The sequence below is a fragment of the Methanoregula boonei 6A8 genome (assembly GCF_000017625.1).
GTDB classification, from domain to species: Archaea; Halobacteriota; Methanomicrobia; order Methanomicrobiales; family Methanospirillaceae; genus Methanoregula; species Methanoregula boonei.
Genome location: NC_009712.1, coordinates 2,275,522 through 2,330,166, shown reverse-complemented (window position 1 = coordinate 2,330,166; position 54,645 = coordinate 2,275,522). Strand labels below are relative to the sequence as shown.

The window sequence follows — 54,645 nt, the reverse complement described above, 5'->3', positions numbered from 1 at the left end:
CACTGCCTGCGGGACCTGCTATGCCACGGGCGAGTGTACGATTCTCGATGATTTTTCCGACATCTTCGACAGGATGATGAACTCCGATGGGATTGTACTTGGCGCGCCCAACTACATTGACTCCGTGCCGGCCCCGGTAAAGGCGCTCTTTGACCGGATGGCAGACGCTATCCACTGCCAGATGTTCACCGGCAAGTTCGGGTGTTCTGTCTGCACGGCCGGTGGGGCCGGAGAAAACGAGGTGATGGGGTACATGAACAAGACCCTCTCGACGCTGGGTGCAAACATCGTGGGCGGCGTGGGTGTTGCGATCGGGCGCGACCCTTCAGCTCTTGGGAAGGCAGAAGGGGAAGCAAAAATCCTTGGAAAGACGCTTGTACAGGCGATTCAGGGTGGGATTACCTATCCCGACCAGGATGCACTCCACAAGCAGAAACGGGAGTACTTCTGCCAGCTCGTGAAGTATAACAAGGACCGGTTCGCCCACGAATACGAGTGGTACGAGCAGATGGGCTGGATGAAGTGAGCCCGGGGGAGCCGCAATGAAGAGCATCACCTCGGAAAAACTCGGGCTCGCACACGAACCCGTTGCAATACTCTGGAGCAATACCCTGCCCGAAGGGGCGCTCCGGATAAAACCTCATGGCCAGACCTGTATCATGCCCTTTTTTGCGCAGGTGGCCACAAAGGGAAAGACTGCTGCCTTCGACCGGGAGAGCTACGGCTGCCCCGGCGCCCGGGCCGGCCTGGGTTTTGGCAACGGTTACTATGATGCCTTCGGGGGTGCCGGGGTGGACTTCATGTCCGCATTCTTTACCAAGGGCGCCGCGAGCAGCAAAAACCCGGAGGCCTATTGTGCAACCGTGCAGCACATCCCCGAACGCGAGAGGGAGAAGTTTGTCCACGGGGAGCGCCTCCACAAGGACCCGGAGAAAGCACGGCGGTTCATGACCGCCGATCTGCCCGTCACGGATATTGCCGAGAAGTACGTGATCTTCACCCCTCTTTCGAAAGTTCCGCCCGGCGAAAAACCGGTGGTCGTGGTCTTCCTTGCCGATCCCCTTCAGGTAACCGGCCTTGTTACACTTGTTGGTGCCGTTCGCGAGGGCACAGATCCGGTCCGGGTCCCACCTATGGCCGCCTGCCAGCAGATCGGTGCTTTCGTGTATGATGAGGCAAAAAAAGAGCACCCCCGGGCCGTGCTTGGATATACGGATCTTGCGGCCCGCGCAAATGTAGGAAAGACCATCCCTGAACAGATGTTCACGTTCGCCGTGCCATACTCCCTCTTCCTTGAGATGGAGGTGGAGTCAAAGGACGGCGTGTTCGATGGCCCGATCTGGAAAGGATTTGCGGTGGAACGAAAAGGAGCATCCGCATGACGAACACGGATTTCCGCGAGATCGGATCGAAACTTACAGAAGCGTTCCGTCTCTCCACACGGCCCCTTGCCGTGTACGGGGCAGAGATACTGCCGGCTGGCATCCCTCCGATGGCCGGAATCAACCGATGCTTTGCAGTCAGCATATACCGGATGGCGGCCGGGCGCGAGATACCGGGGATCTATATTGGGGCCGGAGCAACGGAAGGCTGTTGCATGGGCGGGCTGTTTCACACGGGATACATCCCGGTGCCTGACGATATCAAATACTTCGTCTCGACAGGCAGGAAGGATGTCCGCGGGGGTGCGGCAGAGTACCTGAAGGCAGGCCCGGATCTGGTCGACCGCTGCTCGGTGGCAGCCGGGCCGATCCACCCGCCGGGAAAATATCTTGTTGTGCAGGCATGCGAAGTTCTCCCTGATCCTATGCCCAGCGTCCTCTCCCTCTGTATCTTTGGGAATGGCGAGCAGATCCGGAACATGGCGGCGCTCATCCACTTTGATCGGGACGACCCATTCTCTCCGGTCATCGTCCCGTGGGGGTCGTCCTGCTCAACGTTCATCACCTTCCCGGCCGGCCTTGCGGAGAAAACACCCAAAAACACCGCCTTCATGGGTCCGCAGGACCCCACGCAGAACCATTCCCTCCCGCCGGAGATGATGGCACTCGGGATCCCGGCAGAGATGGCCGTGCGGATGGCCGAAAACCTCGACGCCTCGTTTGTCACCCGGCGACCACAGGTGGCCTTCCCCCGCCATGTGGCAAAGCAGGACCGGTAAGTTGTTTCTTTTTTTTGGTTTATGATCTCAAGAGCCGGCTGGCGAGCAGGTAAATGACCCGGTGCGGCCCGAATTTACTTGTAACATCGATCGTCTTCAACTCACGGATGTCAAAATACGGCGAGGTGAGGTTCCGGATCTCGGACTCCGATGAAAAATAGAGTGTTGTCCCGATCTGGGTCGTCCGGTATTTCCCGGCTCCGCCAAAATGGGGGTCGCTCTCATCAAAGCAGACCGAGAAGTACAACGCTCCCGGGTTGGTGATTTTATATACGTTTTTGATATACGTCTCCCGATCTTCCGGGAATATGTGGTGCAGGAGTTCCCAGTCATAGGCAAAGTCAAAAGTGCTGGTCACTTCGTGGAGGTCGCCAAGCAGGTCAGCGACCACAAACCTGCACCGGGCCCCCTGTTTTTTTGCATGCGCCTGTGCAATCCGGATCGCGGCAGGGGAGCTGTCCACGCCCGTGACATCAAATCCGAGACCGGCGAGATAGATCACATAACTGCCGGCACCGCATCCGAGATCGACAGCCCTGCAGGGCCGGACGATCCCATCCTGAACCAGTTTTACCAGGGCATCAGGAGGGGTCTCGCTGTACCAGGGAATCTGTTCAGGCTGCAGTGTCCGGTAGATCCGATCAATATCGGCATACTTCATGGAACCTCCCTCCTGATGAGAGATAGGCCGGCAGGTGTTTCAAGGTTTCCCCGGGTTTTGCCTTCCCCTCTTCCTTTCCGGGAACTATCATCATTATAGCCCCCCGCGTTCAACCCTGTTAACTGTATTTTACATCTCCCCCGTCAGCCCAAGGCAGGACAAAGCGCATGGAAACGACCCAGGTACCAGATACCCTCACAGGGGCCGCGAAAAAGGGGATCGATTACAAGTGGATCGTCCTCTCGATCACCACCATCGAGATGTTCATGGTCTCGGTGAACGGGAGTATTACTCTCATCTCGCTTCCTGCGATCTTCAACGGGATTAATATCGATCCGCTCACCTCATTCCAGTACCTCATATGGGTGCTGATGGGTTACAGCCTGGTTACCGCAACCCTCCTTCTTTCCTGCGGCCGGCTCTCGGATATGTACGGGAGGGTAAAACTTTACAATATCGGTTTTGCGATCTTCACACTGGGCTCCATCCTGCTCTTTCTCACGCCGGACAAAGGCAATGCCGGAGCCATTGAGATCATCGCCTTCCGTCTCGTTCAGGCTGTAGGGGCCTCGTTTACCTTCTCCAACAGCGCCGCGATCCTCACCGATGCGTTTCCCCCGGACGAGCGGGGCAAAGCGCTGGGGCTCAATACCATATCCTTTCTTTCGGGGCAGTTTGTGGGACTGATTCTTGGTGGCGTCCTCGCGTTCTATAACTGGCGGTACGTGTTTCTCGTCAGCGTGCCGGTTGGCATCCTTGGCACGGTCTGGGCATACCTCAAACTTAAAGAGACCCCGCTTCCAAAAAAAGTGCGGAAGATCGATGTCTGGGGCAACATAACGTTTGTCGCCGGCCTCACAACCCTTTTGATCGGTATCACCTATGCTCTTCTTCCCTACGGGAATGATCCGATGGGATGGGGTAACCCGTGGGTTCTTGGAGCGATCGGCACCGGCATCCTCCTCCTGATTGCATTTCCCATCATTGAAAGCAGGGTCGAGGATCCGATGTTCCGCCTCGATCTCTTTAAGATCCGGGTCTTCACGCTGGCCAACACTGCCGGTTTTTTAAGCGCCCTGGCGCGGGGTGGCATGTTTTTTATCCTGATCCTGCTGCTGCAGGGCATCTGGCTTCCGCTCCACGGCTACAGCTACGAGTCTACACCCTTCTGGGCCGGGATCTTCATGTTGCCGCTCACCGCCGGGTTTGTGATTATGGGCCCGCTCTCCGGCTGGCTCTCGGACAAGTACGGCGCCCGCTGGTTTGCCACCGGAGGCCTGATCCTGATCGCCCTCTCGTTTGTAATCCTCGCCTCACTGCCCTATAACTTCGATTACCCTATCTTTGCTGTTGCGCTCCTAGTCATGGGGATAGGAAACGGTATGTTCGGGTCGCCCAACATCGCGTCCATTATGAACTCCGTGCCTCCCGAGGACAGGGGCGTGGCCTCGGGCATGCGGTCGATGCTCCAGAACAGCGGCATGGTCGTCTCGATGGCGCTCTTCTTTACCATCGTGATCGTGAGCTTAACACACCTCTTTCCCCCGGAACTGGCCTCGTCGCTCGTGAGCACCGGGGCGCCGGAGCTTATCGTCCCCATGGGCGCCATCCCGCCGACCGGTGCCCTCTTTGCCGCATTTCTGGGCTACAACCCGGTCCACACAATCCTCGTGGCCATGCCGGCGGCAACCGTTGCCGCGATCAGCCCTGCAACGATCGCGGTCCTGACCGGTACTACCTGGTTCCCGACAACGCTCGCAAATGCCTTCATGCCCTCGCTTCGGCTCTCGTTCTATATCGGGGCCCTCCTCTCGATTATCGCGGCGGTTCTTGCCTCTATGACTGGATCCCGTTTCGTCCACGAAGAACAGGCAGGACGCGGGAAAACAGATGAAGTGCCGGAGACTGTTGAGGACGTACCCGTGGATATTACCTGACCCCCTCCCGCAAGGCCCTCCTCTTAACTCCCGACTGGGGTCCGGCCACATCGGAAAATACGATTGCGCCCCCCGGGATATGCAGATCTGACCCGGATTCCTCTCCTAGATCCCCTTTGAAAGGTTGTACTGCTGGATCAGTTTTGCCGCCCCCACGAATGCAACGATGACGACGCCCAGAACGAAAATATCCACAACTGCGGGATAGACTCCGGTGTTGGTGATCGCCCCGTTGAACAGGTCGACCAGGTAGGTGAGCGGAGAGAGCTCGTTGGTCCATCTCCAGCTCCCGAGCTGGGTAAGTGGGATAAAGATGCCCGAGACAAAGATCAGGGGCAGGCGGATGAGGTTGGAGACCATCATCACGTTGGAGGGGTTGCTCATGGCCGGGGAGGAGAGGAGGGTACCAAGCGCAGCGAAGGCAAACCCGCCAAGAACGAGCGCTACCGCGAGGAGCAGGGGATGGGCGAGGGGAAGGTGGAGGAGGAGCGTACCCGCACTCCAGACAATCGTGGTGATCACGATCCCAAAGAGCGCCCCAGCAAGGATATCGCCCAGAATGATGCTCTCCAGCGTTACCGGCAGGGAAAGGAGGCGTTCGTAGGTCTTCTCCCGTTTCTCCCATGGTGTGATCAGCGGGCCGGTGGAGGACGAGGAGAAGAAGAGCATCATGCCCAGGAACGCCGGGAAGAAGAGGACGAGGTCGAGGTTGCGCCCGATAAAGAAGGTTAAAAACATCAGGAAGGGAAAAAGGAGACCGAAGATTACGACCGCACCCTTGTAATAGTAGATCCGCATGTTCTTCTCGGCTACAAGAAGGACGCTCCGCACAAAGAGCCGGGGATCCATCATGCACCTCCCGTGAGCTGGACAAATGCCTCTTCGAGCGTCGGTGTCGAGGTCGCAACCGAGATGATCTTGAGGTGCTGCCGTTCGGCAAGAGCGGCGAGGTATTTGACGGCAGGATCAGCGTCATCCGTGTACAGCCGCCACTTGTCCCCGTGGGGCTCCACCCGGAAGGCTCCGCCCGCTTCGAGCAGCTCCCTTGTCACCGGCTGCTCAAACGCGACCTCCACGTATTTTGCGGTATCAAACGTCTTTTTGAGCCGCTCCGGGCTGCCAGTTGCCACGAGCTTCCCCTTGTTGATGACGCTGATGACCGTGCAGAGCTCGTTTGCTTCTTCTATGTTGTGCGTGGTCAGAAAGACCGTGCTTCCCTCATCGTTCATCCGGCGGATTGTATCAAGCACGAGCCGGCGACTGAACACGTCCAGGCCCCCTGTAGGCTCATCAAGGAAGAGCACCGGCGGCGAGGGGACGATAGCACAGGCAATGCTGATCCGCTGCCGCATCCCTTTCGAGAAGGTGCGGACAATGTCATCTTTGCGTTCGGTAAGTCCCAGGTAGGCGAGGATCTCATCTGCCCGTTTTTTGCGGGAGGCACTGTCCATGCCGTAGAACTTTGCTGTCCAGAGGATATTCTGTTCGGCAGTGAGGTCGGAGTAGACGGTGCCGTTCTCGGGAATAATCCCCATCATACGCTTGGCCTCAAGCGGGTGCCTGCCGATATCGATCCCGCAGATGCGGGCAGCGCCGGTATCCGGTGTCAGGACCCCGGTCAGCATACGGATGGTGGTGGTCTTCCCGGCGCCGTTCGGGCCCAGAAAACCACAGATCTCCCCGTCTTTAACGGCGATACTGACATCATCAACAGCCAAAAAAGAATCAAAGGACTTGCTGAGATGATCAGCCTCAATAATGGCCATGTAATGTTTCCTATACGTTATTGACGGCCGGGACCATATGAGGGTATCCCTTTATCCGCAGGATCCCCCGTGGTTTCCCGGAAAGGGCCGGATATTTTTCACTCACCGCCAGCGTTATACGGTGCCGGCCCGAAACGATCACCGGTAAAAAGGTGCCAGGTACCGGCACAACTGTTCGCTGGCACCCTCCCCGGAGCATTTTGATGGTTTTCTCCCTTCCTACAGAGCGGCTGGTTTTAGAGGATATGAACGAGCGAGATCTCGATCCTGTCCGGTGCATGGCCCTTGATCCTGCGGTCATGAAGTTTGTCTGGATCTGGCTTGAAAACGAGGAGCAGATTGCAGGTTTCGTACACCACGCGATCGCTGAAGCCGCACGGCCGGACCGGCAGGGCTACATCCTCGCGGTCCGGATCCCGGGGACCGGGGATTTTGCCGGCTTCGTCCTCCTGGAGATCGATCCCAGCCAACCGACTACCGCGGAGGCAGGGTGCATTTTGCGGCCGGAGTACTGGAAGAATGGCTATGCATCCGAAATCCTCCGGGAGCTGCTCGCGTTTGGCTTTGGGACACTGGGCCTGCACCGGCTGTACGGGAAGTGCGACGAGCTCAATACGGCCTCGGCCCACGCGCTGGAGAAGGGCGGCCTTGTGTACGAGGGCACGCTCCGCGAGCATGTCTGGCTGCGCGACCACTGGCGGTCCACCCGGTATTACGGGATGCTCAAAGACGAATATCGTCCCGGCGCTCACGCTCCGAAAAGGCAGGGGAATTAGCAGATTCCCAATCTTTTTTAGCAGACCCAGGAACACGGGCAGGTGCAAACGTGTTCGCAGCACCAGCATAAGTAGGGGTAAGCCCAGCAGCACATACCTGATACTCATCGCTGGGGTGCATCAATCCGGCGTTGAGTGAAGTTTTTTTTGCAGTCTTTTGCGGTGATCGGTTCGCTCCTGCCGATAATTTTGCACCCGGTCTCCGGATTTTTAAGGAACCATGGCGGATGAACGTGAGTTTTCGAAAAATATGCACCGTATCCGTGGTTCACGCGAACCGCCCTTTTCGCGGAAGAGCAGTTCTCTCTCCGGATAACGTGAGAGATAACGAGATCCGGCTTTTTACAGAAGCCAAACCTGTACCTGAAATATTTTTTTCACTCAACGACGACATTATCCCAGAGCAATGATAAAAATGCTGTATGGAAACCGCACAGGGTGTATGCAGCGCTGGCGGTGCCAGCCCCGCGGGGCTTATCATCGGAATTATACTTACCTTTTGTCTGTTAGCGGGGTTTACGTTTCTCATTGCCCTTCTTGCAAGGAGTATCCAGGGCCGGAAAAAACAGCTGTCAGTCATCGGTGGCCTGGTCGCCATTATCTTTGCCGTTAACAGTGTCGCGGATCTATTCCCGGGGCCCGCTGAAGTTTTACCTGTGCATTTCCCTGCGATGGCATTGTTCATCCTGATCCCGCTTGCGATTGTCCTTGCAGGGCTTATCTGGTGCTGGTCGGAGAACCCTGACGGGATTCCCGTTGATGCGGTACTGTGTTCCCTTATCGTTACCATCGCCGGGTTTGTGCTTCTCGGCCTTCTCTCGATCTCTGGTCTCCTGGCCCGGCTCGTTCACCCTGCCACAGGTTCTCCCGGCCAGACTGAGGTCCTCCCGGGAGGGAGCATGATGCTGATCATGGCCCTTATCGTATTTGTGATCACTCTGGTTTTTGCCGCTGGCGGTTACCTACTCATCGCTCGGTTCAGGAATGGCAAGGGCCGGAAAACCCTGTAACTTTTTCCGGGCGCCTGCGGGGATTTGGTAAGCAAAGGGCAGACCGGATCCTCTCCCAGTCAATGGAGAATTGGGGGTCACATTGGTACAAACTGATTCAGGGCATCCGGGTATTACCGGGAAGTTCACGTCATAAAAATGAGTAATTTTCAGAGTGCTTTCAGCCACCATTTGCAAAAAAGGATCATGTGACCCCCATCAGGTGTCCTGCGTTTTTGCCCGGATTTTGGCCGGGATCCGGCTTGATTTTACGAGAGAAAATGGAGCGGGATGAGGGGACAGGGATCCAGGATATGTGTGAGGGGGGTCACATGGTGTAAAAGTGCCGGGCTAGGGTTCCGGGGTTGATCGCGATAATGGGCCAGGAAGGCCCGATCCTGTAGTTCTACAGGTGACTCGTTCCCCCCCAGTACAGAACCCCGCTAAAGGGAAAAATTAAGTCTTTTTAAATGCGTTATTTTTTGGTTTAACTCCCAAATTGCAGGTTTTTCTGTAGCGGTGGACAAAGTGGTCTTTTTTGGTGTCCACCAGCTTTTTTTAGGGGAGAATCGGGGGCAAAATCAGGCCCGGGCTTGCAGGAAAGAGGGACAATTTTTGAGAGGGGGGGATAGATCCTTTATGACCTAGATCTGGCATAATAACAGAAATATATGTTGCACCAGATGCCAAAGATAAGCCCGTGCCAGGTTAATTTTCTGCCCCGTCTGGCAAATACCCTTTATTGTCACGGCCCTCGGGTGAGTACTGACGACTGCGGGATACCCTTTGAATTATGAGAAATCTCTTCCCGCTGGAGCCTCACTGGTATTTATCCTCACATCACTCCTGACGATCACCTTTATTTCCCCTTACGTCAAATGTAACAGACCCAAGCTGAGTGCCCGTACTTAAACGGGACGGCATGGTGCAAAACTATGGCAGAAGTGGTCGAGGTTTTAGTACCCGGCGGGAAGGCAACCGCAGGTCCGCCATTAGGACCCGCGCTCGGACCACTCGGTATCAACGTGAAGGCAGTCGTCGATGAGATCAACGCCAAGACCGCGTCATTCAATGGAATGCAGGTCCCGGTCAAGGTCGAAGTCAACGATAAGAAGCAGTTCACGGTCACGGTGGGTATCCCACCGACGACGGCTCTCATCAAGAAAGAGGCCAATATCGAGAAAGGATCCGCAGAGCCCAACGCCAAAGTGGCAGGAAACCTGCCATTCGAGGCCGCTGTCAGGATTGCCAAGATGAAACTCGAAGGCATGCTCTCCTACGAGCTCAAGACTGCCACAAAGGAAGTCGTGGGTACGTGTGTAAGCATGGGAGTCAACGTTGACGGCAAGCGCCCCAAAGAAGTGCTCGCCGACATCGCTGCTGGCAAGTATGACAGCGTCCTTCTGAAGTAAGTCAGGAAAACACCATAGGAGATCGAAGGTTTCGGTCGCAGACTATGGAGGAATCTGATGGTAGAAAGGGCAAAAATTCTGGAAGCCGTAACAACGGCGATTGAAAAGGCGCCAAAGCGGAAGTTCTCCGAAAGCATCGATATTACCATCAATCTCAAGAATATCGATATGGCGCAGCCGAAAAATCGTATCGACGAGACGATACTGCTCCCGAACGGGACCGGAGAAAAGACCGGGATCTGTGTCATCGGGAGAGGTGATATCGTCACGCAGGCAAAGGATGCCAAGGTTGATCTGATTCTCGGCCCTGATGAGGTAGAACGGCTGGGAGGCGCCCCGCGTGAAGCACGCAGGGTCGCAAGCTCTTACAAGTACTTCCTTGCCGAGACCGCGGTCATGCCGCAGGTCGGTCGTTTCCTGGGTCCCCGGCTCGGTCCGCGGGGCAGGATGCCGATGCCGATCCCCGGACAGACCGATATCCGCCCGATTGTCGAGCGTCTCCGTAACTCGGTGAAGATCAGGACCAAGGACAAGACGGTCTTCTCCACCAAGGTTGGTTCGACGGCCATGACACCGGAGCAGGTATCCGAAAACATCGACGCGATCCTCAAGCGTGTCGAGTCCGTCCTCGAACAGGGTCACTTAAACGTCCGCTCGGTCTTTGTCAAGACAACGATGGGCCCGTCCGTGAGGCTGGTATAATGGCAGTCTATACCCACCACCTGCCCGCGTGGAAGAAAGACGAGGTCGCGGATATCAAGAAGCACGCGAAAGAGTTCACCCTGATCGGGCTTGTCGACATGTACGGCATTCCTGCACAGCAGGTGCAGCAGATCCGGCGTAACCTTCGGGGTAAGGCAGTTATCAAGGTCACAAGAAACACCCTAATCGAGCACGCACTCGGCGAGATTGGCGGGGACACGAAGGGACTCACCAGGTTTATCTCCGGACACTCCGCGGTGATCTTCTCCAACGACAACCCGTTCAAGCTCTACAAGCAGCTCGAGAAGACCAAGACCAAGATGGCCGCAAAAGCCGGCGAGACCGCTCCCGAGGACATTGTCATCGAGAAGGGGCCCACGAGCTTCAAGCCCGGCCCGATTGTCGGGGAACTCCAGCAGGCCGGCATCCCCGCAGCCATCGAAGGTGGCAAGGTCAAGATCAGGGAGACCAAGACCGTTGTCAAGAAAGGCGCGGTCATCTCGGCAAAGCTTGCCGATGTGCTTGTCAAGCTTGACATCAAGCCCATGGATGTGGGGCTCGCCCTCCAGGCAGCCTTCCATGATGGCAGCCTGTACGAACCGTCAGTGCTTGCCGTGGATGAGGAGAAAATCCTCGCCCAGATCCAGCTCGCGGGCCAGCAGGCGTTTAACCTGTCGGTGAACGCGGCGATCCCGACCAGGGAGACCCTGGCAGCGATCCTGACCAAGGCCGTCAGGGACGCACGCGGTCTTGCGATCGAGGCAGACGTCTATGAAAAAGACGTTATCGATGCGATTATTGGTAAAGCCCACAGAGAAAGCCAGGCAATCAAGAGCCTGGTAAAATAAGAAATTAACAAGGTGAATTTAAGATGGAGTATATCTATGCAGCACTTCTCCTGCACAAGGCAGGCAAGAAGGTCGATGAGAACGGCGTCAAGGCAGTCCTGACCGCCGCAGGTGTAGCAGCAGACGAGTCCCGCATCAAGGCGCTCATTGCAGCCCTCGACGGCGTGAACATTGAGGAAGCTATCAGCAAGGCAGCCGCAGCACCGGTCGCCGTTGCCGCAGCCGCACCCGCAGCCCACGCAGCCGCAGCACCAGCTAAGGAAGAGCACAAGGAAGAGGACAAGAAGCAGGAAGAAGAGAGCGGCATGGCAGGGCTCGGCGCCCTGTTCGGCTAAATCTTTTTTTCTTCGTTTCACTTAAGTGATAATTGTCTGATTGTTTTTCGCAGCTGCCCATATGCGAGCGGATGCCATTCCGGGTATATCCCGGTTAAACCGGCACGCCCACGTAGATATTGTTCTTGGCGGCCACGATCTTTACCCGGACCTGCCCCGAGGTTTTATCGCAGCCAAAGACCGAGACCACGCGGTTTCTTGCAATTCCCAGCTGCTCGCCGTGGATCCAGCCGGGTGCTTTGATCTCAACGGTTGCCTTCTCGCCTTTTTTAAACACCTGCGGGAGGGAGGGGCGCCGTCCCGTCCCGAAATTCCGTTCGGGATCGAGGCGGAGGGCGAGGCCGGAGGTTTTCTCCCACTCTTTGATACTCCGGTTAAAAAACTGCCACCAGCTCTGGACCTTCACGCCTTTGGGCGTCCGGCCGTACTTGTACCGCTCGAACTTCTGAATCCCAAGAGGCGGGAACCTTTTGCCTGCCCCGCACTCCCGGGCAAAAGCGATCAGTTTGGGGATCTCGGCGTCGTTGATCCCCGGCATGTACACTGGGGCTATAAGGAGGTCCATAGAGCTCGCCGCCACCGCCCTGGCGGCTTCCGTCACCTTCTCAATATCAAACCAGTCCACCCCGGCGAGCTCGCGGGCGAGTGCAGGGTCGAGGGCGTGGAGCGAGAGGTTCATCCGGTCGAGGCCGGCGTCCGCCAGCGCTGCGATTTTTCTCTCATCAAGGAGCGTGCCGTTGGTCTGGAGCGAGACGGTTGAGACGGCATCGATCGCCTTGAGTGCGGCAACCAGTTCGGGAAGCCGGGCGTACATGAGCGGTTCGCCCGGGGAATCGATGTGGCACTCGACTCCCGTACCCTTGAAGGGGGCAATCTCCTCAACGGCCGAGAGGAGGTAATCCAGTTCGACTTCGTAACTGGTTGCCCGGGTTTTCGAGCATGGCCCGGCATCCACCGAGCAGAAGGGACAATTGAGGTTACAGCCGCAGCTCGGGCGCACCTGCAGGAGGCTCGTGCCCCGGTCAATAACACCAAAATAGAGCGAGCCGACAAGTGGGATATCCGAGCCGGCGGTGATGCGGACATGCGGCATGGTTCATACCCGCCCGGCAGGAGCGGTCAGCGGAACCGGCATCCCTGCCATTTTCCCCGGAAGACCACCGGTCGGGGATTCTCCATCTGGGGGAGGAGGTACTCGAATGCGTCCTTGTCCACCGGCTTCTTGTTGCTCTTCCGGCAGAACTGGGCATAGGTGTCGTACATGATATCAAGAGGGACGGTGCCCTTGGGATCGCTCACCAGCATCTTCTCGTGGAAGTCCCAGATCCCCTCGAACTCGGCGTCGTCTTCTTTTAAGGGCCGGACAATCCCGAGGTTGATCTCCGCAGAAATACTCTGCTCGTCAGCCTGCGCTCTTATCTGGAGAAAATAGTCATGCACGGCCGCAAGCCCCTGCCGGAGCTCGGTGAGCTCTTTTTCCAGGCTCTGGATCCGTTTTTCCTGTTCCTGAATGATGTCCAGCGGGTACATCGCAGATAATCTCATCTTTGTACTTCCGCCAAGATAAAATGCTTGTTTAGGCGATCTGGTTCTGCCGGTCCATCCCTGCTGCTATGAGAGTTTCCCTGCCCAGACGCACTGGCCAAAAGAGACACATCCGTCACCGGGCGGGTAGGCATAGTTAATAAGAAGCGCAAGACCGTTGCTTTCGATCTCCGCACGGATGGTCTCCCGAATGGCCCTGTTGGCAACCACGCCCCCGCTCAGGGCAACCCGGGAAATGCCCTCTCTTTCTGCGGCGTGGATGGCGAGCGCTGCGATCCCCCGGGCAAGGTTGTACTGGAGGGATGCCGCAATGTCCCGGATCACTCCCTGGTCAAGGTTGTGTGCGCAGGAGATCCGGGTAAGGGCCTCTTTGAGAATCGCACGGGTAGAGAGGCACTCACACCCGCCGATCCGGGAAAATACCGGCTCCCATGTTTCTGCCTTCCCGCCAGCTGCCGCCGATTCGAGTTTCATGGCCGGTTCCCCGTCATACGTACGCTCCCGGCAGATCCCAAGCAAAGCCGCCGCCGCATCGAGGACCCGGCCGGTGCTGCTGGTCATTGTGACATTGAAGCCGCCTGCCACCTGCTTTCGCATCACTCCTATCTCTACATCTGTCCAGCCCCGGCTGCGGAGAAGATCGAGGCAGGCCTCTTCGGGCAGGATGCCGTACAGCATCCGCTCCGGGAACCGGGTGGCAAGATCGCCACCCGGCATCGCCACCGGTTCGAGGTGGGCGACCCGGGCGAGATCCGGCACCTGTCCGGCAAAGACCTCGCCACCCCAGATCGTGCCATCGTCCCCATAGCCAACGCCGTCAATCGCGATCCCGATACAGGGCTCCGTTGTTGTCGCGGCGATATGGGCCCGGTGGTGCTGGACTGGAACAAGCCCAATCCCCCGCTCTTCGGCGATCTCCTTTGCAAACCGGGTAGAGAGGAACTGCGGGTGGAGATCGTGGGCTACTACATCGTACTCTGCTCCCAGTAACCGCTCGAGTTTTGCCACAGTCTCCTGCAGGTACGCGAGCGTTGCCGGGTTCCGGACATTGCCCACGTGGGGGGAGGTAACGGCAAACCCCCCCTTGTAGATCGTGGCGTTCGCGTTCAGCTCGGGCCCAACGCCGAGAATGCAGCGGGAACCGAGACTGATGGCCGTCCGTTTCGGGGCGATCCCCCGGGAGAGGCGGAGGATCAGACCGTCACGCATCACCGAGTCGTCAACCCGGTTTTCGATGGTGCGGTTGTGGACAAGGAAATAATCGGCGTCCTTTGCGAGTTTTGCAAGCGCGACATCCGTGTCCGTGATCATCGGGTAGCCGGGCATATTGGCGCTTGTCATGATTAGGAGCGGGTGCTGCAGGTGGGAGAAGAGGAGGTGGTGGAGCCCGGTGTAGGGGAGCATGCAGCCGATGGTGTGCAGGTTACTGATGCCTGCGTGAGAGGAATGAACGCATTTTTCAAGCACCACGATCGGGTGGACGGGGCTCTCGAGCAGTTCGCGCTCGGCCGGGGAGACGCAGGCTATTGTTTCGGCATAGCCCGGCCGGACCATCACCGCAAACGGCTGTTCGAGCCGGCCGAGGCGGGCCTTGAGTTCTCCTGAGGATTCCCCTATACAGGCAAGGTGGAAGCCCCCAACGCCCCGGATCGCGAGGATCTTCCCGGCATCGAGCAGCGCGGCCGCCTCCCGGACCGGATCGGTGCAGGGAAGATCGGCGCCAGCCCCGTCCATGAGCCGGAGCGAGGGGCCGCACCTATGGCAGGCGATCGTCTGGGCATGGTGACGCCGGGAGTGCGGGTCACCGTACTCTCCTGCACAGGCCGGGCACTTCGGGAAATCGTCCATGCTTGTCCTCTCCCGGTCATAGGGAATCGCCCGGATGATGCTGTACCGTGGTCCACAGTTTACACAAGAGGTGGCCCAGTATCCCTCGTACCTTCCACCGGGTGTAAAAATATCCGCGATACAGTCGCTGCAGATCGCGATGTCCGGAGGAATCATCCCGGAAAAAGTGCCGGTCCCGCTGCTTCTGATGACAAACCCGTCCGGGATCCTGGCATCGGTATCGGTCACGTCAACCGAATCGATCCGGGACATCGGCGGGCCACGGGAGACTGCTGCAAGAAACTCTAAAAACCGTTCGCCCCGGGCATAGATCTCCACCTCGCTCCCGAGGTTCTTGACCGAGCCTGCGATCCCGAACTCAGATGCCCGGGCATATACAAAAGGGCGGAATCCGACACCCTGGACGATGCCGCGAACCAGAATTTTGCCCTTTGTCTGCATGGGAAAGCCGCAAAAATTTATTGAATTATACCACAATATATGTATAGGGTTTTCACTGTGCCGGGTCACATCCGAATTGTCAACGATCCTGTCGAACTGGTCCCCCTTCTTATGACGTTCAACAGTCCTGCGTTCAAGAAGGTGTACGAACTTTTGAGCAAATCGTGGATGACCGAGGACGAGATCCAGGCACAAGTGAAGGACGATTCGGTCCCGGTCTGCCTCCAGATCTTAAAGAAGGGAAACCTTGTCGAGGAGCAATGGCGGATGCCAAAGCCCGGCGAGAAGCCGCAGAGAGAGTTCCGCGGCACGTACAATAAGTTCCGGGCAAACTTCCAGTGCAACCTGCAGGATCTCTCCGATATCCTCTACATCTCGCTCTCCAACGATGAGAACCTCCGCGATGTGGTCAGCCGGATCGAGGCCGAACTGGGGAACGGTAACACCTCTATTTCTGACCTCTCGCGCAAGTTCGGTGTGAGCCCGGTCTTCATCCGCGGCCTCGCCAAACGGATACCTCACCTTGATGTGAAGGGACAAGGGCTGGTGCTCCTTGACACCGGACGCTAAGGATCCTCTCTATTCTATCCTGCGCAGCAAGCGTGAAGTCTCACGGTTACAGATTCTGGTCGAGATCGCCGAACACCAGCCGGCGGTTCGCCAGCAGGAGATCGCGGCCAAGCTTGGCGTGACACCGCAGGCGATCTCCGAATACATCCGCGAACTGACTGATGAAGGGATGGTCTCGGCGAGCGGGCGCGGGAACTATGAGGTCACGAAGGCAGGCATCGAGTGGGTGCTTGCAAACGCTGAGTCGCTGGAGGCCTATGCCCGGCATATCCGGCGTGACATCATCCAGCAGGTCTCGATATGGACGGCGATCGCGGCTGATAACCTTAAGGCCGGGGATGAAGTCGGGGTCTTCATGAAGGGCGGATTTTTATACGCGGCAAAAAAGCCGCAGCCCGCTATGGGCTCTGTTGTGGCCGATGCAAAAAAGGACGAGGATGTAGGGGTGGCCCGGCTTAACGGGATCATCGAGCACCACGAAGGCTCGATCACCATCTGCAAGGTACCCCGGGTCCAGCACGGGGGTTCGCGCCGGGTGCAGCTGGACCGGCTCAGGGATCTTGTTAAACCGGCCGGCCTTGTTGCGGCTGTTGGGCTTGAGGCTTCCATTGCACTCAAGGCCGCCGGCCACAAGCCCGACCTCTTCTTTGGGGCACGGGAGGGAGTCATCGAGGCGGCCTTCCACGGGATCGACTGCGTGATCGTGATCGTTGACGAGGAGTTCACGGATTTCTTAAAACGGCTGGAGAGTGTCGGGCTCTCGTACGCCATCGTGGACCTGATCTCCCCATGAAGATCCTCGTTCAGCCGACAAAAGGCAGTTACAAACTCCTCTTTTACGATGACAAGCACGTGGTGGGTGTTGGGATCTGCGATATGACCGGGACCCCCAAGGGGCCCCGGCCGGTCCGTTACCGCCTCCGCTGGGGGTCGCACAAGGAATACCGCGCAACGCCCACCAAGGACCTCGTCGCCCAGCTCCGTGAATCAGATGTACGGATGGTCCGGCCCGATAAGGACTTCGAAGAGTTCCTGCATTCGTTCCAGATCCGGGCCGGCACGGTCAATGCCTGCCGGATGTGCCTGCTGGATGACCGGTACACATCGATCAACGATGACAATTTCGTAATCTTCGGTAAAAACGAGAAGATCTGCCTTGACTGTGCCCGCCGCGAACTCCGGCGCGAGATCGCCCCGATCGGGCATATGGGCCGCGACACGCTCCGGCACTTCGAGGAGCTGCTCGTGGCAACCCGGAACCTGGACCGGGTGCTAGCGCTTGTCCAGCCGGACAAGGTCTCGATGAAGGCGGCGCTCTTTGACCGGATCGAGGCCCACCCGGTGCTTGCCACTGCGAAGCTTAACGAGCTGCCGCTTCCCCCTGCCTTTGTTGCCGCATGCCAGGTCGAGTCACTTATGCCGGCCCAGCAGCTTGCGGTGGAGGCAGGCCTGTTGTACGGCAAGGATCTTCTCGTCGTCGCAGCTACAGCGAGTGGTAAAACCTTCATCGGGGAAATGGCCGGGATGAAGAACTATCTTTCCGGACGGGGCCGGATGCTTTTCCTGGTACCGCTTGTTGCCCTTGCAAACCAGAAGTACGAGCGTTTTTCCGAGCGATATGGTGCTCTTGCAAAGACCGGCATCCTGACCGGTGTGTCGCGCCTCAATCTCCCCGAGACCCGCAAAGTGGGCGACCGGAACCCCCAGGCCCCGATCCTCGTGGGCACATACGAGGGCCTGGACAACATGATCCGGTGCGGCCAGAAGATGTCCAACATCGCAACGGTCGTGATCGACGAGGTGCAGATGCTCGAAGATCCCGACCGGGGCCACCGGCTCGACGGGCTCGTCGCCAGGCTCAAGTACCTTGCGCCGCAGGCGCAGTTCCTGTATCTATCAGCCACGATCGGGGTACCCAAGCTGCTTGCAAAGAAGCTCAACTGCCAGCTTGTCCGCTATGATGACCGCCCGGTGGCGCTCGAACGCTACCTCCTCTTTACTGAGAGAAAGCAGAAAATCCCTACGATAAAGAAGCTCACCACAGAGGAGTACGCAAAGACCTCCACGAAAGGTTTCCGGGGCCAGACAATCATCTTCACCAATGCCCGGGCCCGATGCCACACGATCGCTGATGCACTCGGGATGCGGGCGGCTGCCTACCACGCGGGGCTCACCAGTCAGGAGCGCCGGGAGGTTGAGACTAAATTCCTTGGTGGCAAACTGATGGCGGTCGTGACCACGGCCGCTCTCGGGGCCGGGGTTGATTTCCCCGCCTCGCAGGTAATCTTCGATGCCCTTGCCATGGGTCGGGAGTGGCTTTCCGTGCAGGAGTTTAACCAGATGGCCGGTCGGGCAGGACGGCCGGACTTCCATGACCTTGGAAAAGTCGTGCTCCTTGCCGAACCCGGGGGAAGCTACTCCCGCGAGAGCCGGGGGACAGAAGAGGAGATTGCGCTTAAACTCCTCAAAGGGGAGATGGAGGAGGTCGCTCCTGTCCATGATCTCGAGCAGAGCTCGGAGGAGTTTGTTGCAAACGCGGTTGCATGCGGTGGCGAGGAAGCGGATCTTGCCCGGATCAACACAACCATGGTAGGGAGCATGGAGCCGGTGCTGCCGGAACTTGTTGCGCATAAACTTGTACATAAAGAAGGGACAAAACTGGTACTCTCCCCGCTCGCCCGGGTGATGTCCGAACATTTCATCGGCCTGGAACGGCTGCTTGAGATCATGCACCTGGCAAAAGAGCTTGATGATCCTCTCGATATCATCGCGGAGCTGGAAAGCGAAAGGATCGATGACGAACCCGGGAAAAAAGAGAAGGAAGAGAAGGGCGGGAAGGCAGCGCATGGGCACAAAAAAGGCCATGGAAGACGGTGAATTTCCCGTTTGTCCTTTTTGCAATCCGTGTTACAGTACCTGTTCCCGCTGATCTTTTTTTACATCCTGACGCCCGGGACAAGCCGGGCAAGGTCCGCCTCGACCGTGCTGTTCTTTGCAATCCCGAAGTTATCCACGAGCACCTTCAAGACACCCGGGGAGACAAAGGCCGGGAGTTTTGGCCCGAGCGTAATGTCTTTTACGCCGAGATTTAACAGGGCGAGGAGGACAAGGGCTGCCTTCTGCTCGTACCATGCAATGTTGTAGGAGATCGGCAGCTCGTTGATCCCAACACCGAACGCCTTTGCGAGTGCCTGGGCGATCACCACGAGCGAGTAACAGTCATTGCACTGGCCGGCATCGATCACCCGGGGGATACCGCCAATGGAGCCAAGATCAAGTCCGTTGTACCGGTACTTGGCGCAGCCGGCGGTCAGGATGACCGTGTTTTTCGGGAGTGCCTTTGCAAACTCCGTATAATAGGATCGCTCGCTCTGGCGTCCGTCACAGCCGGCCATGACGATGAAGCGTTTGATATCGCCATTTTTGACCGCTTCGACAACGGTCCCGGCAAGGGAGAGAACTGCGGTGTGAGCGCAACCGGTGACAAGGTCGCGCCCAGGCGCGTTTGGGCCCTGCGGGGGCTGGCATCTCTTTGCGTGGGCAATGACTGCTGAAAAGTCCTTTTTCCCGTCCTTTCCTGCAACAATATGTTTTACGCCAGGGTACCCTGCGGGGCCGGTGGTATAGATCCGATCCCTGTAGGAATCGTTGGGTGGCACAATGCAGTTCGTGGTCACGAGCACCGGGCCGCTGAACCGCTCAAACTCTTCCTTCTGGTGCCACCACGAACCTCCGTAGTTGCCGTAGAGATGCGGGTACTTCTTGAGCGCCGGATAGGCATTGGCCGGCAGCATCTCGCCGTGCGTGTAGATATCCACGCCGCTGTCCTGTGACTGTTCCAGGAGCTGCTGGAGATCTTTTAAGTCATGGCCGGTGATCAGGATGCCGGGGCGGTTCCCGACAGAGGTCCTGACAGATGTGATCTCCGGGTCCCCGTAGGTCTTTGTGTTTGCCGTGTCGAGCAGGGCAAGCGTGGTCACGCCGACTCCCCCGCATTCGAGAACAAGCGCGGTCATCTCACCTGCCGGGAGATCGTGAAGGGTTGAGGCTAGTCCCTTCTGCATGAAGTCCGTGATCTTTGCGTCAGTATATCCGAGCACGGCCGCATGGTGGTAATAGGCTGCAACACCCTTGAGCCCGAAGAGGAGCAGGGCCCGCAAGGAACGGACATCATCGTTGCCGTTTGCGGCTGCGGCAATCTCCTCTGCTTTTGCTGCAATCTCGGCATCGTTCTTTGGCGTCCACGTGCACGCATCGGGCTCGTTTGCCCCGCTCGCCGGGAGGGCGTCACGTAGTGCGATGGCCCTGGTAATGAGATCGCGGAGCCGGGCATCGTCGAAGTTTGTATTGGTCAGCGTTGCAAACAGGGCGTTTGTAATAAACATCCCGACATCTTTGTTCTCCTTTCCGCTCTTTGCCGCAGCAATGTTTCTCTCTGAAATTCCCTTGCAGAGCCAGATCAGAACATCCATCCGGCCTGCCGTGTGGTCTTCCTTGCCGCACACGCCTTTCACGGTGCAGCCGGTTCCTCTTGCGGTTTCTTCGCACTGGTAACAGAACATTTTTTGCTCCTGTTGTATGTTTTTACTACAAGGTTTCTTTTGTATACTGTGGTTAAATAGGAAAGAGTTTCAGAAACTATACCATGGATGAAACCTGCACGGTCAACATGACAGTGAAATACCTGACAAAGAAATGGACGCTCCTTATCATCCTTGAACTTTACAAGGGGCCGGAGCACACGCGAAGGTTCTCGGAGCTCATGGACGCGCTCGACGGGATTACCCAGAAAGTACTCTCGGAACGGCTCAAGGAGCTCGAGGAGGAGGGAATCCTTACAAAGAAGATCGATGCCACCACATTCCCGGTGAAAAGCGAGTATACCCTGACCGGGAGCGGCCTTGAGCTCATGGATGTGATCCGGGGGATAAAGAAGTGGGCGCTGAAGTGGAAGATCGATAACATTCCCTGCGGCAGCCAGGACTGCAGAGTCTGCGTTCTTTAAAAAAGGAGGATACGGGTTATTTTGCCGGTGCCGGCCGTGCAATACAGACCCAGTGGTCGTAGAAGGCATCCCCGGGGTTCTCCCGGATCTCGACCGAACGACCTGCTTTGTTGCCCCATTGCTGGATCCGGGACGCCTCCGGCTCCGTGCCCACCGTGATGAGTGTTTCTTTGGTCACGGAAAAAAGCCCGTTTACAATCTGCTGCCACATTTCCTGCGAGAACGGATTTATCTCCCCCATCATGATCCCGATGCCCCGTGGCACCGGCCGGGTGTAGGCTGCCACCTGCGTGGCATCGATACACATGGACTCTTCCGGAAGCAGTCTGCCTTTCTCGATGCCGAGCGTTAAAAGTGATGCATCGTTGTCATACGAGAGCGGGGTGTAGCCGAGCTCGCGAAGAACAAGCGATCCCACTCCGGATCCGCAACCGCAGTCAATACAGGTGCCCCCGGATCCTCTCCCCCAGACTCCGGTAATCACGTCCGCAAGGATACCTTTCCGGGCCGGGTTGAGATCCTCCATGGCCGCCGGGACTTCTGTGGCGAGCCGAAGGGAAAAGTATTCCCGGACCGCGGTATCCCAGACAGCCCGGTCCTCTTGGTAAATTTCGCCATTCACCTGCTCGAAGGCATCGATCAGGGCTAAACTGGGACGCCGGCAGGCAAATGATCCCGCGATCCAGCCGCCGGGCTCGTGGAAGGCAACTGCGATCGGGTCGCTGTTCTCGTCCACGAGCATCCTTCCTTCGTCCGCGTTGTCGCGGGCCAGCAGGTCTGTGTACAGCGGATCGGTGAGCGCGGCAAATGACGGCTCGATGAACGTGACCTCGTCAAGTTCGAGGATCGTTGCTGCCTTCAGCTTATTCCCCTCCGATGTGCATCCCGTGCGGGGCCTCGATGATCCCGTCAATCTTTGCGTCCTCGGAGAGGAAGATCTCTTTTGCAATAACGTCGCCAAGGATATGGGCGCCCTTCTTCACGAACACCTTCCCGTTGCTCTCCACGTTTCCATGGACCGTAACGCCGCCTGCTACGCTGACCGTGCCTCGTGATCGCAGGCTGCCAAAAATGACCGTGTCTTCGAGTACTTCGATTGAGCCGGCCCGGATGTTGCCGTGCAGCCTGCATTTCCGCCCAATCTTCATTGATGAGGGGACGGAGAAGACCTTCATGTTGAGCCGGGACCGGGCTGGGATCATGAGCGGCACTTCCACCTTCGCATCATCATCAGTGAAGAGGTTGTCAAGGATCCGGTCAAGCTCCCGCTCGTTCTCTATTTTCAGCATCGTCATGAGGTAGATGAGGATAAAGACAAGAACCGGCATCGGGTTTCTCACTGCAATCTCGCCGGTGGCCTCAAAGCCCTGGGCGATCTCCACCTTCTCACCGATGTCGAGCGCCCCGCTCACTACGAGTTTGCCGGCGATCTTTACCCCTTCGCCAATGTACGCGTCCTGCTTTGCGATAACATCGCTTCCGATCTCGCAGAGGTTGCCGATCCTTGCATCTCCGTTTGCCCAGACGTACTCCCGGATCTTCGTGGACTCTCCCACGTACACGTCAGCGCCCCGCAGCCCGTAATCGATCTGGCAGAACTCGCCGACCACGATATCCCTGTCGGTTTTGATGCTGTGCTCCTGGAGTTCCGTCCCGTCCGGCAGGAGGCAGTGCCTGTGCCAGTTCTTTACCGAATCCCCTCTCATCGATCCCCCGAAATGTTCCGTGTCACCGTATCATGCCCCGTACTTGTGCGCCCGGTATGTCAGGTCAAGCGCGATCGGCAGCAGCCCTGCCCCTGTGATCCGGCAGAGTCCGCCCCGTGTACAGGCGTATTCCCCGAATTCTGTCACTTTGTCCCCCCGGATGGCCCGTCAATCACGATGAAAAGGATCCTGTGGGCGGTCATTCGTACGGAATGGTTGGACGCGCGGATTAATTATGTTTCCCGGTTTTATCGCGCATGGAAAATAGCCCTCTGGAATGCCACAACGGGAGAAATGAACTGTGGGAACGAAAAAAAAAGAAATTTATGCGGTGGAGACCGGTGCTGCGACCTGCTCGACCTTGGATTTGATGATCTCGACCCGTCGGGTGGGGTAGAGGGTCTTTACGAGCTTGAAGAGATCCTTGGAGATCTCGCCCGAGACAACGCCGTTGACGAGGGTATTAAGGTCCCATGCCTGTGCCTGTGCAACAAGGCCGGCCGTGATCGCGTTCCGGAGTGCGTGCTCCTGGGCAATGTTTGCCCGTGCGAAGGTATAACAGCTGATCGTGAGCCTGACCTTCTTGTTGTCCTTGGTAACGACCTGCACGTGGCAGTCAATACGGGAGCTGCGGCGCTTGACAAGCGACCTGAGGTAGTCCCTGGTCACTTCGTGGCCGACGAACTCGGTGTAGGCCGCATCACCGGTGACCTCTGCGATCTTGAAGCTCATCTTGATATGCTGCTTTGCGTAGTCGTTGGTGATCTCGCCAAGCGTGGCCTGCATGATACGGCCCTTGACGGTCTCAACTTCGCTTGCGATGGTGTCGCCGATGTACGCCTTGCCGAGGTTGTCGGGGGTGTACACCTTGAACCAGCTCTTGGCTTTCCAGCCTTCAACTCTTCTTCCAGCCTGTTTTTTCTTTGCCATGGTATCAACTCTGTACTTTTTTTATTCCCTTTGGTTGGGATTTTCCTTGGTTCTCATGCGGGAGTGTTATTGCCTCATCCGCAATTGCCAGATTCATAAGGTAATCGTCCACGGATGCGATAACCGATCGCAGCTGTGTGCTTTCTATCACGGTTGTGACCAGGTTCCCGTCTGCGGTGGTGGTCATGCCTGTGAGGTTGTCGGGCGCAAGGGATGCTGCTACGCCGGGTGCATCCACGTGGGTGGTGGCAATAAGGCCCCGTACCTGCTTCATGCAGCAAGCCCCTCCTGCCATCCCTTCACGAAGGCATCGAGTCGCTTGCAGGGGATCGTGGCCCCTGCCCGGCTGTGGTGGCCCCCGCCGTTCCCACCGCAAGCCGCGGCGAGTTCCCGGACAAGCAGCCCGAGATTGGCAGTGGTGCCATGGGGTAGGCGGGTCGATATCCGGCACTCCTCCCCTGTTCGTGCGTACACGAGCACCGGTGCCTGCTGCACCCGGTCCCGGGCAAGCACATCGGCAACGTCGCTTGAAAGGGTGGCATTGCCGCATTCGTAGACTGCACAACCCTCCTGTACCGGACGGACCTCGCCAAGCGCTGCAATCACCGCGAGGTGGTGCTTACGGGTCACCTCCCAAGCCTCTGTGATCTCCACAGATGAACGCAGGCAGAGCGCCACCGCAAGGTCGCCGCAGCCGGATTTGCCGCAGGCATCGATGACAGCGGTAAGCGCGTGGGCGTCCTCGATAACCTCGCGCTGGAGGTGCATGGTGTCGCCGTAGAGCAGCATAAGACCCTCTGCCGACGCCTCCGGGACAGAAGTGAGCACCGCAAGGCTGATCAGAACATCCGGTTTCAACCCGTTGTCTTCCTGAGTGGAAGCGAGCAGGTCAGCAACGGCTGAATCGCTGCCGCTGATCCCGGGGAGATAAGGACGGGTGGCAAGCAGCCACCGTTCCGCCATGTCACGGCCGGCAAGGGTTATCCCCTTGTCCGGGACAATAATCCCGTTTGCCACACCTTCGTTGAAGATCGCGAGGTTCCTGCCGGCAAATGCCTGGCCATCGCCGATGATGCCGGGGATTACGAGACCGGCAAGGTCCCGGTTGTCCCCCATTTCCTGAGCAACGATGTAGGCCATGCCGGCCGCAGAGAGCTCCCGGTCGCCATCGATCTTTTCCAGGCGCGGGTTTGCGTGGAACTGCCCGCCAAAGAGCGGGATGTGGTGATCAACCACGATCGTCTCCGGGGGCAGGTCTTCTTTACCGGATCCCAGGTCGCACAGGAGCGAGACCGCATCGTGCGAGAGCTCCGCCGCTGAGATATCCGCACAGATCCGGAGCCTGAACCGGATCCCGGCCCGGAGCATCGCGTGGCAGAGGATAGCCCCTGCTGCAATGCCATCAGCGTCGTGGTGGGCGTATACCTCTACGAACTGCTGGCGCCGGATCTGCTCTGCGACGACTTTAGCGGATTCTTCAAGCGACATGGGAATACCGGGACGATTGTTACCTTCTTACCTGGACAGCAGGATCTCGGCGTTCTCCGGCTTGTAGGTGAAGCCTGCGGGCAGTTTCCTGGTGCCGATGTAGTACTTCACGAGGCGGCGGATCTTTGCCTCGACAAGGTGGAGCTGCCTCTTGTTGTGCAGGTCCTTGGGGTTCTCGCCCAGGTGCTTGCGCAGGCCCAGTGCCTTGACCATCAGGTCGCGGAGATCCTCGGGGATCTCGGAACTGACCTTGTTCTCCGTTAAGATGTCACCGATACTTTTTCCGGTGACCATCTTGACATCGGGGACACCGTAGCGGTCCCGCAGGACAAGGCCAATCATGCTGGCCGATGTGCCTTCCTTGCGGAGATCGACGATGAGCTTCTCGATTGCTGCCTTGTCCGTGTTGGACCACGCGGGCGCTTCATTACGCGCCGGCCGCACCGAGCTTGACTTTCCTCTTCTTCTGGCGTGCATTCGTGCCATGCTTATACCTCCGGTAACGAACTATAGTGTAAGTCCAGAAAAGTGCAGTATATGCTTACTGACTCTCTGTAATCCCAAAGCCTAAGTTTTGAGGCCGTGCCAAGAAAGGCACGTCGGACTTACATCTGTCAGCACCTTATAAGAAAGTGCTACCCTACTATTGACGGCTGCAAATATTAATGGTATCTGTGTCCCGGTGCCGCTTTTGTAAGAGATCAGCGGGCATTTCCTCCATCGCACGTACCCTTTTTACAGGGTCGCGACCAACGGAAGAAGTACTATGGATGGGCTGCATCCCGAACTGCCGGGCGACGAGTGCGATATCCGTATCCGGGACTGTTTCTCGGTCAAATACATCCAGTCCGCTGCCCTCTTCTGCCGGTTTGGGTGGGCAATTGAATCCGGCTATGCGTCCACCGGCACGCTCTCCGCGGAAGAGCGGCTCCGGCACGAGGCATTTGTCCTCAACGCACTCTTCTCCACGGTTGCCTTCCTGGAATCCAGTATCAACGAGCTCTGGTCGGACGCCGCTGACGATGCGTTCTTCTTTGCGGACAAAAAAGGCGAGGCGCTGCTGCGTGCCGTGGGAGAGAAATGGAGTAACGAGAATTATTTCGATCGCACTCCCCTGCCGGCCAAGTACCAGAAGGTTCTTGAGATCGGGAATATGCATCTCTTTCCTGACGACGATCCGGACTTTTCCGGGATAAAGGACCTGATTATGATCCGCAACTACCTGATGCACTACCGGCGCGAGTGGGTGATCATCCATTCAGGACGGCAGGCCGGTGTCCCTGCGGAGACTCACGCGGAAAAGTTCGAACAGCTCTTAAAACACCGGTTTGCCGAGAATCCGCTTGCGGCAAAAAACCTTCCCTTCTTCCCGGACCGGTGCCTCGGTCACGGATGCGCTGAATGGGCGGTAACGACAAGCCTCTCATTTACGGACCGGTTTTTCCGGGAGCTGTCCTTGCCGGCCTCCTATGAAGGGATAAGGGATGAGCTTGTGACGAGGTGACCGGGCAGCAAACATGCGTGTGCGGGCATAGGTACCGGCACGAGCATAAAACAATAATAAAAAGGGGAAATCCCGGTTTTTCGTCCGGGCCGTTTATTTCTTTTTTGCCTTCTTTTTCTTGGGTGCGGCGTCTTTTGCCATGGACATGAGATCGATAATATAACTGCCCTCTTCTCCGCCGACGCCCACGATCCGCTCGTCGCTCTTTGCCATCTTCTCTATGTTGAGCTCATAGGAGCCCGGGCCTACAATCCGGATAGTCTCGACCCGGTCGAACATCTCGACCTCTTTTTTGGCCTTGCCCTTGATCTCAGGCTCAACTACTTCAAGGATTTCCTCCTTGGATTCGTCCTTGATCTCCTCAATTGTCTTCTCCTCGAAGACATCCTTATGGATATCGGCTTCCTTAACGTAGAGGAATTTCTTGCCGCCGCAGCTTGCGCATCCCTTGAGGATCTCGGTAGACCCGTCCTTATATTCCCTGCCGCATTTGGTGCACTTGTGTGGCATGATTCCTCCGGGCGTTTAAGCGAAGTTCTGGATCATCTTCTCGTACAGCTCTTCGGTGTTCCTGCCCTCAAGCCCCGAGATGGCAACCACCGGGTGCTGGGGGAAGGCGCTGCGGATCCGGGCCGGAGCCGCGTCGGGCAGGTCGATCTTGTTTGCCACGATTATTACCGGCAGCTTACGACTCTCGATGATCCCGATCATCATGATATTGACCTGCATGAAGGGATCAAGGGTTGAATCCAGCATGTAGATCACGCCATCGATATCCTCGCGCAGCCAGTGCATGGCCTCGGCGACACCTTCGGTGGCCTCACGGGCGCGGATGATCGCCTCATCCTTTTCCATTCCAAACTCGAGGAACTCGTGGTAATCGATCTTGGTTGTGACCCCGGGGGTGTCGACAATATCAATCGTCACGGTGTGACCGTTTGCCCCTGAGATCACAATATCCTCACGCCTGCGTGCCCGCCGGGTTTCGTGTGGAATCTCGCTCACCGGTCCGACTGCGTCACCCGTCCAGTCCCGGGCAATCCGGTTTGCGAGCGTAGTCTTCCCGGCATTCGGCGGGCCGTAGATCCCGATCCGGGTCCGCTTCTTCTTGAAAAACCGCTTGAGAAATACGGAAAATCTCTTCTTTGCGTTCCCCAATGTCCTGGAAAATGTCGTCATAGGGCCCTCATTTTTTCTAAGCGGCGGGCCGGTCTTGCCCGGTCTGCCGCCAGCAGTTACTAGTGTTTGGCAAGGATTCTTTATTATGTTTCTTGTAACTCCCGTCTGCAAGTTTGTGTTGTTCCCTGTCCCGCTGCCCGGATATTACCCCGCTGCATGGGAAAAATGCCACTGCCACATGCTATTTATACATGGGGCGGAAAGGATGCTAATTGTAATCATCAGCCTAGCACTTTTAAAAGGAGGTGACTCATGAAAAAGACAACCAACACGATCCGGTTTGAGACCCGTGTCCCGTTAAGCGATGTGATGAAACGCAACCCGATCATGATCAGCATCGAGGCCAATGTGGCAAAAGCTGCAAAAGCCATGTGCCGTGAAGAGGTCGGAAGCGTCATTATCCTTGAAAGGAACGAACCCATTGGCATTGTCACAGAAGAGGACATCAACTGCAAGGTGGTGGCTAAGGATCTCAAGCCAAGCTCAGTCCAGGTAAATACAATCATGAGTACGCCACTCATTACGGTGAGTGCGGACAAGACGGTAGTCGACGCGGCCCAGATGATGGTCAAGCACCGGGTCAGGAGACTTCCCGTGGTCGATAAAGCCGGCAAGGTTATCGGTATTGTGACCGTACGGGACCTCCTGACCACCTTCAACGAGCAGAACGAGCTCCTCACCGATCTCATCGAGATCAACCGCGATGACAACATCGAGGTGGGCATGTGTAACCGTTGCAGCCAGATGTCTGATGATCTCAAGCGAGTGGATTCCGTCCTTCTCTGCCCCCGCTGCCGGGAGGAGGATTCCCTTACATGAAAACAGCACGGGATTTCATGCTTGAGATTCCGGTGCTTGCTTTTTGTGACGGGATTACCAAGGCACGGCAGATCTTGAGAGACGACCGGTTCCGGGAGGTCTACGTGACCGGCCAGAAGAAAGACCTGCTCGGGTACATCGATATCACCGATGCCCTGCGGGTCACCGCAACCAAATCGAACGTGACCGTCGAGGGATTTGTCAAGGAGGCGGCAAGCGCTGCCCCCGATGCCTCTGTCGAGAGTGCTGCCAAAGCCATGCGGGCCCATGCCACCGACAGCGCGGCGATCGTGGATGCCAGCCGCCATATCCTGGGCGGGGTGCTCCTCTCCGATCTCTTCCCGGTCATCATATCGAGAAACGAACTCTCCGGCAGGGTAAGTTCGCGCATGTCAAAGAAGATCCAGACTGTGGACCCGGCCGACACTCTCCAGCAGGTATATGCGAAGATCACCGAGTGCGGGTTTACCGCATTCCCGGTGGTTAAGAAGCGTCGGCTGGTGGGGTTGATTTCCCGGAGGGACCTGATCCGGTCGGGAGGAGTGCGATCGGCCATCGCCCAGAACAGCACCCGTACGGTTGGAGATGTGATGATCCCGGATGTGATTACGGTTCCGTCAGGATCATTGCTCTCCGAAGCCGCCCGGCTCATGGTGGATAACGACATAAGCCGGCTCCCGGTCGTGGATAACGAGTCCGTGGTGGGGATTATCGACCGCCATGATGTCCTTGCCGGGCTCGCATAACAAAGAAAGTGTCTGGCAGGTACCTCAAAGATACCACGGAACGTCCATAAGGGGTTTGGGGCACCGGAAACCCTTTGGACAATTACAAAAAGAATCCCCGGGGCAGGAAATAGGAACACCACCACCATAACGGCCAACAATTGCCCGGTTGTTTCCGCGGGAATGCGGCAGGCGGGGCAGAGTGGGCCAGAACCAGAGGAGAGTATACATGCACCGGAACGGGCAGGTTGCAAAACAGGGCGACCGGCTCCTCAAAATGCGGGGAAAACTTGATCGCGGCCCGGTTGAGTTCAAATCCCATATCGTACAGCAGGAAGGCGAAGTGATGGCGATTGCGACACGGGATGTTATCTCTGTCCCGCCCACACAGAGTATTATCAGCGCCGTGGCAACGATGACAGACTGCGGGTTCCGCCGGCTTCCCGTGACCGATCCCGGTACAAGGAAACTGCGCGGGATCGTCACCTCGGGCGACGTGATCAGTTTCATGGGCGGGGGTGACAAGTACCGTCTGGTCAGTGTCCGGCACAACGGTAACCTGCGTGCCGCGGTAAACGAGAGCGTTCGTACGCTCATGACACCCAAGCCCGAAACCCTGCCGCGGAATGCGCGGCTTCTGGATGCCCTCAAAATCATCGTGGGAAAGAAGATCGGCGGGCTCCCGATTGTGGATGATGACGGGACGCTTGCCGGCATCCTGACAGAACGGGACGTGTTGCGGATGCTTGCCGCAGAGCACAGCCCGCTCACGATCGAGGATGTGATGAGTTCCTCCCTGCGGGTGACCGCGCCGGACAGCCCGCTTTCCGAGGTGACAAAAGACATGACCCGGTTCCGGTTCCGCCGGCTTCCCGTGATCAGCGACGATGTGCTCTTTGGTATCATCACCGCCACCGACATCATGCGCTATCTGGGGAGCCGCGAGGTCTTCTCCCGGCTTGAGACCGGACATGTCGCTGAGGTGATGGCGCTCCCGGTACGCACGCTCATGGCCGGCAGCCTCTTTACCACCACCCCGGAGACGCCTATCAACGAGGCGGCGCGGGAGATGCTGTCTAAGAACATCGGGGCGCTCCCGGTCATCGAGGACTCACGCCTCGTTGGCCTGGTCACCGAATTCGATCTCGTGCGGGGTTTCTCCGCTGAGTAGTCCCATGCCGGCCGGATCCCTTGCCTTCCATGACAAGAGCCGGCGGCGGCCTGGGGGGAAAGCCTATGAAGGACCGGTAGGATGGTACGAACATCCCGGTACGGGAGAAGCACGCACCCGTACGGGCGGAACGTGTGCAGCGCGAACAGGTCAACAATCTTGTTGCCGTCGAATACGAACCCCCTTGTGGAGATACAAAAACGAGATGATATCATAAAGGAAGTGGCGAAATGACAAAAGAACTGTTTGTTAAAGATATCATGGCAAAACCAACGACCATAGCCAAATCCGCAAAGATCACTGAAGCGCTCGACAAGATGCTTGCCGAAGGCATTGATCCATTGATTGCGCTCAACAATAACTCCGTGGTCGGCACGGTCTCCCGCGAGGCGATTGCAGAGAAGCTGGGCAGCAAACAGAATACGGCGATTGCCCCGGCTGCCATCCACGTAGCAAGCGTGGTCAAAGAGGACTTTACCAGCGTCTATCCCGATGAGAGTGTGAACGTGCTCGTTCCCCTGCTCCAGCAGTACAAGCTGGTGGTTGTGTACGACAGCGAGCACCACCTGATCGGCCAGGTGACGGCAATCGACCTGCTCAGGAAATACCCTTATACCGGGTCCCTCAGGGATGCTCTGGACAAGGCGGTCACCATCGAGGCGGACGAGCGCGTGGTCCACCTGCGGCGCCGGATGCTGGACGATGCGGTCTCACGGTTTGTGGTCACGGAGAACAACAAGCTGACCGGTATTGTCACCGAGACCGATGTGGCGGTTGCGATGCGGAAGTTCCGGGAGGCAGTTAAAGACCAGCATCAGGACCACCAGATACGGAACCTGCTGGTAAAAGACATTATGAGCGCCCCGCTTCTGTCCCTGGATATCGGCGCCGGTTACCAGAGCGTAGTTGACCTGATGGTCAAAAAGAATATCAGCACGGTGCCTGTCCTGGACAAAGGGAAACTGGCGGGCCTTGTTACCCGTCGTTCACTGGTACGGGCCCTCTGATTTACCGGGGAAGAGCCATCCCCCCTTTTTTTGTAACCTGCCAGCTCCCCTTCAGATGAGGAGCTGGACGAGGTAGTACAGCCCCACAGCCATCCCGATGGTGACGATCAGCCATTTCAGCCGGGCCGGATCGATCCTGCCTGCAATATGCCCGCCCATGGCCCCGCCAAGGAGCGCCCCTGCCGCCATCACGATGGCAAGCGGCCAGATAATAAGGCCGGAGAAGAGGAAAAATACCGCCGCTGCAACATTGGTGGCAAGCGACAGGCACTGCTTGAGCGCGTTGAGCCGGGTTAAGGTATCGTCAAGGAAAAGGCCAAGCACGGCAAGGTAGATCACCGAGAGTCCCGGTCCGAAGTACCCGCCGTACGCCGCGGCAAGGCCAACCGGAAGGGCCGCGTTCCGACACCCTTTCCCGTCAGTCCCGTCGCTCCCGGTATGGCGGCGGATCCAGTCCCGGATCCGGTCCTGGACTGCAAGCAGGATCGCAGCAAGGAGGATCAGGAACGGGACAAGCACATGGAAGACCTGTTCGCTGACATAGAGGAGGAGGATCCCTCCCGCAAGACCGCCGATGATCGCTGACGGCAATAACATCAGCAGGCGCTTTTTCTGCCCTGCCAGATCTTTTCTCTGGGCAAGTGCCCCACCCACGTACCCCGGGCAGAGTGCAACGGTATTGGTGATGTTTGCCACGACTTCAGGAACCCCGAGGGCAACAAGCGCCGGAAACGAGATCAGGGTGCCGCCACCGGCAAGGGCATTTGCCATGCCCGCGGCAGCGGCAGCGAGTCCTGCGAGTGCGAGTTCGGTTCCGGTGAGCATGTGCGGTCTCCCGTGCGGTAAAACGGAATAGGGTGCCGGTTACCCCAGCGTGTCAATAAGGGTCCGGGTGTCCATGATCCGGACACCAATGTTTTTCATATCCAGGACGTTTGCCCGGTGGATATCCTCCGACTGGGCGCCGGTGGCATCGTCCACAAGTATCACCGGGTAGTTGTACGCTATGGCGTCAAAGACCGTGGTTCGGATGCAGTTGGGAGTCTGGATCCCGGTCACGACCAGTTCCGTGACACCAAGCGTCTGGAGCATGAGGCCGAGTTCGGTACCGATAAACGCGCTCATCCTCACTTTCCCGATCACGTGCTCGCCCGGCCGGGGTGTAAGCTCCGTGATCTCCCGGGCACCCTCCGATCCTGCAACGGCAAACGGGTGCCGGGAAAAGATCTCAATTCTCGTGATCTCAACATCGGACCCGTCGCTACGGTGGATTCGCAGGATATGGAAGACTGGGAGGTTCTTTGCCCGGAATGCTTCGAGCACCTCCAGGATCTTCGGGATGACGCTCTTTGCCTGGGCTACCCGGAGCGGCGCCCCTTCCCGGACAAAATCGTTCTGCATATCGATGATCAGCAGTGCGGGACGTTCCATGGATGATCATCTAAGACAGTGATGGTGCAGTAATAAGAATTGTGCGTGAGAGGGGAACGTCGCTCCAGGAGTGATAAACAAAATGTACTTATGTGACCCCCTGCACCAGCATTTGGGAATTTTTCCCGAAAATCGGGTAATTTTACCTCTGAAAAAAATGCTATCCTGCATTTTAAACCGGATTACACTGAGTGGGGTCACACGATCCAAAACTGTTTTTGCTAATCACAGGCAGTGCATAGTCGGGAAAAATTACGGCGAAGATTTTTTTGGGGGATTTTTTAGGAAAACAGAATTCCCCTATCTGACCCCCTCATTCAGAATACAAAGGATGAGCGATCGCTCTCCCCGGCTATCGGAGTCCTCAATGTAAGAGTACGGATATTTCCCCTACCCGCCACATACTGTTATAATACTATAGGAAAACCAATCAACCCCCTTAGATAACATACTAAGTGAACCATCTAATGCGAATTCAGGAACCTTCTCTCCTGGTATCGACAGGATCCTGTGGGCGGCGTCCCTCCCACAACGCTTATTACCCCACCCCTACCATAGTATAAAGCACCATTCATGGAGCAGCGGGTTATCCGTTGCGAGTGTCTGAGAAGATGCGAGATTCCTCTGTTGAGGTAGCCAAGCCTGGTATGGCGCAGGTTTGCTAAACCTGTGTCCCAAAAGGACTCGAGGGTTCAAATCCCTCCCTCAGCGCTTCAAAGAGACAATCTCAAAATCGAGGGGATTGGATGGCTCAGGAAGAAGAGATACGATATTATGTCCGGATTGGCACGACCGATCTGGACGGCACGAAGTCGGTGCGGGTTGCGCTGACCGGTATCAAGGGTATCGGCAGGCATACCTCCACGGTCATCTCCCGGATGGCCAAGGTTGACGAGTATGCAAAGCTCGGTCTCCTTGACGAGGAATCCGTGAACCGGATCCGCGCCGCGGTAGAGAAGTACGCTACGAGCATCCCGATGTGGATGGCAAACCGGCCAAAAGACCTCTACACTGGTGAGAACAAGCATCTCATCGGTGGCGATGTCGCGCTCGCCCGCGATGAAGACATCAACATGATGCGGAAGATCCGCTGCTACAAGGGCATCCGGCACGAAACCGGCCAGAAGGTCCGCGGGCAGCGCACCAAGTCGACCGGCAGGACCGGCACGACTGTCGGTGTCAGCAAGAAGAAGGAAGGAGGCCAGTAAGCCATGGGATACCCGGGCAAGAACCATAAGTCCTACCAGACACCCAAGCGCCCGTTCGAGAAGACCCGGATCGAGGAAGAGACCCGGCTCGTTATCGAGTACGGCCTGCGCAACAAGCGCGAGGTCTGGAAAGCGCAGAGTCACCTGAGGAAATACCGCAAGGCCGCCCGTGAGCTGCTCGCCCTCATGTCGAGCGCTACCAACCAGACGGTCTTTGAGGCAAAGAAATCCGAGCTCATCAGCCACATGCAGCGTGCAGGTCTCCTTGGTCCCGACGCGGACATCGATAATGTCCTCGCGCTCAAGGTTCCGGCCCAGCTCGAGCGCCGACTCCAGACCCTTGTTTACCGCAAGGGCCTGGCCCGCTCACCCAAGCAGGCACGCCAGCTCGTCACTCACGGCCATATCGCAATTGGCGGCCGGCGGGTCACCGTTCCGGGGTATCTCGTTACCCGTGGTGAAGAGACCACCATCTCCTATGCCGGAAAATCCCCGTTTGTTGATGCGAGCCATGCAGAGCGGACCCGGATCACCAGGCCCACAGGTGCAGGGGTGAACTAAGATGGCGGCAAACGACAAGGAAAAGTGGGGCATTGCACACATCTTTGCCTCCTTTAACAACACGATCATCACCGTTACCGATCTCTCCGGAGCAGAGACGGTCACCAAGTCGAGCGGTGGCATGGTTGTCAAGCAGGACAGGAACGAGAGCTCCCCCTACGCGGCCATGCAGATGGCGGCAAACGTTGCAGCCATTGCACGTGAAAAGGGCATCGTTGGTGTCCATGTGAAGGTACGTGCCCCCGGCCAGGGTAAGCAGCGCAGCCCCGGCCCCGGTGCTCAGGCAGCCATCCGTGCCCTTGCCCGCGCGGGCATGCGCATCGGACGGATTGAAGACGTCACGCCGGTCCCGCATGACTCCTGCCGCCCCAAGGGCGGCCGGCGGGGAAGGAGAGTGTGATGGAGATCGAATTCGCGAGTCTGGACGACACCGTTGCACGCTTCACGCTCTCAGGAGCGCAGCCCGGCTTTGCAAACTCGTTTCGGCGGGCAATGATCGGCGAAGTGCCGACCCTTGCCATAGAGGACGTGCGCATCTACGATAACACGAGCGCACTCTTCGACGAAATGTTGGCGCATCGCCTCGGGCTCATTCCTATAAGGACCGATCTTACCAGTTATTCGACTCAAGGAGACTGTTCGTGCGGAGGGGCGGGCTGCCCATCCTGCACGGTCACCTATACGCTCAGCGTTGAGGGCCCCAAGCTGGTCACCTCAAGCGACCTTATCCCGCAGGATCCTCAGGCTGCGCCGGTCAGTGACAACATCCCCATCGTAAAACTCATCAAGGGACAGAAACTGGTCATCGAAGCGCGTGCCGTCCTCAACAAGGGCAAAGTGCACGCAAAGTGGCAGCCGACCCTCGTGTGCGGGTACAAGAACTACCCGGTCATCACGATCAGCCCCACCTGCGATGCATGCGGGATGTGCGTGGACGAATGCCCCCGCACTATCCTTGCACTTAAGGGAAAGAAAGTCGAGGTCATCGAGGGCAGGCTTCCCGACTGCTCCATGTGCAAGCTCTGCGAACGGGCCTGCCTGGCAAGCGGTATCGGGGAGGAACCGGCAATCCGGATTTCCGCAGAACCCGACCGGTATATTTTCTCGGTCGAAAGTGACGGATCGCTGCCCGTAAAAGAGATTATGGTCCAGGCGCTTGGCTTTGTCAAAGCGCAGGCAGAAGAGCTGGAGAAACAGACAAGCGAAATTTCAGGGGAGGAGAAGAAATGACAAGAACCGTGGAAAAGACGAACCCCCGTCTTACCAACCTTATTCTGCTCTTAAAGAACACATCCAGGGAGAATGAGGCAAAGATCTGGCGTGAAATTGCCGGAAGACTGGAGACCCCCAACCGGAACTATGCGGAGGTCAACCTGTCCAAGATCAACCGCTATGCCCAGAAAGGCGAGACTATCATCGTCCCGGGCAAAGTGCTGGGCAGCGGTGTACTGGATCAGTCCGTCAGGATTGCCGCGCTGAACTTCTCGGAATCGGCCACAAGCAAGATCCGGGATGCGAAAGGGCAGTGCATGACCATCGAACAGCTGTTAAAGGACAACCCCAAGGGTAGCGGTGTCCGGATCCTGAGGTGAACAAAGTATGGTTACCGTAATCAACGGGGACGGGCTCATCCTGGGACGGCTTGCAAGCACGGTCGCCCGGCGTGCCCTCGCTGGCGAAGAGATCGCGATTGTGAACATCGAAAAGGTCATAATCTCCGGCAGCCGTGCACGGGTGCTGGGCAACTATTACCACAAGCGCGAGCGCGGGTCAACCGACTGGGGTCCGTACTTCCCCCGGCGGCCGGATCATGTGGCCAAGCGCACGATCCGTGGCATGCTCCCATACAAGCGCCCCCGAGGCATTGACGCGTTCAAGCGTATCAAGTGCTACGTTGGCGTCCCGGTGCAGTTTGCCGGTGCGGAGCTGGAAGTCATCGAGAACGTCCACATGGACCGGCTCAATAACCCCCAGTTTGTCACGCTTGCAGCGGTCTGCACGGCACTCGGGTCCAAATTCTGAAGGTGGTCACCATGGCAAAGATCATTAACACCAGCGGAAAACGAAAAACAGCAATCGCCCGGGCCACCATCAAGGCCGGCAAGGGTGTGATACGGGTCAACTCCGTGCCCCTCGAGCAGTACGGCACCGAGACCACCCGGATGAAGATCGCCGAGCCCCTCCTCCTTGTCCCCGGCGCGAGCAGCGGAATTGACGTGACCATTGACGTTTCCGGCGGCGGGGTCATGGGACAGGCCGAGGCAGTGCGCACCGCGCTTGCCCGTGCGATCCTTGAGTGGACCAACGATCCCGCGATCAAGGACGTGTACCTTGCCTACGACCGGACGCTCCTTGTCAACGACTCACGTCAGAAAGAGACCAAGAAGCCCCACGGGCGTGGCGCACGCAAGAAGTTCCAAAAGTCTTATCGTTAAATCCAAAGATATATGAGAGGTCGAAAATCTTGATACCCGTACGATGTTTCACCTGTGGGAAAGTAATTTCCCCGGCGTGGGAAGAGTATAAGGCACGGCGGGAGAAAGGCGAGGATCCCAAAAAGATCCTCGACGATCTCGGTATCACCCGATACTGCTGCCGGCGCATGCTTCTGACCCACAAAGAGATCATTGATGAGCTCAACCCGTACCAGTAAGATGACAAAAGGGGTCGTGGGGTAGCCTGGACTATCCTATTGCGTTCGGGACGCAGTGACCTGAGTTCGAATCTCAGCGACCCCATTTTAATAAAGTACAGCAGATTATGGAATTATTTTCGAGGACAAGGAATGCCGACGCAGGTTTACACCCGGTATGAACGGGCGCGGATCATTGGAGCAAGGGCTCTGCAGATCTCAATGGGTGCTCCCTTACTTATCTCTACTTCCCGGATCGATCCCCTGGAGATCGCTATCGAGGAATTTAACGCAGACATTATCCCCATTACCGTAAAGCGAAGATGAGAGGCGTGGAGTTATGACGATCATTGAGGCAATCGAGCTGCGGACAATCATCGACAGCCGGGGCAACCCGACGATCGAGGCAGAGATCACCACCTCAGGCGGGTTTGGCCGGGCGGCAGCCCCGAGCGGGGCCAGCACCGGGGCGGCGGAGGCAAAGGTCCTCCCCCCTCAGGATGCAATCGAGAATGCCGTCCAGAACCTGATCCCGGCGCTCATTGGGATGGATGCGGCAGACCAGGAAGGGTTTGACGACCAGCTCCGCGATATCGATGGAACGCCGAACTTCTCCGGGATTGGGGCAAATGTGGCTGTTGCCCTCTCCCTTGCCAATGCCAAGGCAGCAGCATCAGCACTGGGGCTCCCGCTCTTCCGGTACCTGGGTGGAGCGTTCGTGCGCGAGATGCCGCTTCCTCTGGGGAACGTGATTGGCGGCGGGGCTCATGCCACAAATGCCACCGAGATCCAGGAGTTCCTGGTGGTCCCGGGCGGAGCAACCGACGCAGAAGAAGCGGTTTTTGCCAACGCCGCCGTCCACAAGACCGTAAAAGACCTCTTAAAGAAGAGGGGGATTGCCGCCGGCAAGGGTGATGAGGGTGCATGGGCACCGCAGATCGACGATGCCCTTGCATTTGAGCTCATTGCCGAGGCAACCGGACTGGTGGAAGACGAGATGAATGTCTCAGTCGATATGGGTATTGATGTTGCATCAAGCCAGATGTGGAACGGCACCGGCTACAAGTACCGGGACCGCGTCCGCTCGACCGAGGACCAGATCGCCTACATCGCCGAGCTTGTCGACAAATACAACCTTGTCTATGTCGAAGACCCTCTCCACGAGGATGACTTTGACGCGTTTGCCGAGCTCAATGGCCAGGTCGGCGACCGGTGCCTGGTGTGCGGGGATGACCTCTTTGTTACCCAGGTCGACCGTATAGAACAGGGCATCGAGACGGGCAGTGCAAACTGCGTTCTCATCAAGCCAAACCAGGTCGGGACGCTTACCGACACCTTCGAGGCTGTCAGCCTCGCCCACACCCATGGTCTGGACACGGTGATGAGTCACCGGTCCGGTGAGACCACGGATACCACCATTGCGCACCTCGCCACCGCGTTCTCCTGCGTTTTCTTAAAATGCGGCGTGGTTGGCGGCGAACGCATCGCAAAACTCAACGAACTCATCCGCATAGAGGAACAACTATGACCCAAGTCAACGAGATGGAAATAGAATTAAAAGAACCGCTCATCCCTGTCGAGGAGTACCTGGCAGCCGGTGTCCACATCGGCACCCAGCAGAAAAGTGAGGACATGAAGAAGTTCATCTACCGCGTCCGCGGAGATGGGCTTTATATTCTGGACATCCGCGAGACAGATGCCCGGATCAAGACTGTTGCAAAGTTCTTAACCCAGTACGAGGCACCCGAGATCCTTGTTGTCACCTCCCGGCAGTATGGCCAGTACCCGGCCAAGAAGTTTGCCGATACCATCGGCGCGATGTCTGCCACCGGCCGGTTCATCCCGGGCCTCCTGACCAACCCTGTCCTTGACGGCTACATCGAGCCCAAGGTTATTGTCGTTACCGACCCGATTGGCGATGCCCAGGTTATCAACGAGGCCGTCCAGTGCGGCATCCCGGTCGTGGCGCTTTGCGACACCAATAACATGACCAAGTTCGTGGACCTTGTGATCCCCACCAACAACAAGGGCAGGAAGGCGCTCTCGATGATCTACTTCCTCCTCACCCGCGAGATGCTGCGCATCCGGGGTATTGCCACGAGCCTGACCCAGGAAGATTTCGAAACCGAGATCTAATAAGGATCCCCTCGATCCTCTTTTTGGATCGATCGTTACATATAACAGGACGACCAGAGGGTTGATCCGATGAAGACGCGTTCATGCGCCGTGTGTGGCATGTTCTATCCCCGGGACTCCGCCCACTTAACCCAGATTCTGGAAGGGTTTTTTTCCCGGACCGCTCCGGGCGAACCGGCTCTCGGGATTGTCAGCCCGCATGCCGGCTACATCTATTCCGGGCAGATTGCGGCGTACGCGTTTTCCCGTATAGATCCTGGGTTTTCCGGTACCTTTGTGGTGATCGGCCCATCCCATCACGGGTACCTGACCAGCGCTTCTGCAATCCCGTGGGAGACTCCTCTCGGACTTGTCGAGATCGATGCGGAATTTATTGATGCGCTCGACATTCCGGTCGATGAACCCTCCCACGAAGAGGAGCATTCGATTGAGGTGCAGCTGCCTTTTATCCGGCACCGGTTCCCCCGGGCACGGGTGGTCCCGATCATGATGGGGGAACAGGATCCTGCCCATGCGGCCGCGGTCGCGGAGAAGATCGTGGCAGCACAACGGCTGACAAAAAAGGAGATCCGGGTTGTTGCCTCAAGCGACTTCTCGCACTACGTGCCCGAAGCGCAGGCAAAGACCGGTGACCTGTACGCGATCGAGCCGCTTGCCCGGCTCGATATAAAGGAATTCTACCGGCGGATCCGGGAGAAACGTGTGACTGCCTGCGGGTACGGCCCGATCAGCGCAATGGTTGCTGTCTGCCAGTGCATGGGGGCAGGCAGGGGCGAGCTGATCCGGTACGCGACGAGCGGGGATGTAACCAACGACCGGAACCAGGTTGTAGGGTACGCGGCCATTGCGGTGATGTAGGTTGGCAACGTGGAGTGCGCCGGGCAAGGTATTTCTGTTCGGCGAGCATGCAGTAGTGTACGGAAAGCCCGGCATTGCTATGGCTATCAAGCCCCGGGTCTTTGTGACAGTACGGAAATCCAAACGCCCGGCCCGGGCAAAATCTCCCTATATCGACGGATGTTTTGAGGCAATGGGCGTAGTCGGGAGCGTGTACATTAACTCCCAGATCCCCAGTTCATCAGGCCTGGGATCGTCTGCGGCGGTCACGGTCGCGACGCTATCGGCCATAAATGACGAGTTTGCCCTCAATAAAAGCAGGGAAGATATCGCAAACATGGCATTTGAGATCGAAAAGACGGTCCAGAAGGGACGGGCGAGCCCCACGGATACCACGGTCTCCACCTATGGAGGCATCGTGCTTATCACCGGCAGCTCCCGCAGGCGCCTTCCCCCCCAGAACATGCACCTGGTGATTGGCGATTCCCTTGTTTCGCACAGCACAGCAAAGATGGTAGAGCAGGTGGCAGAACTAAAGAAGACAAACCCCGGGATCGTGGACCCGATCCTGGACGCGATCGAGGGCGTGGGCCTTGCCGCTATCCACCATTTAAGCAACCCCAAGGAACTGGGACGATACATGAACATGAACCACGCGCTTCTCGAAGCTATGGGCGTCGGGCATCCGCAGCTCTCCCGGCTCGTGCTTGCCTCCCGGTCTGCCGGGGCATTCGGTGCAAAGATCACCGGGGCCGGTGGCGGGGGCTGCATGGTGGCTCTCTGCGCAAAGCCGGTCCGGCACCGGGTGGCGCAGGCAATCCAGTCCTGCGATGCACGGGCGATCGTGACCGGGCTCGATACCGAGGGAGCGCGGAAGGAGAAGAATGTCTGAGCGCATCATCCTCAAGCTGGGCGGCAGCGTGATCACGGACAAGGGTGCCGACTGTCAGGTCAACAAGGCTGCGCTTGCCGACGTTGCGGCAGCCATTGCGGGGGCGCCCGCAGCGCAGATCGTCGTGGTCCACGGCGCCGGCTCCTGCGGGCACCCTGAGGCCCGGAAATACCAGCTGGATCGCGGTGCCACGCCCGGCTACACGGAAGGGATCGGGATTACGCACGACGCGGTCAGCTCACTGAACACGGAGGTTGTTGCAGCGCTTCGGGGCGCTGGCATACAGGCCCTCGGCGTCCACCCGCTTCATGCAGGTATCGCCGATAAAGGGCGGCTCCTTACGTTCGAGACAAAAAACCTGGAAACGATGCTCTCTCTTGGGATGGTTCCGGTGATCCACGGCGACGTGGTGATGGACCTTTCACGCGGAGCCTGCATTGTCTCGGGCGACCAGCTCGTGCGGTATCTCGCGGTTGCACTGAAGTGTACCCGCGTAGGGCTCGCCACCGATGTACCGGGAGTGCTGGATGGAGGGCGCGTGGTCCGGGAAATTACCCCGCAGACCGTGCACACCCTCCAGATCGGCAGCTCGTCACATACCGATGTAACCGGTGGAATGAAAGGGAAAATTGACGAACTGCTCGGGCTTGCTGCTGCAGGCACCGAGTCTGGTATCTTTTCGGTCTCGCGTCTTGGTGATTTCCTTGCAAGGAAGGACCATGGCGGGACCACCGTGAGAGAGGGATAAGGGAAATGGCCTATAATAAGAAACGGTTCACATCGTCGCGCAAGCTCGACCACCTGCGCATCTGCGCAGAAGAGGAGGTCGAATCGGGCGATGCTGGTTTTGGCGATGTCAGGCTCGTTCACCATGCGCTGCCGGAATGCGACATGCGTTCCATCGATCTGTCTACCCGGTTTCTGGGCCACACCCTCTCCTCTCCGCTCTTTGTCTCGGCCATGACCGGTGGCCATCCCGGGACAAAAGATGCAAATGCGCGACTTGCCCGGATTGCCGAGCGCTTCGGCCTTGGCATGGGCGTGGGCTCCCAGCGGGCGGCTCTCGAAAATCCCGCCCTTGCAGATACCTTCTCGGTGGTCCGCGATGAGGCTCCCCATGCGTTTCTCGTGGCAAACCTTGGCGCTGTGCAGCTCCGCGAGCACGGGGCGGCATGGGCCGGGCAGGCCATTGAGATGATCGGCGCAAACGCGATCGCGATCCATCTCAACTTCCTCCAGGAGGCTATCCAGCCGGAGGGCGATCTCAGCGCAACCGGCTGCATAGCCGCGATTGCCGACCTCTGTGCGGAGACGAAGATCCCGGTGATTGTAAAAGAGACCGGGTGCGGGATCTCGCGGGAGGTCGCCCGATTGTGCTGGAGCGCGGGGGCGGCGGCGATCGATATCGGCGGCTGGGGCGGGACATCCTGGGCGGCAGTTGAGAGCTTCCGGGCGGACCGGAAGGATGCACAGGGCCGGGCCCTCAAAACCCTGGGCGAGGATTTTGCCGGCTGGGGCATTCCCACGGTGGTAAGCCTTGCCGAGGTGGCAGGAACCGGCAGCCCGGTGATCGCGTCGGGGGGTATCCGGAGTGGCATCGACATGGCAAAGTGCCTGGCCCTCGGGGCAGATCTCTGCGGTATGGCACTCCCGCTCTTAAAACCGGCACTGGAAAGTGACGAAGCACTTGCCGCGAGAGTCGAAACGATACATCGCGAACTGGTGGCCTCGATGTTCCTGTGCGGCGCCGCACGGATCCGGGACATGCGCCGGGCACGGCTCTTTATTACGGGCAGGACACGGCAGATGATGGATGATGGTAATCCTGCGTAATGCAGGAGGACCCTGACTGACGACAACAACAACATCACGAAGGTTAAAAAAGACCTTTGCGAGTTCTACATACACAGGAGAAAAACATGGATATAGAAATTATTGCAGTGGGCGGATACGACGAGGTCGGGCGGAATATGACCGCCGTCCGCTGCGGCAAAGAGATTGTCATTTTTGACATGGGGCTCCGCTTGGACCAGGTCATGATCCACGAGGATGCGGAGCTTGAGAATATGCACTCCCTGGATCTGATCAAGATCGGGGCGATACCAGACGACACCATGATGAACTCGGTTGAAGGGACCGTAAAAGCGATTGTCTGTTCCCACGGGCACCTCGACCACATTGGGGCGATCCCGAAGCTTGCGCACAGGTACAATGCGCCTATCATCGCCGCGCCGTATGCGACGGAACTGATCCGGCAGCAGATCTCCGGTGAACAGAAGTTCGGGGTTAACAACAAGCTCTTCGCACTCAAACCCGGGCAGCGGTACACGATCTCGCAGCATCTTGTGCTCGAATTCGTACGGGCCCAGCACTCGATTATCGATACCGTGACACCGGTGCTCCACACCCCTCACGGTGCGATCGTCTATGCCTGCGATTTCAAACTTGACCGGACACCGGTCATCGGCGAACCCCCGGACTTTGCCCGGCTCCGCCAGATCGGAAAGGAAGGCGTGCTTGCCCTCATCGTAGAGAGCACGTATGTCGACCGGCCCGGCCGGTGCCCGAGCGAACGGATCGCACGCGACCTGGTGCGGGATGTCATTACCAGTTACGAGGACGACAAGAGCTCGTTAATTGTCTCTACGTTCTCCTCGCATATCGCACGTGTCAAGACCATTGCGGAGTGCGCACACGAGATCGGGAGAAAACCGGTGCTTCTGGGCCGTTCCATGGAAAAGTACGCGGTCACTGCCGAACAGATGAAGATGGTCTCGCTCCCGCAGGATACGGGTATCTTCGGGAACCGCAGGACGGTAGACCGGACCCTGCGCCGGATAATGAAGGAAGGCAAGGGCAAGTTCCTCCCCATCATCACCGGCCATCAGGGGGAACCGGGCTCTATCCTGACCCGGCTTGCCCTCGGGGATACGCCGTATCAGATCACCAAGGGCGACAAGATCCTCTTCTCGGCAAACGTGATCCCTAACCCCATGAATTTCGGGCAGCGGTACATGGTCGAGGCGCACTTAAAGATGGCCGGCGCCCGGCTCTTCCCTGACCTTCACGTGAGTGGTCACGCGTACCGTGAGGACCACTACGAGTTTGTCAGCCTCTTAAACCCGCAGCACATCATCCCGGCCCACGGGAACATAAGGATGACCGGCTCGTATGCGGAGTTCACCAAGGATCTTGGCTATGTGTTGGGCAATGACGTCCATATCATGTCAAACGGCCAGCGGCTCAAACTGAACTAGAGATGGAAGCAGACATGTCCGACCTATCCGCCTACTTAAAATCGGTTGCACAGCAGATCGATGGCATGATCGAGAAGAACTTCACTCATGCCGGTGGGGAGCTCGACCGGGCATCGGCCCACCTCCTTTCCGCGGGGGGAAAGAGGCTGCGCCCGGCAGTTGTCATGCTCTCGGCAGATGCCATCCGGCACGGCAGTTCAAAGGATGTCATGCCGGCGGCACTGGCGCTCGAAGTTACCCACACCTTCACCCTGATCCATGACGATATCATGGACGGGGACTCGCTCCGGCGGGGGGTGCCCACGGTCCACACCAAGTGGGACATGCCCACCGGCATCCTTGCCGGGGATGTCCTGTACGCCCGGGCCTTCGAGTTCATCTGCCAGTCAAAGGCGGACGAAGGCCCCAAGGTACAGGCGGTTGCCCTGCTTGCCCGCGCCTGCGCCGATATCTGCGAAGGCCAGCACCAGGACATGTCCTTTGAGCACCGGGCCGATGTGACCGAGGAGGAATACATGGCAATGGTTGCAAAAAAGACCGGCGTGCTCTACGCGGCAGCGGCAGCCATCGGCGGTACCCTTGCGGGAGGAAACCCGGAGCAGATCAGGGCCCTGTACCAGTTCGGGCTCAACACCGGCATCGCGTTCCAGATTCAGGACGACCTCATCGACCTTCTCACCCCCACGGAGAAGAGCGGCAAGGATCAGGGCTCCGATCTCCGCGAGGGCAAGCAGACGTTGGTTATGATCATCGCCCGGCAAAAAGGCGTGGATCTCCTGAAATACCGGCACGAGCTTTCACCGGCCGATATTAAGGCCGCAATACAGGAACTGACCGATGCGGGCGTTATCGATGCAGTCAAAAAGAAGGCGGCGGATCTTGTGGCGGACAGCAACCGGCTGCTTATGGTGCTCCCCCCGACAAAGGAACGCCAGCTCATCATGGACGTCGGCGAATTCTTTGTGACCCGGAGCTTCTAGGATGGCCGGGGACGAGATAAAGGCCGCGCTTTTCCTGTGTGCACTCCAGAACGCGGTCAGGCACGGTGGCGTACCGCAGGCCGGGGCGGTTATCGGTATGGTGATGGGTGCACATCCCGAACTGCGCAAACAGGCAAAGGAAGTATCCGCAGCGGCAAAAGACGCGATCGCGGATGTCGCGGCCCTCTCTCCCGAAGAGCGGGTGACAAAACTCCAGTCTCTCTCTCCGGAAATGTTTGCCGCACTTCACGAGAAGCACGAGAAGAAAAAGGTACTCCCCGATCTTGAAGGCGCAGAACACGGCGTGGTCATGCGGTTTGCTCCCAACCCCTCCGGTCCGCTCCATATCGGCCATGCCCGGGCAGCGGCGCTCAATGACGCCTACGTGAAGCAGTACGGCGGCCGGTACATCCTCCGCATCGAAGACACGGACCCCAAGCGCGTTGACCCCGAAGCCTACGATATGGTAAAGGAGGATATCGCGTGGATGGGTCTTGGGATCACCGAGACGGTCACCCAGAGCGAGCGCTTCCCCATCTATTACGATCTCTGCAAACAGCTCATTGAACGGGGCGGGGCGTATGTCTGCACCTGCGAGAACGAGCATTTCAAGGCGCTAAAAGATGCGAAAAAGGCCTGCCCCTGCCGCGACCAGCCGGTTGAGACGGCGCTTTTGCTCTGGGAAAAGATGCTGAATGGTGGATTTAAGGAGGGCGAAGCCTCGGTCCGGGTCAAGACGGATCTTTTGAACCCCGACCCGGCAATGCGGGACTACCCGATCTTCCGGATCCTTGATGCCCCGCTCCACCCCAAAATCGGGGACGCCCGGGTCTACCCGCTGATGAACTTCTCGGTTGTTGCCGACGACCACCTGCTCGGTGTGACGCACGTGATCCGGGGAAAAGACCACATCGCAAACACAAGACGCCAGCGCTACATCTACGACCATTTTGGCTGGAAAGTCCCGGTGTACCGGCACTATGGCCGGATGGGTATCGAGGGCGTGGTGCTCTCGACCTCTCAGATGCATGCGGGGATCGATGAAGGGAAGTATACCGGCTGGGACGACATCCACCTTGGTACGCTCCGTGCCCTTGCCCGGCGGGGTATCAGCCCCGATGCCGTCAAGAATGCGATGATCGCTATTGGGATCGGCGACGTGGATATCTCGTTTTCGTGGGACAACCTGTACGCAGAGAACAAAAAAATCGTTGACCCGGTGGCAAACCGGTACTTCTTTGTCCCGGACCCGCTTGAGGCAAAGATCGCGGGGGCATCGGCCCACACAGCCCACGCCATGCTCCACCCGGGGCACGAAGAGAAAGGAACACGTACCCTTGAATTTACCGGTACCGTCCTCATCCCGCGTGCCGAAATATTTTCTGTGATTGTTTCCTCGCTCAATGACATCTCCCAAGGAGGCGACTATGAGTCACCTCAAGCCAAAATATCTTCTGAAAATGTTTCGCCGATCACTTCAATAAATGAGAAAAAGGAATCAGTTCACTCTGACAACCTACCAAAACTTGAAGGTTCATTATCATCTTCGTTAAACGATAGAAAATTAGTTCCTCGCAAGTACGAACCAAAACGCGAGATAACGATGTTACGGTTAAAAGACCTCTTCAACGTGAATATTACATGGGATGGCGAGACGCCCTCATTCTCGTATGGCGGGGACTCGCTAGCCGATGCCCGTGCTGCAAAGGCCCGGATCATCCAGTGGCTGCCGGCACAGTCTTTTGTACCCTGCACCCTCCTCACGCAGGATGGGGAAATGAAGGGCGCCTGCGAACCCGCAGTAACAACCGAGGTCGGGAAGGTTGTGCAGTTCGAACGGATTGCCTTTGCACGAATCGATGCCGTGACAGAGAGCGGTGTCCGGGCCTACTTTACCCACACCTGATCTCTTCGGTACCCTTTTTTGTGATACCCGGGGCTCCGGTCTTCAAAAACCTTCGCGAACCCTGATGATCTTAAAAAAAGATCGGATCGCGAGCTGGCAATTCCGGGACATGATCGCCCCCCCAGCGCAAAAAAAATTGGTCACCCCCCTCCTCCCACGAACCCCTCCTCAACAAAATTGATCGGACCGATCGATTTCAAAATCGGTCGGGGCGACCTCTTTTCTTCCAGTATCTCCACATGTGCTTCTACTGGAAGTTCAGGTAAAGCGGAGTGATCGGTCCGATCGCTTCTGAAATGAGCCGGACCGATCAATTCCGGAATTGGTCGGGGCGACCAATCTTACAGCGGGATCGGAGGTAGCCCCCCTCCCCCATTGTGTGGTCCTTTAAAAAAAATGGTCGGACCTCTCGATCGCAAAAAAGATCGCCCCGGCCCTGTGCTTGTGCGGGAAGGGGTATTGGTTCCGGAAAAAGCTAACGTAACGCTGTCCGGGTTTAAAAAAAAAAAGCCCGGCCTGCATGCCCCCTTACCGTATTCTGGTGAGGTCTGTCTCTTTTTGGAAAACCCGGTGAAGTCAAATCCATAATATTTTAATAACAATATACCGGATATTCTTGCGTGGAAGAAAATTCCGGTTACTATAAGTACACCGATCACTTTCCGAGCGTGACCGAGATCGAGAAGTGGGTTGCCGGCCACCCGAATGCCGAGCAGCTGGCACAGATTATTGCCCGGTCCTATGATTACATACGCAAGCTGCCCCTCAAAGGAATCGAAGAGCACTATTTTGATGAGGATCTCTCCTTAGCCTGACCGCATGTGAGGACTGCACAGGTTTTTTCCCTCTTTCGTACAGGAAGCACAGGAGATATACGATTATCCCCCCCACCGGTATGCAGCGGAAGTGATTGCGATGAGCGGACGGTCCAAAAACAGCAGCCCCCCTGCGTTCCACACATACCTTGCAGGATTCCGCGGACCGTCAGGAGATCCGGTGTGCGAGGAAGAGTGCGCCGGCCCGCTCCACATTCGTCAGTATACCGGCGAGTTCTGGACATCGCGCCAGCGTCAGGCCAGCTCTCTGCATGAGATCTCGTACCGGGCCTGCTTCAAGCCCCAGTTGCCCGGTTTTTTTATTGATCTGCTCACCAGGAAATGCGATATTATATATGATCCTTTCAGTGGGAGGGGGACAACCGCGATTGAAGCGGGGCTCCGTGGCCGAAAGGTTATTGCAAACGATGCAAACCCGCTCTCCCGGGTTCTTGCCGAGCCCCGGTTCACCCCACCCACAGTCAGGGACGTGGCCGAAAGGCTCGAAACAATTCCCCGGGACGGGGACCGGGCCGACCGCGATCTTTCCATGTTCTACCACCCGGATACCGAGCGGGAGATCGTCGCATTGCGTCGGTACCTGCTCGGGCGAAAAGAGGATGGCACTGCTGATACCGTGGATCGATGGATCGCGATGGTGGCTACCAACCGTCTGACCGGTCATTCGAGCGGGTTCTTCTCGGTGTACACCCTTCCTCCCAACCAGGCGGTCTCCCCGAGGAGCCAGGAACGGATCAACCGGAAACGAAACCAGGTACCGGAGTACCGCGACACCCACCGGCGCATCGTGCACAAGACAAAGAGCCTTGTTGGCGGACTGTCCTTGGAGGATTATGCAAACCTTTCCCGCGTTGCTCCAGATGCCCGGTTTTTGACCGGGGATGCCCGATCAACACCGGGGATTCCCTCAGGTGCAGTCCGGCTTACCGTCACTTCACCGCCGTTTCTCGATATCGTCCAGTACCGGGAGGACAACTGGCTCCGGTGCTGGTTCTGCGGCCTTGACGAAGATGCCATCGGTCATACGATCACCATGGCACGGACTATTGCTGACTGGGAAACGGTCATGGGTGCCGTGTTTTTTGAGCTGTTCCGGATTACTGCCCCGGGGGGGTATGTGGCATTCGAGGTAGGCGAGGTACGGAAAAAGACGGTACGGCTCGAAGAGCACGTGATACCTCTGGGCATCTCTGCAGGGTTCCGGTGCGAGGGTGTCCTCATCAACCAGCAGAATTTCTCGAAAACGTCGCATATCTGGGGCGTTGGGAACAACCGGTCCGGCACCAACACAAACCGGATCGTGATCTTTTCCAAATCGTCGTAGTCATGATAGCCACTACGGCCGCTCTTTTTTGATCTCTCTTTTAATCCGACAGCCATACAGCCGGCCTCATGATAAGCCAGTGTTAAGTATCCCCACTGCCAAACTGTATCCATGGTCACCCGTATCCGGCGGTATGCGCAGATCGTCGATATCCTGTGGAAGTACGGTTTTGGTATTGCACTGGAGAAAGCCTTCCCGGGAAAGACCCGTTTCCGCCTCCCGGGTACAGAAGAAAAACAGCCGGACCAGTCTACGGTGTACGAGCGGGTACGCTTAGCCCTTGAGGATCTCGGGCCCACTTTTGTGAAGTTCGGCCAGATCATGAGCACGAGAACGGAGATCTTCCCCCCGGAGCTCATCGAGCAGCTCAAGAAACTCCAGGATCATGCAAAACCCCTGCCCTTCTCTGAAGTTCTCGCGGTGATCCACCAGTCCTGCCCGAACCTGGAGGACTGGTTTGCCGAGATCGACGAGGCGCCGGTTGCATCTGCATCGATTGGGCAGGTCCACCGTGCAGTCCTTAAGGATGGCACTGTGGTTGCCCTCAAGGTCCAGCGCCCCGGGATCCCCGAGATCATCGAGACCGATCTTGCCATCCTCCAGTCCATGGCAGAACGGATAGAATCGGTCTTCCCGGAGAGCCGGATGTACAACCCCACGGGCCTTGTCCAGGACTTTGCCACCCAGATCCGAAAGGAACTGGACTTTACCCGCGATGGCCGGAACTCAGAGCGGATGGCACGCAACTTCCGGGATGTACCGGGTATCCACTTCCCCAAGATCTACTGGGAGTATTCCTCATCCCGTCTTCTCGTCATGGAATTTATCAAGGGTGTGCGGATCGACAATGTTGAAGCGATTACGGCGCAGGGATGTGATCCGCACGATATTGCGGTCCGGGGCTTCAATGCGTACCTGAAGATGATCTTCGAGGACGGATTTTACCATGGAGATCCTCATCCCGGCAACCTTCTCATTTCTGAAATGGGGGACCTGGTCTTTCTGGACTTCGGTATCGTCGGGGTGTTGCGCCCTGAGAAAAAGCAGCTCTTCGTCAACCTCCTTTTTGCCCTGACCACTGATGATGTCGATATGATCCTAAAGACGCTCGAGGGCTTTGGGATTTTTGTGGCCGAGGAGAGCCGCGAGGCACTCCGTGACGACCTGTATATCATGCTGCACGATTTCGGCGGCGGGGATGAGATTGCCCAGTTCAATTTCGGCCTGATGATAAACGAGCTCACCGAAGTGATGCGGCGCTACAGCCTCAAGGTGCCCATGAGCCTGATGCTCCTGTTAAAGACACTGGTCATGGTCTTTGATGTGGCGGTCCGGCTCGACCCCCAGTTCAGTTTCGGCGGGGAGATTACCCCCTACCTGCGCAAACTGGCGGATTCGAACGTGCTCTCCGCCGGCTACATGAAGCGGGCGTCCAACTCGCTTCTTGAGGCTGTGGATGCGGCCTTTGATCTGCCAAGGAACGTTAACCTGATGCTCAAGCGCCTGTCGACAGGGACAATCCGGCTCGAAGTGGTTGATACTGATTTAAAGAAACTCCAGATGGCGCTGGACCGGGCAAGCGACAAGATCATGATCGGCCTTGTTGTGGCCGCCCTTGTCGTCGGGTCATCGCTGGTGCTGCAGGCTTCACCGGTAGCCATGCCAAAAGAGGTCATATGGATCGCTGTCCTTGGCTATACTGCTGCCGTGCTTTGCGGGTTCTATGCGATCTATCACGTCATCTTCCTGAAGCTGCGCCTGGAAAGATAAGTATTGGCGGGGCAGGCCCAATCTTTTTTTTATAGAGCATCCCGGATGCAGATGCGCGCCCATTCTAGAGTCTTTTCCGCAAAAGACATGCTGGCATATGCGGGACTGGTTGAAGGAAGAATATGGCCGTTCAGGTCCGGGTTCATGCTCTTAAAATAACGGCCGGCAGTGCTCCCGTTGAGTGCAATGCATCGTATTGTCGGGTGAGCTGCAACAAACCCCGTTATGTCGTTTGCAACCGGATCGCAGATTGCGGAATCCATGCTTCCTTCCCGCCTGCAGAAAGCAAGGGCATCCCAGAGGGCGATCCGGTGCTCTGTCAGGAGATGTGTACGGAGGGGATAGGAAAGGGCGTGGTCGATCCCGAAAAGGATCTCTATGATCCTCCAGAACTGGTTTTTGGGATTACCGTAGTACTCGCTTTTTCCAAGCGATATGAGGCTGGGAAAGCTGCCGAGGATAAGGATTTCCGGATCCCTGCCGACGATGGGGGGAAGGCCCGGGTTTGTGTTTTTCATACTGGTATTGTCTACTAAAAAGGGGGTCTTATGGCTTTTTGTAATAGAGGAGACAGTGGCAGTGCCCGTCCTTTGCTATCTCATCTTTGTGGTAGATACAGGGACATTCAATGGCACGGTCGCGTTCCTCGTCGCCGCTCCGCAACCGGCAGGGGCAGTAGGGTCTCCCGAACCTCTTCTTGTTGCGCACCAGCCCCCGGATCACGATGTTGAGGTGATCTTCATCGGGATTGAGGATCCACCCGTTTTTGCGGGCGATCGCCCGGGTCCACTTGAGCATCTCTGCATCAGTTTCCGCATCGTCAGTCATCACCGATCACCTCGCAAGATTGATACGCATATTCCTTTTGACATATCTTATGTGTTGTGGAGTTCTTACCGCGTCCGCTTCACTGTTTTTTTCGATACCGGTGCTTTCTTTTTGGCTGCCGCAGGTTTTTGTGGTTTAGTGATCCGTGCCGCAACACGGTTGTAGGTTGCCATCACGTCGCCCTTGTTAAACCGGTACACATCCTTGTCCAGCGATTCGCCGGTCTTTTTGTCCCAGAGGCGCATTGAGTCCATGCTGATCTCGTCGCCGAGATAGATGGTTGTTCCCTGGCGCCCGAACTCCAGCTTGAAGTCCACAAGGGTGATACCCTGTTTTGCCAGCAGGCCCGAGAGAAGGGTATTGATCTTGAGCGCGATCGCCTTGATCTTTTTGAGTTCCGCCGGTGTTGCGAGTTTTAAGGCAACGATCAATTCATCGTTGAGCATCGGGTCGTGCCGGGAGTCATCCTTATAATCGATCACGATCACCGGAGGTTTCAGGGGTGTCCCCTCCTTGAAGGGGTAGTTCCTGACAATCGAACCCGCCGCATAATTCCTGACGATCACTTCAAGAGGGATCATGGAAAGTTCGCGGACCGCCATCCTGCTCTCGTCCTGCATCTCCAGGAAATGGGTTTTTACCCCATTCTTTTCCAGGTAGGAGAAGAAGAATGCCGAGACGCCGGCATTGTAACTGCCCTTGTTCTTGAGCGTGTCTTTCTTCCCGCCGTCAAATGCGGTGATATCGTCGCGGAACTCGACGATCAGTGTTCCTTTCTCGTCCGTATGGTAGACCGATTTGGCCTTGCCGGTATAGAGGAGTTTTTTCTGCTTCACGGTTGGCTGCTCCCTCTGCTTATACGTTGGTTGAGCCTGTTTATTAGAGGTTGCAGGCCAGGGTCGTACCAGCCCGGCCGGATGAACCGTGGATAGATGCAGAGGCGCTCCTGAAGTGTTGCGTCCCCAACGATCTTTTTGAGGTCGTTGAACGCCGGCCAGGGATGTTCAGGATTCACATAATCGATGGTTACCGGGGATATCCCCCCCAGATCACTGACCCCGCAACCAATGAGCCGGGACGCATCGATGAGATTGGGGGCTACCTGGATGGAGATCTCCTCTGGCAGGATCCGGCGAGCCATCAGGATCGTGTTGCAGATCTCCTGTGTATCCGGCACCCGGAACGCAGCCATGGGTGTATTGTTCTTGGGGCAGAAATTCTGGAGGATGATCTCCTGGATATGCCCGTACTTCTTATGGATGTCCCGGATTGCAATAAGTGAGTCCTCGCGGCCGGCCGCAGTCTCGCCAATCCCGAGGAGCAGGCCGGTGGTGAACGGGATCTTCAGCCGGCCCGCGTCTTCCATCATTGCAAGGCGCACTTCCGGTTCCTTTCCTTTCGATCCCTGGTGCGCCGGGATCCGTGCCGTAGTCTCAAGCATCAGGCCCATGCTGGCGTTTGTGGGCCGGAGCCGTTTCATCTCGTCATACGTGAGGATACCGGCGTTGGTGTGCGGGAGGATCCCGTACCGGAGAGCAAGCCGGCACATTGCCTCGCAGTAATCGAGGATGGTATCGTAACCCGTCTTTTCCAGGTATGCGCGAAAACCTTCCTCTTCTTCGGGATGCTCGCCGAAGGTAAAGAGCGCCTCGGTGCACCCGGCCGCCTGCCCCTGCGCAAGAACCGCTTCCACCTCTTCAGGCAGCATGACACATCCTTCCTGAACCGGGGTGCGGAACGAGCAGTACCCGCACCGGTTCCGGCAGACGCTGGTGAGCGGCAAAAAGACGTTCTTTGTGTACGTGATCACCCGGGGCTCCATACCAGTACGGTTCTCTTTTTACATGTTAAACACTGCCGGCAGATGAGGTTCTCATTGTGGCTGTGGAGATCTCCTCCGCTGGATGGTCTTTATATGATCCCGGCGAAATAGACTGTTTATCGGATTCCAGCGCGATCCCGTGATACATCGTGATCCCCATCATTCTCGTTGATGCAAAGGCGGACCGCAGCGCAGCCTTACAAAAGTATCTTTCCGGGGCCGGTCCTTATCGCGTTATCACGTCAGCGTCCCCCGAAGTGACGGTCAGCCGGAATCTCTCAACCAACCCGGGGGTCGTGATCGCGGTCCAGGAAGAAGGGCAGAATGGTCTTGTTTTTGTCCGCCACCTGCGGGAGAACCAAATCGGGCTGCCGGCGATTATCCTTGCGGCAGCCTATGAGCCGGAGGTATTCCGGTCCGCTGTTGCAGATCGCGCAGAGTACCTGGTCATGGCCGGGGCGCCGGATGCCTGGTACCCTGTCCTTGTGCAGCTCGTGGAGAACATTCTGGCAGTGCGCCGGGTGCAGGACAAGGTACTGTTCCTCGAAAAGAAGCTCAATCTTGTAGGGAGCGTCACCCGCCATGATGTGCTCAACCAGCTCACGGCTGTCAGCGGGTATACCGAGCTTCTGGAGATGGTGGTTACCGATCCGCAGATGAAATCGTACATTGAAAAAGAGCGGTTTGCTCTGGAGAAGAT

Annotated in this window: 62 protein-coding genes and 2 tRNA genes (2 of these 64 cut by a window edge); 43 read left to right on the top strand and 21 right to left on the bottom strand. The window is 57.4% G+C overall.

The window, feature by feature from the left end:
- The 3 genes in view from MBOO_RS11810 to MBOO_RS11800 are tightly spaced (at most 16 nt apart) and all read left to right on the top strand, a layout consistent with a single transcriptional unit that may run on beyond the window.
- On the top strand, positions 1–526 hold the 3' portion of the coding sequence (locus MBOO_RS11810) for a flavodoxin family protein (RefSeq protein WP_012107835.1). It extends 143 nt beyond the left edge of the window; the window shows 526 of its 669 coding nt (coding positions 144–669); the start codon falls outside the window, past its left edge; its stop codon occupies positions 524–526.
- Positions 527–542: 16 nt separating this feature from the next.
- Complete coding sequence (locus MBOO_RS11805) at positions 543–1,382, top strand: DUF169 domain-containing protein (protein WP_012107834.1); 840 nt, start codon at positions 543–545, stop codon at positions 1,380–1,382.
- On the top strand, positions 1,379–2,161 hold the full coding sequence (locus MBOO_RS11800) for a DUF169 domain-containing protein (RefSeq protein ID WP_012107833.1): 783 nt from the start codon (positions 1,379–1,381) through the stop codon (positions 2,159–2,161). Before MBOO_RS11805 ends, MBOO_RS11800 begins: the two co-directional genes overlap by 4 nt.
- A 19-nt stretch (positions 2,162–2,180) precedes the next feature.
- On the opposite strand, the gene MBOO_RS11795 is transcribed toward MBOO_RS11800, so the two are convergent.
- Positions 2,181–2,822 (bottom strand): class I SAM-dependent methyltransferase, encoded by a 642-nt coding sequence (locus MBOO_RS11795; protein WP_012107832.1) that lies wholly within the window; start codon positions 2,820–2,822, stop codon positions 2,181–2,183.
- Positions 2,823–2,989: 167 nt separating this feature from the next.
- On the opposite strand from MBOO_RS11795, the gene MBOO_RS11790 reads away from it, so the two are divergent.
- The gene (locus tag MBOO_RS11790) at positions 2,990–4,759 is read left to right on the top strand and encodes an MFS transporter (protein WP_012107831.1); all 1,770 of its coding nucleotides are present in this window, start codon (positions 2,990–2,992) and stop codon (positions 4,757–4,759) included.
- 105 nt (positions 4,760–4,864) lie between these two features.
- Here MBOO_RS11790 and MBOO_RS11785 read toward each other — a convergent pair whose 3' ends face one another.
- Together MBOO_RS11785 and MBOO_RS11780 are read right to left on the bottom strand one after the other, a co-directional pair.
- On the bottom strand, positions 4,865–5,611 hold the full coding sequence (locus MBOO_RS11785) for an ABC transporter permease (protein ID WP_232385610.1): 747 nt from the start codon (positions 5,609–5,611) through the stop codon (positions 4,865–4,867).
- A complete protein-coding gene (locus MBOO_RS11780) occupies positions 5,608–6,525 on the bottom strand; it encodes an ABC transporter ATP-binding protein (RefSeq protein ID WP_012107829.1) in 918 nt (305 codons plus the stop codon). Before MBOO_RS11780 ends, MBOO_RS11785 begins: the two co-directional genes overlap by 4 nt.
- A gap of 203 nt (positions 6,526–6,728) precedes the next feature.
- Between MBOO_RS11780 and MBOO_RS11770 the strand changes: the two genes are divergently transcribed.
- The 6 genes from MBOO_RS11770 (at position 6,729) to rpl12p (ending at position 11,587) form a co-directional block, all read left to right on the top strand.
- The gene (locus MBOO_RS11770; protein WP_012107828.1) at positions 6,729–7,301 is read left to right on the top strand and encodes a GNAT family N-acetyltransferase; all 573 of its coding nucleotides are present in this window, start codon (positions 6,729–6,731) and stop codon (positions 7,299–7,301) included.
- A gap of 422 nt (positions 7,302–7,723) precedes the next feature.
- The gene (locus MBOO_RS11765; protein WP_012107827.1) at positions 7,724–8,311 is read left to right on the top strand and encodes a hypothetical protein; all 588 of its coding nucleotides are present in this window, start codon (positions 7,724–7,726) and stop codon (positions 8,309–8,311) included.
- 914 nt (positions 8,312–9,225) lie between these two features.
- Positions 9,226–9,702: a 50S ribosomal protein L11 gene (locus MBOO_RS11760; protein WP_012107826.1), complete on the top strand. Its 477-nt coding sequence runs from the start codon at positions 9,226–9,228 to the stop codon at positions 9,700–9,702.
- Positions 9,703–9,759: 57 nt separating this feature from the next.
- Positions 9,760–10,404 carry a 50S ribosomal protein L1 gene (locus MBOO_RS11755; protein ID WP_012107825.1) on the top strand — a complete coding sequence of 215 codons (645 nt, stop codon included), beginning with the start codon at positions 9,760–9,762 and terminating at the stop codon, positions 10,402–10,404.
- Positions 10,404–11,252, top strand: a complete 849-nt coding sequence (locus tag MBOO_RS11750) for a 50S ribosomal protein L10 (protein WP_012107824.1) — start codon at positions 10,404–10,406, stop codon at positions 11,250–11,252. The genes MBOO_RS11755 and MBOO_RS11750 overlap by 1 nt, the downstream gene beginning before the upstream one ends.
- Positions 11,253–11,275: 23 nt before the next feature.
- On the top strand, positions 11,276–11,587 hold the full coding sequence (gene rpl12p / locus MBOO_RS11745; RefSeq protein ID WP_012107823.1) for a 50S ribosomal protein P1: 312 nt from the start codon (positions 11,276–11,278) through the stop codon (positions 11,585–11,587).
- 94 nt (positions 11,588–11,681) lie between these two features.
- On the opposite strand, the gene MBOO_RS11740 is transcribed toward rpl12p, so the two are convergent.
- The 3 genes from MBOO_RS11740 to hypF form a co-directional block, all read right to left on the bottom strand.
- Positions 11,682–12,680 carry a radical SAM protein gene (locus tag MBOO_RS11740; RefSeq protein ID WP_012107822.1) on the bottom strand — a complete coding sequence of 333 codons (999 nt, stop codon included), beginning with the start codon at positions 12,678–12,680 and terminating at the stop codon, positions 11,682–11,684.
- Positions 12,681–12,706: 26 nt separating this feature from the next.
- Positions 12,707–13,132, bottom strand: a complete 426-nt coding sequence (locus tag MBOO_RS11735) for a primase-like DNA-binding domain-containing protein (RefSeq protein WP_012107821.1) — start codon at positions 13,130–13,132, stop codon at positions 12,707–12,709.
- A 66-nt stretch (positions 13,133–13,198) separates the two neighbouring features.
- Positions 13,199–15,421 (bottom strand): carbamoyltransferase HypF, encoded by a 2,223-nt coding sequence (gene hypF / locus MBOO_RS11730; protein WP_012107820.1) that lies wholly within the window; start codon positions 15,419–15,421, stop codon positions 13,199–13,201.
- 39 nt (positions 15,422–15,460) lie between these two features.
- Between hypF and MBOO_RS11725 the strand changes: the two genes are divergently transcribed.
- Genes MBOO_RS11725 through MBOO_RS11715 form a run of 3 tightly spaced genes read left to right on the top strand, consistent with a single transcriptional unit; the run spans position 15,461 to position 18,868 of the window.
- Positions 15,461–15,991 (top strand): ArsR family transcriptional regulator, encoded by a 531-nt coding sequence (locus MBOO_RS11725; RefSeq protein WP_012107819.1) that lies wholly within the window; start codon positions 15,461–15,463, stop codon positions 15,989–15,991.
- Positions 15,975–16,784, top strand: coding sequence for a DUF7839 domain-containing protein (locus MBOO_RS11720; RefSeq protein WP_012107818.1), 810 nt, complete (start codon positions 15,975–15,977; stop codon positions 16,782–16,784). The genes MBOO_RS11725 and MBOO_RS11720 overlap by 17 nt, the downstream gene beginning before the upstream one ends.
- The gene (locus MBOO_RS11715) at positions 16,781–18,868 is read left to right on the top strand and encodes a DEAD/DEAH box helicase (RefSeq protein WP_012107817.1); all 2,088 of its coding nucleotides are present in this window, start codon (positions 16,781–16,783) and stop codon (positions 18,866–18,868) included. Before MBOO_RS11720 ends, MBOO_RS11715 begins: the two co-directional genes overlap by 4 nt.
- Positions 18,869–18,927: 59 nt before the next feature.
- Here the strand turns inward: MBOO_RS11715 and hcp are convergent, their stop codons facing one another.
- Positions 18,928–20,553, bottom strand: coding sequence for a hydroxylamine reductase (hcp, locus tag MBOO_RS11710; protein WP_012107816.1), 1,626 nt, complete (start codon positions 20,551–20,553; stop codon positions 18,928–18,930).
- 83 nt (positions 20,554–20,636) lie between these two features.
- Here hcp and MBOO_RS11705 point away from each other — a divergent pair, with 83 nt between their 5' ends.
- Entirely contained in the window at positions 20,637–20,996 is a 360-nt protein-coding gene (locus tag MBOO_RS11705; RefSeq protein ID WP_012107815.1) for a winged helix-turn-helix transcriptional regulator, read from the top strand.
- Between the two features lie 16 nt (positions 20,997–21,012).
- On the opposite strand, the gene MBOO_RS11700 is transcribed toward MBOO_RS11705, so the two are convergent.
- The 6 genes from MBOO_RS11700 to MBOO_RS11675 form a co-directional block, all read right to left on the bottom strand.
- The gene (locus tag MBOO_RS11700) at positions 21,013–21,909 is read right to left on the bottom strand and encodes a hypothetical protein (protein ID WP_012107814.1); all 897 of its coding nucleotides are present in this window, start codon (positions 21,907–21,909) and stop codon (positions 21,013–21,015) included.
- Positions 21,860–22,702 carry a polymer-forming cytoskeletal protein gene (locus MBOO_RS11695; RefSeq protein WP_012107813.1) on the bottom strand — a complete coding sequence of 281 codons (843 nt, stop codon included), beginning with the start codon at positions 22,700–22,702 and terminating at the stop codon, positions 21,860–21,862. The genes MBOO_RS11700 and MBOO_RS11695 overlap by 50 nt, the downstream gene beginning before the upstream one ends.
- A gap of 324 nt (positions 22,703–23,026) precedes the next feature.
- On the bottom strand, positions 23,027–23,632 hold the full coding sequence (locus tag MBOO_RS11690) for a 30S ribosomal protein S3ae (protein WP_012107812.1): 606 nt from the start codon (positions 23,630–23,632) through the stop codon (positions 23,027–23,029).
- Between the two features lie 4 nt (positions 23,633–23,636).
- Positions 23,637–23,906 carry a KEOPS complex subunit Pcc1 gene (locus MBOO_RS11685; protein WP_012107811.1) on the bottom strand — a complete coding sequence of 90 codons (270 nt, stop codon included), beginning with the start codon at positions 23,904–23,906 and terminating at the stop codon, positions 23,637–23,639.
- Positions 23,903–25,120, bottom strand: a complete 1,218-nt coding sequence (locus tag MBOO_RS11680) for a DHHA1 domain-containing protein (protein ID WP_012107810.1) — start codon at positions 25,118–25,120, stop codon at positions 23,903–23,905. Before MBOO_RS11680 ends, MBOO_RS11685 begins: the two co-directional genes overlap by 4 nt.
- A gap of 27 nt (positions 25,121–25,147) precedes the next feature.
- Entirely contained in the window at positions 25,148–25,606 is a 459-nt protein-coding gene (locus tag MBOO_RS11675) for a 30S ribosomal protein S15 (protein ID WP_012107809.1), read from the bottom strand.
- Between the two features lie 280 nt (positions 25,607–25,886).
- Here MBOO_RS11675 and MBOO_RS11670 point away from each other — a divergent pair, with 280 nt between their 5' ends.
- On the top strand, positions 25,887–26,624 hold the full coding sequence (locus tag MBOO_RS11670; RefSeq protein WP_012107808.1) for a hypothetical protein: 738 nt from the start codon (positions 25,887–25,889) through the stop codon (positions 26,622–26,624).
- A gap of 93 nt (positions 26,625–26,717) precedes the next feature.
- Here MBOO_RS11670 and MBOO_RS11665 read toward each other — a convergent pair whose 3' ends face one another.
- A complete protein-coding gene (locus MBOO_RS11665; protein WP_012107807.1) occupies positions 26,718–27,134 on the bottom strand; it encodes a Zn-ribbon domain-containing protein in 417 nt (138 codons plus the stop codon).
- 15 nt (positions 27,135–27,149) lie between these two features.
- Complete coding sequence (locus MBOO_RS11660) at positions 27,150–27,803, bottom strand: Era-like GTP-binding protein (protein ID WP_012107806.1); 654 nt, start codon at positions 27,801–27,803, stop codon at positions 27,150–27,152.
- A 252-nt stretch (positions 27,804–28,055) separates the two neighbouring features.
- Between MBOO_RS11660 and MBOO_RS11655 the strand changes: the two genes are divergently transcribed.
- The 4 genes from MBOO_RS11655 to MBOO_RS11640 all read left to right on the top strand — a co-directional run bounded on the left by MBOO_RS11655 (position 28,056) and on the right by MBOO_RS11640 (position 31,525).
- Complete coding sequence (locus tag MBOO_RS11655) at positions 28,056–28,622, top strand: CBS domain-containing protein (protein WP_012107805.1); 567 nt, start codon at positions 28,056–28,058, stop codon at positions 28,620–28,622.
- Positions 28,619–29,368: a CBS domain-containing protein gene (locus MBOO_RS11650; protein WP_012107804.1), complete on the top strand. Its 750-nt coding sequence runs from the start codon at positions 28,619–28,621 to the stop codon at positions 29,366–29,368. The genes MBOO_RS11655 and MBOO_RS11650 overlap by 4 nt, the downstream gene beginning before the upstream one ends.
- A 208-nt stretch (positions 29,369–29,576) precedes the next feature.
- A complete protein-coding gene (locus tag MBOO_RS11645; protein WP_012107803.1) occupies positions 29,577–30,518 on the top strand; it encodes a CBS domain-containing protein in 942 nt (313 codons plus the stop codon).
- A 230-nt stretch (positions 30,519–30,748) separates the two neighbouring features.
- Positions 30,749–31,525 (top strand): CBS domain-containing protein, encoded by a 777-nt coding sequence (locus tag MBOO_RS11640; protein WP_012107802.1) that lies wholly within the window; start codon positions 30,749–30,751, stop codon positions 31,523–31,525.
- 51 nt (positions 31,526–31,576) lie between these two features.
- On the opposite strand, the gene MBOO_RS11635 is transcribed toward MBOO_RS11640, so the two are convergent.
- The gene (locus tag MBOO_RS11635) at positions 31,577–32,350 is read right to left on the bottom strand and encodes a sulfite exporter TauE/SafE family protein (RefSeq protein WP_012107801.1); all 774 of its coding nucleotides are present in this window, start codon (positions 32,348–32,350) and stop codon (positions 31,577–31,579) included.
- Between the two features lie 39 nt (positions 32,351–32,389).
- Positions 32,390–32,956 (bottom strand): cysteine hydrolase family protein, encoded by a 567-nt coding sequence (locus tag MBOO_RS11630; RefSeq protein WP_012107800.1) that lies wholly within the window; start codon positions 32,954–32,956, stop codon positions 32,390–32,392.
- Between the two features lie 626 nt (positions 32,957–33,582).
- Between MBOO_RS11630 and MBOO_RS11625 the strand changes: the two genes are divergently transcribed.
- The 23 genes from MBOO_RS11625 (at position 33,583) to MBOO_RS11515 (ending at position 51,295) form a co-directional block, all read left to right on the top strand.
- Positions 33,583–33,667 (top strand) — tRNA-Ser (locus tag MBOO_RS11625).
- 35 nt (positions 33,668–33,702) lie between these two features.
- On the top strand, positions 33,703–34,164 hold the full coding sequence (locus MBOO_RS11620) for a 30S ribosomal protein S13 (RefSeq protein WP_012107799.1): 462 nt from the start codon (positions 33,703–33,705) through the stop codon (positions 34,162–34,164).
- Between the two features lie 3 nt (positions 34,165–34,167).
- Positions 34,168–34,725, top strand: a complete 558-nt coding sequence (locus MBOO_RS11615) for a 30S ribosomal protein S4 (RefSeq protein WP_012107798.1) — start codon at positions 34,168–34,170, stop codon at positions 34,723–34,725.
- Between the two features lies 1 nt (position 34,726).
- A complete protein-coding gene (locus tag MBOO_RS11610) occupies positions 34,727–35,125 on the top strand; it encodes a 30S ribosomal protein S11 (protein ID WP_012107797.1) in 399 nt (132 codons plus the stop codon).
- Positions 35,125–35,955, top strand: coding sequence for a DNA-directed RNA polymerase subunit D (locus MBOO_RS11605; RefSeq protein ID WP_012107796.1), 831 nt, complete (start codon positions 35,125–35,127; stop codon positions 35,953–35,955). The genes MBOO_RS11610 and MBOO_RS11605 overlap by 1 nt, the downstream gene beginning before the upstream one ends.
- Positions 35,952–36,317, top strand: coding sequence for a 50S ribosomal protein L18e (locus MBOO_RS11600; RefSeq protein WP_012107795.1), 366 nt, complete (start codon positions 35,952–35,954; stop codon positions 36,315–36,317). The genes MBOO_RS11605 and MBOO_RS11600 overlap by 4 nt, the downstream gene beginning before the upstream one ends.
- A gap of 7 nt (positions 36,318–36,324) precedes the next feature.
- Complete coding sequence (locus MBOO_RS11595) at positions 36,325–36,747, top strand: 50S ribosomal protein L13 (protein WP_012107794.1); 423 nt, start codon at positions 36,325–36,327, stop codon at positions 36,745–36,747.
- Positions 36,748–36,758: 11 nt separating this feature from the next.
- Positions 36,759–37,160 carry a 30S ribosomal protein S9 gene (locus tag MBOO_RS11590; RefSeq protein ID WP_012107793.1) on the top strand — a complete coding sequence of 134 codons (402 nt, stop codon included), beginning with the start codon at positions 36,759–36,761 and terminating at the stop codon, positions 37,158–37,160.
- Positions 37,161–37,189: 29 nt separating this feature from the next.
- Positions 37,190–37,378, top strand: coding sequence for a DNA-directed RNA polymerase subunit N (locus MBOO_RS11585; RefSeq protein WP_012107792.1), 189 nt, complete (start codon positions 37,190–37,192; stop codon positions 37,376–37,378).
- Between the two features lie 10 nt (positions 37,379–37,388).
- Positions 37,389–37,463 (top strand) — tRNA-Pro (locus MBOO_RS11580).
- Between the two features lie 47 nt (positions 37,464–37,510).
- On the top strand, positions 37,511–37,684 hold the full coding sequence (locus MBOO_RS11575) for a DNA-directed RNA polymerase subunit K (RefSeq protein WP_012107791.1): 174 nt from the start codon (positions 37,511–37,513) through the stop codon (positions 37,682–37,684).
- A gap of 13 nt (positions 37,685–37,697) precedes the next feature.
- On the top strand, positions 37,698–38,885 hold the full coding sequence (eno, locus tag MBOO_RS11570; RefSeq protein ID WP_012107790.1) for a phosphopyruvate hydratase: 1,188 nt from the start codon (positions 37,698–37,700) through the stop codon (positions 38,883–38,885).
- Complete coding sequence (gene rpsB, locus MBOO_RS11565; protein WP_012107789.1) at positions 38,882–39,493, top strand: 30S ribosomal protein S2; 612 nt, start codon at positions 38,882–38,884, stop codon at positions 39,491–39,493. The genes eno and rpsB overlap by 4 nt, the downstream gene beginning before the upstream one ends.
- Before the next feature lie 69 nt (positions 39,494–39,562).
- Positions 39,563–40,351 carry an AmmeMemoRadiSam system protein B gene (gene amrB, locus MBOO_RS11560; RefSeq protein ID WP_012107788.1) on the top strand — a complete coding sequence of 263 codons (789 nt, stop codon included), beginning with the start codon at positions 39,563–39,565 and terminating at the stop codon, positions 40,349–40,351.
- A gap of 1 nt (position 40,352) precedes the next feature.
- Positions 40,353–41,222, top strand: a complete 870-nt coding sequence (gene mvk, locus MBOO_RS11555; RefSeq protein ID WP_012107787.1) for a mevalonate kinase — start codon at positions 40,353–40,355, stop codon at positions 41,220–41,222.
- The gene (locus MBOO_RS11550) at positions 41,215–41,970 is read left to right on the top strand and encodes an isopentenyl phosphate kinase (protein ID WP_012107786.1); all 756 of its coding nucleotides are present in this window, start codon (positions 41,215–41,217) and stop codon (positions 41,968–41,970) included. The genes mvk and MBOO_RS11550 overlap by 8 nt, the downstream gene beginning before the upstream one ends.
- Before the next feature lie 5 nt (positions 41,971–41,975).
- Complete coding sequence (gene fni, locus MBOO_RS11545; RefSeq protein WP_012107785.1) at positions 41,976–43,055, top strand: type 2 isopentenyl-diphosphate Delta-isomerase; 1,080 nt, start codon at positions 41,976–41,978, stop codon at positions 43,053–43,055.
- Positions 43,056–43,141: 86 nt separating this feature from the next.
- Positions 43,142–44,479 (top strand): RNase J family beta-CASP ribonuclease, encoded by a 1,338-nt coding sequence (locus tag MBOO_RS11540; protein ID WP_012107784.1) that lies wholly within the window; start codon positions 43,142–43,144, stop codon positions 44,477–44,479.
- A gap of 14 nt (positions 44,480–44,493) precedes the next feature.
- On the top strand, positions 44,494–45,459 hold the full coding sequence (locus tag MBOO_RS11535; protein WP_048068762.1) for a polyprenyl synthetase family protein: 966 nt from the start codon (positions 44,494–44,496) through the stop codon (positions 45,457–45,459).
- Between the two features lies 1 nt (position 45,460).
- Positions 45,461–47,365, top strand: coding sequence for a glutamate--tRNA ligase (locus MBOO_RS11530; RefSeq protein WP_012107782.1), 1,905 nt, complete (start codon positions 45,461–45,463; stop codon positions 47,363–47,365).
- Positions 47,366–47,985: 620 nt separating this feature from the next.
- A complete protein-coding gene (locus MBOO_RS11525) occupies positions 47,986–48,180 on the top strand; it encodes a hypothetical protein (protein WP_012107781.1) in 195 nt (64 codons plus the stop codon).
- A 100-nt stretch (positions 48,181–48,280) separates the two neighbouring features.
- Complete coding sequence (locus tag MBOO_RS11520) at positions 48,281–49,525, top strand: DNA methyltransferase (protein WP_012107780.1); 1,245 nt, start codon at positions 48,281–48,283, stop codon at positions 49,523–49,525.
- Positions 49,526–49,636: 111 nt separating this feature from the next.
- Positions 49,637–51,295, top strand: coding sequence for an ABC1 kinase family protein (locus tag MBOO_RS11515; RefSeq protein WP_012107779.1), 1,659 nt, complete (start codon positions 49,637–49,639; stop codon positions 51,293–51,295).
- Positions 51,296–51,324: 29 nt separating this feature from the next.
- Here the strand turns inward: MBOO_RS11515 and MBOO_RS11510 are convergent, their stop codons facing one another.
- The 4 genes from MBOO_RS11510 to cofG form a co-directional block, all read right to left on the bottom strand.
- Positions 51,325–51,813 carry a DNA-deoxyinosine glycosylase gene (locus tag MBOO_RS11510; RefSeq protein ID WP_012107778.1) on the bottom strand — a complete coding sequence of 163 codons (489 nt, stop codon included), beginning with the start codon at positions 51,811–51,813 and terminating at the stop codon, positions 51,325–51,327.
- A gap of 28 nt (positions 51,814–51,841) precedes the next feature.
- On the bottom strand, positions 51,842–52,123 hold the full coding sequence (locus MBOO_RS11505; protein ID WP_012107777.1) for a ferredoxin-thioredoxin reductase catalytic domain-containing protein: 282 nt from the start codon (positions 52,121–52,123) through the stop codon (positions 51,842–51,844).
- A 65-nt stretch (positions 52,124–52,188) separates the two neighbouring features.
- Positions 52,189–52,959, bottom strand: coding sequence for a phosphoribosylaminoimidazolesuccinocarboxamide synthase (gene purC, locus MBOO_RS11500; RefSeq protein WP_012107776.1), 771 nt, complete (start codon positions 52,957–52,959; stop codon positions 52,189–52,191).
- A complete protein-coding gene (gene cofG / locus MBOO_RS11495; RefSeq protein WP_012107775.1) occupies positions 52,956–53,945 on the bottom strand; it encodes a 7,8-didemethyl-8-hydroxy-5-deazariboflavin synthase CofG in 990 nt (329 codons plus the stop codon). Before cofG ends, purC begins: the two co-directional genes overlap by 4 nt.
- Before the next feature lie 149 nt (positions 53,946–54,094).
- Between cofG and MBOO_RS11490 the strand changes: the two genes are divergently transcribed.
- Positions 54,095–54,645, top strand: the 5' portion of a protein-coding gene (locus MBOO_RS11490) for a sensor histidine kinase (RefSeq protein ID WP_157677700.1). It continues 496 nt past the right edge of the window; the window shows 551 of its 1,047 coding nt (coding positions 1–551); its start codon is at positions 54,095–54,097; its stop codon lies beyond the right edge, outside the window.

Bases quoted from the DNA above. Each gene is read 5' to 3' on its own strand.
- MBOO_RS11805 (WP_012107834.1), top strand. From the start codon at position 543: ATGAAGAGCATCACCTCGGAAAAACTCGGGCTCGCACACGAACCCGTT.
- MBOO_RS11800 (WP_012107833.1), top strand. From the start codon at position 1,379: ATGACGAACACGGATTTCCGCGAGATCGGATCGAAACTTACAGAAGCG.
- MBOO_RS11795 (WP_012107832.1), bottom strand. From the start codon at position 2,822: ATGAAGTATGCCGATATTGATCGGATCTACCGGACACTGCAGCCTGAA.
- MBOO_RS11790 (WP_012107831.1), top strand. From the start codon at position 2,990: ATGGAAACGACCCAGGTACCAGATACCCTCACAGGGGCCGCGAAAAAG.
- MBOO_RS11785 (WP_232385610.1), bottom strand. From the start codon at position 5,611: ATGATGGATCCCCGGCTCTTTGTGCGGAGCGTCCTTCTTGTAGCCGAG.
- MBOO_RS11780 (WP_012107829.1), bottom strand. From the start codon at position 6,525: ATGGCCATTATTGAGGCTGATCATCTCAGCAAGTCCTTTGATTCTTTT.
- MBOO_RS11770 (WP_012107828.1), top strand. From the start codon at position 6,729: ATGGTTTTCTCCCTTCCTACAGAGCGGCTGGTTTTAGAGGATATGAAC.
- MBOO_RS11765 (WP_012107827.1), top strand. From the start codon at position 7,724: ATGGAAACCGCACAGGGTGTATGCAGCGCTGGCGGTGCCAGCCCCGCG.
- MBOO_RS11760 (WP_012107826.1), top strand. From the start codon at position 9,226: ATGGCAGAAGTGGTCGAGGTTTTAGTACCCGGCGGGAAGGCAACCGCA.
- MBOO_RS11755 (WP_012107825.1), top strand. From the start codon at position 9,760: ATGGTAGAAAGGGCAAAAATTCTGGAAGCCGTAACAACGGCGATTGAA.
- MBOO_RS11750 (WP_012107824.1), top strand. From the start codon at position 10,404: ATGGCAGTCTATACCCACCACCTGCCCGCGTGGAAGAAAGACGAGGTC.
- rpl12p (WP_012107823.1), top strand. From the start codon at position 11,276: ATGGAGTATATCTATGCAGCACTTCTCCTGCACAAGGCAGGCAAGAAG.
- MBOO_RS11740 (WP_012107822.1), bottom strand. From the start codon at position 12,680: ATGCCGCATGTCCGCATCACCGCCGGCTCGGATATCCCACTTGTCGGC.
- MBOO_RS11735 (WP_012107821.1), bottom strand. From the start codon at position 13,132: ATGAGATTATCTGCGATGTACCCGCTGGACATCATTCAGGAACAGGAA.
- hypF (WP_012107820.1), bottom strand. From the start codon at position 15,421: ATGCAGACAAAGGGCAAAATTCTGGTTCGCGGCATCGTCCAGGGTGTC.
- MBOO_RS11725 (WP_012107819.1), top strand. From the start codon at position 15,461: ATGTATAGGGTTTTCACTGTGCCGGGTCACATCCGAATTGTCAACGAT.
- MBOO_RS11715 (WP_012107817.1), top strand. From the start codon at position 16,781: ATGAAGATCCTCGTTCAGCCGACAAAAGGCAGTTACAAACTCCTCTTT.
- hcp (WP_012107816.1), bottom strand. From the start codon at position 20,553: ATGTTCTGTTACCAGTGCGAAGAAACCGCAAGAGGAACCGGCTGCACC.
- MBOO_RS11705 (WP_012107815.1), top strand. From the start codon at position 20,637: ATGGATGAAACCTGCACGGTCAACATGACAGTGAAATACCTGACAAAG.
- MBOO_RS11695 (WP_012107813.1), bottom strand. From the start codon at position 22,702: ATGAGAGGGGATTCGGTAAAGAACTGGCACAGGCACTGCCTCCTGCCG.
- MBOO_RS11690 (WP_012107812.1), bottom strand. From the start codon at position 23,632: ATGGCAAAGAAAAAACAGGCTGGAAGAAGAGTTGAAGGCTGGAAAGCC.
- MBOO_RS11685 (WP_012107811.1), bottom strand. From the start codon at position 23,906: ATGAAGCAGGTACGGGGCCTTATTGCCACCACCCACGTGGATGCACCC.
- MBOO_RS11680 (WP_012107810.1), bottom strand. From the start codon at position 25,120: ATGTCGCTTGAAGAATCCGCTAAAGTCGTCGCAGAGCAGATCCGGCGC.
- MBOO_RS11675 (WP_012107809.1), bottom strand. From the start codon at position 25,606: ATGGCACGAATGCACGCCAGAAGAAGAGGAAAGTCAAGCTCGGTGCGG.
- MBOO_RS11670 (WP_012107808.1), top strand. From the start codon at position 25,887: ATGGATGGGCTGCATCCCGAACTGCCGGGCGACGAGTGCGATATCCGT.
- MBOO_RS11665 (WP_012107807.1), bottom strand. From the start codon at position 27,134: ATGCCACACAAGTGCACCAAATGCGGCAGGGAATATAAGGACGGGTCT.
- MBOO_RS11660 (WP_012107806.1), bottom strand. From the start codon at position 27,803: ATGACGACATTTTCCAGGACATTGGGGAACGCAAAGAAGAGATTTTCC.
- MBOO_RS11655 (WP_012107805.1), top strand. From the start codon at position 28,056: ATGAAAAAGACAACCAACACGATCCGGTTTGAGACCCGTGTCCCGTTA.
- MBOO_RS11650 (WP_012107804.1), top strand. From the start codon at position 28,619: ATGAAAACAGCACGGGATTTCATGCTTGAGATTCCGGTGCTTGCTTTT.
- MBOO_RS11645 (WP_012107803.1), top strand. From the start codon at position 29,577: ATGCACCGGAACGGGCAGGTTGCAAAACAGGGCGACCGGCTCCTCAAA.
- MBOO_RS11640 (WP_012107802.1), top strand. From the start codon at position 30,749: ATGACAAAAGAACTGTTTGTTAAAGATATCATGGCAAAACCAACGACC.
- MBOO_RS11635 (WP_012107801.1), bottom strand. From the start codon at position 32,350: ATGCTCACCGGAACCGAACTCGCACTCGCAGGACTCGCTGCCGCTGCC.
- MBOO_RS11630 (WP_012107800.1), bottom strand. From the start codon at position 32,956: ATGGAACGTCCCGCACTGCTGATCATCGATATGCAGAACGATTTTGTC.
- MBOO_RS11620 (WP_012107799.1), top strand. From the start codon at position 33,703: ATGGCTCAGGAAGAAGAGATACGATATTATGTCCGGATTGGCACGACC.
- MBOO_RS11615 (WP_012107798.1), top strand. From the start codon at position 34,168: ATGGGATACCCGGGCAAGAACCATAAGTCCTACCAGACACCCAAGCGC.
- MBOO_RS11610 (WP_012107797.1), top strand. From the start codon at position 34,727: ATGGCGGCAAACGACAAGGAAAAGTGGGGCATTGCACACATCTTTGCC.
- MBOO_RS11605 (WP_012107796.1), top strand. From the start codon at position 35,125: ATGGAGATCGAATTCGCGAGTCTGGACGACACCGTTGCACGCTTCACG.
- MBOO_RS11600 (WP_012107795.1), top strand. From the start codon at position 35,952: ATGACAAGAACCGTGGAAAAGACGAACCCCCGTCTTACCAACCTTATT.
- MBOO_RS11595 (WP_012107794.1), top strand. From the start codon at position 36,325: ATGGTTACCGTAATCAACGGGGACGGGCTCATCCTGGGACGGCTTGCA.
- MBOO_RS11590 (WP_012107793.1), top strand. From the start codon at position 36,759: ATGGCAAAGATCATTAACACCAGCGGAAAACGAAAAACAGCAATCGCC.
- MBOO_RS11575 (WP_012107791.1), top strand. From the start codon at position 37,511: ATGCCGACGCAGGTTTACACCCGGTATGAACGGGCGCGGATCATTGGA.
- eno (WP_012107790.1), top strand. From the start codon at position 37,698: ATGACGATCATTGAGGCAATCGAGCTGCGGACAATCATCGACAGCCGG.
- rpsB (WP_012107789.1), top strand. From the start codon at position 38,882: ATGACCCAAGTCAACGAGATGGAAATAGAATTAAAAGAACCGCTCATC.
- amrB (WP_012107788.1), top strand. From the start codon at position 39,563: ATGAAGACGCGTTCATGCGCCGTGTGTGGCATGTTCTATCCCCGGGAC.
- MBOO_RS11550 (WP_012107786.1), top strand. From the start codon at position 41,215: ATGTCTGAGCGCATCATCCTCAAGCTGGGCGGCAGCGTGATCACGGAC.
- fni (WP_012107785.1), top strand. From the start codon at position 41,976: ATGGCCTATAATAAGAAACGGTTCACATCGTCGCGCAAGCTCGACCAC.
- MBOO_RS11540 (WP_012107784.1), top strand. From the start codon at position 43,142: ATGGATATAGAAATTATTGCAGTGGGCGGATACGACGAGGTCGGGCGG.
- MBOO_RS11535 (WP_048068762.1), top strand. From the start codon at position 44,494: ATGTCCGACCTATCCGCCTACTTAAAATCGGTTGCACAGCAGATCGAT.
- MBOO_RS11530 (WP_012107782.1), top strand. From the start codon at position 45,461: ATGGCCGGGGACGAGATAAAGGCCGCGCTTTTCCTGTGTGCACTCCAG.
- MBOO_RS11520 (WP_012107780.1), top strand. From the start codon at position 48,281: ATGAGCGGACGGTCCAAAAACAGCAGCCCCCCTGCGTTCCACACATAC.
- MBOO_RS11515 (WP_012107779.1), top strand. From the start codon at position 49,637: ATGGTCACCCGTATCCGGCGGTATGCGCAGATCGTCGATATCCTGTGG.
- MBOO_RS11510 (WP_012107778.1), bottom strand. From the start codon at position 51,813: ATGAAAAACACAAACCCGGGCCTTCCCCCCATCGTCGGCAGGGATCCG.
- MBOO_RS11505 (WP_012107777.1), bottom strand. From the start codon at position 52,123: ATGACTGACGATGCGGAAACTGATGCAGAGATGCTCAAGTGGACCCGG.
- cofG (WP_012107775.1), bottom strand. From the start codon at position 53,945: ATGGAGCCCCGGGTGATCACGTACACAAAGAACGTCTTTTTGCCGCTC.